At 44.4% G+C, this 57,334-nt stretch carries 58 protein-coding genes (2 of these 58 running past the window's edge); 35 read left to right on the top strand and 23 right to left on the bottom strand.

Translation table 11 applies throughout. From position 1 onward, the window contains the following. The 9 genes from hcaE to J502_RS01035 all read left to right on the top strand — a co-directional run. Positions 1-608, top strand: partial view of a 3-phenylpropionate/cinnamic acid dioxygenase subunit alpha gene (hcaE, locus tag J502_RS01075; protein WP_034682767.1) — the 3' end only. It extends 760 nt beyond the left edge of the window; only the last 608 of its 1,368 coding nucleotides appear in the window; the start codon falls outside the window, past its left edge; its stop codon occupies positions 606-608. Beyond that, positions 605-1,123: a 3-phenylpropionate/cinnamic acid dioxygenase subunit beta gene (gene hcaF / locus J502_RS01070; RefSeq protein WP_034682765.1), complete on the top strand. Its 519-nt coding sequence runs from the start codon at positions 605-607 to the stop codon at positions 1,121-1,123. Before hcaE ends, hcaF begins: the two co-directional genes overlap by 4 nt. Continuing rightward, positions 1,123-1,449 (top strand): 3-phenylpropionate/cinnamic acid dioxygenase ferredoxin subunit, encoded by a 327-nt coding sequence (gene hcaC, locus J502_RS01065; protein ID WP_034682763.1) that lies wholly within the window; start codon positions 1,123-1,125, stop codon positions 1,447-1,449. Before hcaF ends, hcaC begins: the two co-directional genes overlap by 1 nt. A gap of 2 nt (positions 1,450-1,451) precedes the next feature. Further along, positions 1,452-2,267 (top strand): 3-phenylpropionate-dihydrodiol/cinnamic acid-dihydrodiol dehydrogenase, encoded by an 816-nt coding sequence (hcaB, locus tag J502_RS01060; RefSeq protein WP_005016792.1) that lies wholly within the window; start codon positions 1,452-1,454, stop codon positions 2,265-2,267. A 65-nt stretch (positions 2,268-2,332) separates the two neighbouring features. Beyond that, a complete protein-coding gene (locus J502_RS01055) occupies positions 2,333-3,292 on the top strand; it encodes a 3-carboxyethylcatechol 2,3-dioxygenase (RefSeq protein ID WP_034682761.1) in 960 nt (319 codons plus the stop codon). Between the two features lie 12 nt (positions 3,293-3,304). Continuing rightward, positions 3,305-4,528: a 3-phenylpropionate/cinnamic acid dioxygenase ferredoxin--NAD(+) reductase subunit gene (gene hcaD / locus J502_RS01050; protein WP_034682759.1), complete on the top strand. Its 1,224-nt coding sequence runs from the start codon at positions 3,305-3,307 to the stop codon at positions 4,526-4,528. 96 nt (positions 4,529-4,624) lie between these two features. Beyond that, positions 4,625-5,551 (top strand): DMT family transporter, encoded by a 927-nt coding sequence (locus J502_RS01045; RefSeq protein ID WP_034682756.1) that lies wholly within the window; start codon positions 4,625-4,627, stop codon positions 5,549-5,551. Positions 5,552-5,751: 200 nt separating this feature from the next. Next, positions 5,752-6,699, top strand: coding sequence for a cation diffusion facilitator family transporter (locus J502_RS01040; protein ID WP_005016783.1), 948 nt, complete (start codon positions 5,752-5,754; stop codon positions 6,697-6,699). 62 nt (positions 6,700-6,761) lie between these two features. Next, positions 6,762-7,802 (top strand): MBL fold metallo-hydrolase, encoded by a 1,041-nt coding sequence (locus J502_RS01035; RefSeq protein ID WP_034682754.1) that lies wholly within the window; start codon positions 6,762-6,764, stop codon positions 7,800-7,802. Here the strand turns inward: J502_RS01035 and J502_RS01030 are convergent. The 3 genes from J502_RS01030 to J502_RS01020 all read right to left on the bottom strand — a co-directional run bounded on the left by J502_RS01030 (position 7,792) and on the right by J502_RS01020 (position 10,802). Further along, a complete protein-coding gene (locus J502_RS01030; protein WP_034682752.1) occupies positions 7,792-8,172 on the bottom strand; it encodes a DoxX-like family protein in 381 nt (126 codons plus the stop codon). The genes J502_RS01035 and J502_RS01030 overlap by 11 nt on opposite strands. Before the next feature lie 179 nt (positions 8,173-8,351). Beyond that, entirely contained in the window at positions 8,352-9,872 is a 1,521-nt protein-coding gene (locus J502_RS01025) for a catalase (protein ID WP_005016778.1), read from the bottom strand. 309 nt (positions 9,873-10,181) lie between these two features. Continuing rightward, on the bottom strand, positions 10,182-10,802 hold the full coding sequence (locus J502_RS01020) for a TetR/AcrR family transcriptional regulator (RefSeq protein ID WP_034682750.1): 621 nt from the start codon (positions 10,800-10,802) through the stop codon (positions 10,182-10,184). Positions 10,803-10,879: 77 nt separating this feature from the next. Here J502_RS01020 and J502_RS01015 point away from each other — a divergent pair, with 77 nt between their 5' ends. After that, entirely contained in the window at positions 10,880-12,529 is a 1,650-nt protein-coding gene (locus J502_RS01015) for an acyl-CoA dehydrogenase family protein (RefSeq protein ID WP_034682747.1), read from the top strand. Positions 12,530-12,710: 181 nt separating this feature from the next. Beyond that, the gene (locus J502_RS01010) at positions 12,711-12,896 is read left to right on the top strand and encodes a DUF7230 family protein (RefSeq protein WP_005405811.1); all 186 of its coding nucleotides are present in this window, start codon (positions 12,711-12,713) and stop codon (positions 12,894-12,896) included. A 13-nt stretch (positions 12,897-12,909) separates the two neighbouring features. Here J502_RS01010 and ptsP read toward each other — a convergent pair whose 3' ends face one another. Together ptsP and J502_RS01000 are read right to left on the bottom strand one after the other, a co-directional pair. After that, positions 12,910-15,201 carry a phosphoenolpyruvate--protein phosphotransferase gene (gene ptsP / locus J502_RS01005; protein WP_005023238.1) on the bottom strand — a complete coding sequence of 764 codons (2,292 nt, stop codon included), beginning with the start codon at positions 15,199-15,201 and terminating at the stop codon, positions 12,910-12,912. Between the two features lie 85 nt (positions 15,202-15,286). Next, positions 15,287-15,769 carry an RNA pyrophosphohydrolase gene (locus tag J502_RS01000; protein ID WP_005016769.1) on the bottom strand — a complete coding sequence of 161 codons (483 nt, stop codon included), beginning with the start codon at positions 15,767-15,769 and terminating at the stop codon, positions 15,287-15,289. A 184-nt stretch (positions 15,770-15,953) separates the two neighbouring features. On the opposite strand from J502_RS01000, the gene J502_RS00995 reads away from it, so the two are divergent. Continuing rightward, complete coding sequence (locus J502_RS00995) at positions 15,954-16,604, top strand: HAD family hydrolase (protein WP_034682745.1); 651 nt, start codon at positions 15,954-15,956, stop codon at positions 16,602-16,604. Positions 16,605-16,642: 38 nt separating this feature from the next. On the opposite strand, the gene J502_RS00990 is transcribed toward J502_RS00995, so the two are convergent. Further along, positions 16,643-17,515: a LysR family transcriptional regulator gene (locus J502_RS00990; protein ID WP_005023244.1), complete on the bottom strand. Its 873-nt coding sequence runs from the start codon at positions 17,513-17,515 to the stop codon at positions 16,643-16,645. A 221-nt stretch (positions 17,516-17,736) separates the two neighbouring features. Here J502_RS00990 and leuC point away from each other — a divergent pair, with 221 nt between their 5' ends. The 4 genes from leuC (at position 17,737) to leuB (ending at position 21,633) form a co-directional block, all read left to right on the top strand. Beyond that, positions 17,737-19,170 (top strand): 3-isopropylmalate dehydratase large subunit, encoded by a 1,434-nt coding sequence (leuC, locus tag J502_RS00985; RefSeq protein WP_034682743.1) that lies wholly within the window; start codon positions 17,737-17,739, stop codon positions 19,168-19,170. A 10-nt stretch (positions 19,171-19,180) separates the two neighbouring features. Continuing rightward, a complete protein-coding gene (leuD, locus tag J502_RS00980; RefSeq protein ID WP_034682740.1) occupies positions 19,181-19,831 on the top strand; it encodes a 3-isopropylmalate dehydratase small subunit in 651 nt (216 codons plus the stop codon). A gap of 99 nt (positions 19,832-19,930) precedes the next feature. After that, positions 19,931-20,503 carry a hypothetical protein gene (locus tag J502_RS00975; protein WP_034682737.1) on the top strand — a complete coding sequence of 191 codons (573 nt, stop codon included), beginning with the start codon at positions 19,931-19,933 and terminating at the stop codon, positions 20,501-20,503. A gap of 50 nt (positions 20,504-20,553) precedes the next feature. Beyond that, positions 20,554-21,633, top strand: coding sequence for a 3-isopropylmalate dehydrogenase (leuB, locus tag J502_RS00970; protein ID WP_005016753.1), 1,080 nt, complete (start codon positions 20,554-20,556; stop codon positions 21,631-21,633). 61 nt (positions 21,634-21,694) lie between these two features. Here leuB and J502_RS00965 read toward each other — a convergent pair whose 3' ends face one another. Together J502_RS00965 and infA are read right to left on the bottom strand one after the other, a co-directional pair. After that, positions 21,695-22,096, bottom strand: a complete 402-nt coding sequence (locus J502_RS00965; RefSeq protein WP_005023252.1) for a hypothetical protein — start codon at positions 22,094-22,096, stop codon at positions 21,695-21,697. Between the two features lie 200 nt (positions 22,097-22,296). Further along, entirely contained in the window at positions 22,297-22,518 is a 222-nt protein-coding gene (infA, locus tag J502_RS00960; RefSeq protein ID WP_001284370.1) for a translation initiation factor IF-1, read from the bottom strand. Between the two features lie 230 nt (positions 22,519-22,748). On the opposite strand from infA, the gene J502_RS00955 reads away from it, so the two are divergent. Then, complete coding sequence (locus J502_RS00955; protein ID WP_034682735.1) at positions 22,749-23,756, top strand: AraC family transcriptional regulator; 1,008 nt, start codon at positions 22,749-22,751, stop codon at positions 23,754-23,756. A 28-nt stretch (positions 23,757-23,784) separates the two neighbouring features. Here the strand turns inward: J502_RS00955 and truA are convergent, their stop codons facing one another. The 5 genes from truA to asd all read right to left on the bottom strand — a co-directional run bounded on the left by truA (position 23,785) and on the right by asd (position 29,644). Next, on the bottom strand, positions 23,785-24,582 hold the full coding sequence (gene truA / locus J502_RS00950; protein ID WP_034682733.1) for a tRNA pseudouridine(38-40) synthase TruA: 798 nt from the start codon (positions 24,580-24,582) through the stop codon (positions 23,785-23,787). Between the two features lie 12 nt (positions 24,583-24,594). Continuing rightward, positions 24,595-25,560, bottom strand: coding sequence for an asparaginase (locus J502_RS00945; RefSeq protein WP_249301486.1), 966 nt, complete (start codon positions 25,558-25,560; stop codon positions 24,595-24,597). 48 nt (positions 25,561-25,608) lie between these two features. Beyond that, the gene (fimV, locus tag J502_RS00940; protein ID WP_034682728.1) at positions 25,609-26,925 is read right to left on the bottom strand and encodes a T4P machinery localization factor FimV; all 1,317 of its coding nucleotides are present in this window, start codon (positions 26,923-26,925) and stop codon (positions 25,609-25,611) included. A gap of 73 nt (positions 26,926-26,998) precedes the next feature. Continuing rightward, positions 26,999-28,384 carry a type IV pilus assembly protein FimV gene (locus tag J502_RS00935; protein WP_034682802.1) on the bottom strand — a complete coding sequence of 462 codons (1,386 nt, stop codon included), beginning with the start codon at positions 28,382-28,384 and terminating at the stop codon, positions 26,999-27,001. 141 nt (positions 28,385-28,525) lie between these two features. Further along, positions 28,526-29,644: an aspartate-semialdehyde dehydrogenase gene (asd, locus tag J502_RS00930; protein ID WP_034682725.1), complete on the bottom strand. Its 1,119-nt coding sequence runs from the start codon at positions 29,642-29,644 to the stop codon at positions 28,526-28,528. Between the two features lie 181 nt (positions 29,645-29,825). On the opposite strand from asd, the gene J502_RS00925 reads away from it, so the two are divergent. Further along, the gene (locus J502_RS00925) at positions 29,826-30,965 is read left to right on the top strand and encodes an endonuclease/exonuclease/phosphatase family protein (protein ID WP_034682723.1); all 1,140 of its coding nucleotides are present in this window, start codon (positions 29,826-29,828) and stop codon (positions 30,963-30,965) included. A 355-nt stretch (positions 30,966-31,320) separates the two neighbouring features. Here J502_RS00925 and J502_RS00920 read toward each other — a convergent pair whose 3' ends face one another. Together J502_RS00920 and J502_RS00915 are read right to left on the bottom strand one after the other, a co-directional pair. Next, the gene (locus tag J502_RS00920) at positions 31,321-32,439 is read right to left on the bottom strand and encodes a glycosyltransferase family 4 protein (protein ID WP_034682721.1); all 1,119 of its coding nucleotides are present in this window, start codon (positions 32,437-32,439) and stop codon (positions 31,321-31,323) included. A 59-nt stretch (positions 32,440-32,498) separates the two neighbouring features. Beyond that, positions 32,499-33,434: an LpxL/LpxP family acyltransferase gene (locus tag J502_RS00915; RefSeq protein WP_034682719.1), complete on the bottom strand. Its 936-nt coding sequence runs from the start codon at positions 33,432-33,434 to the stop codon at positions 32,499-32,501. A gap of 179 nt (positions 33,435-33,613) precedes the next feature. Here J502_RS00915 and J502_RS00910 point away from each other — a divergent pair, with 179 nt between their 5' ends. Beyond that, positions 33,614-34,174 carry an O-acetyl-ADP-ribose deacetylase gene (locus tag J502_RS00910; RefSeq protein ID WP_005023276.1) on the top strand — a complete coding sequence of 187 codons (561 nt, stop codon included), beginning with the start codon at positions 33,614-33,616 and terminating at the stop codon, positions 34,172-34,174. Between the two features lie 33 nt (positions 34,175-34,207). On the opposite strand, the gene J502_RS00905 is transcribed toward J502_RS00910, so the two are convergent. Then, positions 34,208-36,103, bottom strand: a complete 1,896-nt coding sequence (locus J502_RS00905; protein WP_034682717.1) for an ATP-binding cassette domain-containing protein — start codon at positions 36,101-36,103, stop codon at positions 34,208-34,210. A 34-nt stretch (positions 36,104-36,137) separates the two neighbouring features. Between J502_RS00905 and J502_RS00900 the strand changes: the two genes are divergently transcribed. The 11 genes from J502_RS00900 (at position 36,138) to J502_RS00850 (ending at position 47,206) form a co-directional block, all read left to right on the top strand. Next, on the top strand, positions 36,138-36,383 hold the full coding sequence (locus tag J502_RS00900; protein ID WP_005016680.1) for a SlyX family protein: 246 nt from the start codon (positions 36,138-36,140) through the stop codon (positions 36,381-36,383). A 74-nt stretch (positions 36,384-36,457) separates the two neighbouring features. Then, positions 36,458-37,483: a hypothetical protein gene (locus tag J502_RS00895; RefSeq protein WP_034682715.1), complete on the top strand. Its 1,026-nt coding sequence runs from the start codon at positions 36,458-36,460 to the stop codon at positions 37,481-37,483. Positions 37,484-37,777: 294 nt separating this feature from the next. After that, complete coding sequence (locus tag J502_RS00890; RefSeq protein ID WP_005016678.1) at positions 37,778-38,227, top strand: ammonium transporter; 450 nt, start codon at positions 37,778-37,780, stop codon at positions 38,225-38,227. Positions 38,228-38,261: 34 nt separating this feature from the next. Further along, on the top strand, positions 38,262-40,904 hold the full coding sequence (gene topA / locus J502_RS00885; protein WP_034682714.1) for a type I DNA topoisomerase: 2,643 nt from the start codon (positions 38,262-38,264) through the stop codon (positions 40,902-40,904). A 97-nt stretch (positions 40,905-41,001) separates the two neighbouring features. Continuing rightward, entirely contained in the window at positions 41,002-41,760 is a 759-nt protein-coding gene (locus tag J502_RS00880; protein WP_034682712.1) for a hypothetical protein, read from the top strand. A gap of 122 nt (positions 41,761-41,882) precedes the next feature. Then, positions 41,883-42,452, top strand: coding sequence for an HdeD family acid-resistance protein (locus tag J502_RS00875; protein WP_034682709.1), 570 nt, complete (start codon positions 41,883-41,885; stop codon positions 42,450-42,452). 69 nt (positions 42,453-42,521) lie between these two features. After that, the gene (locus J502_RS00870; protein ID WP_034682707.1) at positions 42,522-43,676 is read left to right on the top strand and encodes a glycerate kinase family protein; all 1,155 of its coding nucleotides are present in this window, start codon (positions 42,522-42,524) and stop codon (positions 43,674-43,676) included. A 60-nt stretch (positions 43,677-43,736) separates the two neighbouring features. Next, positions 43,737-45,716, top strand: coding sequence for an ATP-dependent helicase (locus J502_RS00865; RefSeq protein ID WP_034682705.1), 1,980 nt, complete (start codon positions 43,737-43,739; stop codon positions 45,714-45,716). Between the two features lie 87 nt (positions 45,717-45,803). Then, on the top strand, positions 45,804-46,055 hold the full coding sequence (locus tag J502_RS00860; protein WP_005016663.1) for an RNA recognition motif domain-containing protein: 252 nt from the start codon (positions 45,804-45,806) through the stop codon (positions 46,053-46,055). Positions 46,056-46,317: 262 nt separating this feature from the next. Further along, positions 46,318-46,821: a DUF6586 family protein gene (locus J502_RS00855; protein WP_034682704.1), complete on the top strand. Its 504-nt coding sequence runs from the start codon at positions 46,318-46,320 to the stop codon at positions 46,819-46,821. A 106-nt stretch (positions 46,822-46,927) separates the two neighbouring features. After that, entirely contained in the window at positions 46,928-47,206 is a 279-nt protein-coding gene (locus tag J502_RS00850; RefSeq protein WP_005016657.1) for a hypothetical protein, read from the top strand. Positions 47,207-47,275: 69 nt separating this feature from the next. Here the strand turns inward: J502_RS00850 and J502_RS00845 are convergent, their stop codons facing one another. The 4 genes from J502_RS00845 to J502_RS00830 all read right to left on the bottom strand — a co-directional run bounded on the left by J502_RS00845 (position 47,276) and on the right by J502_RS00830 (position 51,167). Then, positions 47,276-48,994, bottom strand: a complete 1,719-nt coding sequence (locus tag J502_RS00845; protein ID WP_005016649.1) for a cation:proton antiporter — start codon at positions 48,992-48,994, stop codon at positions 47,276-47,278. Positions 48,995-49,150: 156 nt separating this feature from the next. Beyond that, a complete protein-coding gene (gene rpmG / locus J502_RS00840) occupies positions 49,151-49,306 on the bottom strand; it encodes a 50S ribosomal protein L33 (protein WP_001205031.1) in 156 nt (51 codons plus the stop codon). 12 nt (positions 49,307-49,318) lie between these two features. Then, positions 49,319-49,555 (bottom strand): 50S ribosomal protein L28, encoded by a 237-nt coding sequence (gene rpmB, locus J502_RS00835; RefSeq protein ID WP_000048256.1) that lies wholly within the window; start codon positions 49,553-49,555, stop codon positions 49,319-49,321. 163 nt (positions 49,556-49,718) lie between these two features. Next, positions 49,719-51,167: a coniferyl aldehyde dehydrogenase gene (locus J502_RS00830; protein ID WP_034682702.1), complete on the bottom strand. Its 1,449-nt coding sequence runs from the start codon at positions 51,165-51,167 to the stop codon at positions 49,719-49,721. Between the two features lie 115 nt (positions 51,168-51,282). Here J502_RS00830 and J502_RS00825 point away from each other — a divergent pair, with 115 nt between their 5' ends. From J502_RS00825 to J502_RS00805, 5 genes are all read left to right on the top strand, one after another. Continuing rightward, positions 51,283-51,969 (top strand): TetR/AcrR family transcriptional regulator, encoded by a 687-nt coding sequence (locus J502_RS00825; RefSeq protein WP_005016645.1) that lies wholly within the window; start codon positions 51,283-51,285, stop codon positions 51,967-51,969. 95 nt (positions 51,970-52,064) lie between these two features. Continuing rightward, on the top strand, positions 52,065-52,931 hold the full coding sequence (purU, locus tag J502_RS00820) for a formyltetrahydrofolate deformylase (RefSeq protein WP_005404562.1): 867 nt from the start codon (positions 52,065-52,067) through the stop codon (positions 52,929-52,931). Positions 52,932-53,144: 213 nt separating this feature from the next. Continuing rightward, complete coding sequence (locus J502_RS00815; RefSeq protein ID WP_034682700.1) at positions 53,145-53,945, top strand: TonB family protein; 801 nt, start codon at positions 53,145-53,147, stop codon at positions 53,943-53,945. A 19-nt stretch (positions 53,946-53,964) separates the two neighbouring features. Then, positions 53,965-54,591, top strand: a complete 627-nt coding sequence (locus J502_RS00810; RefSeq protein ID WP_005016640.1) for a MotA/TolQ/ExbB proton channel family protein — start codon at positions 53,965-53,967, stop codon at positions 54,589-54,591. Next, complete coding sequence (locus J502_RS00805; RefSeq protein WP_005016638.1) at positions 54,591-54,995, top strand: ExbD/TolR family protein; 405 nt, start codon at positions 54,591-54,593, stop codon at positions 54,993-54,995. Before J502_RS00810 ends, J502_RS00805 begins: the two co-directional genes overlap by 1 nt. A 53-nt stretch (positions 54,996-55,048) precedes the next feature. Here the strand turns inward: J502_RS00805 and msrA are convergent, their stop codons facing one another. The 3 genes from msrA to J502_RS00790 form a co-directional block, all read right to left on the bottom strand. Beyond that, a complete protein-coding gene (gene msrA, locus J502_RS00800; protein ID WP_005016635.1) occupies positions 55,049-55,573 on the bottom strand; it encodes a peptide-methionine (S)-S-oxide reductase MsrA in 525 nt (174 codons plus the stop codon). 121 nt (positions 55,574-55,694) lie between these two features. Then, a complete protein-coding gene (locus tag J502_RS00795; protein ID WP_005405749.1) occupies positions 55,695-56,165 on the bottom strand; it encodes an META domain-containing protein in 471 nt (156 codons plus the stop codon). A gap of 119 nt (positions 56,166-56,284) precedes the next feature. Continuing rightward, a protein-coding gene (locus J502_RS00790) for an Lnb N-terminal periplasmic domain-containing protein (RefSeq protein ID WP_005405678.1) crosses the window boundary here: on the bottom strand, positions 56,285-57,334 show its 3' portion. 6 nt of this gene lie beyond the right edge of the window; 1,050 of the gene's 1,056 nt are visible here — the last part of the coding sequence; its start codon lies off the right edge, out of view; the stop codon is at positions 56,285-56,287.

Below are 57,334 nucleotides of genomic sequence, written 5' to 3'. Positions count from 1 at the left end.
CTATCCAGTATGGCTCGCGGGGCCACGGTTCAGGCTTCTTCTTTACGGAAAAGCCAGATGCAAATGTATGGGGAGATGGTGAAGTCGCCAATTATTTCCGTGAAACCTATGAAGAGGTCAAAGAGCGTCTGGGTGAAGTACGTGCTTTACGTTTGGCGGGTCACAATAATATGTTCCCGACATTGTCATGGCTAAATGGTACAGCAACACTTCGTGTGTGGCATCCACGTGGTCCAAATAAGACAGAAGTCTGGGCATTCTGTATTGCTGATGCTGAAGCCTCTCAGGAAGTTAAAGAAGCATTTGAACGCTCTGCGACACGTGCATTTGGTCCGGCAGGTTTTCTTGAGCAGGATGACTCTGAGAACTGGATCGAAATCCAGAAAGTATTACGCGGCTATAAGGCCCGTAATAATCCGCTCATTATGAAAATGGGTCTGGGCAATGAAAAAGTTCGTGAAGATGGCATTCCGGGGATTACCAATTACATTTTCTCTGAAACTGCAGCACGTGGTTTATATCGCCGCTGGGCAGATCTGCTGATTCATGAAACATGGGAAGAAGTCGAGAAAGCCGCTGACGAATATGAGAAGGAGCTAATGAAATGAGTCAGGTCAGTTTAGAACTTCATCATCAGATTAGCCAGTTTTTATACCGTGAAGCCAAAGCACTGGACGACTGGGATTTCCGTGCCTGGCTAGACATGCTGGCCGATGATATCTCTTATACGCTGCGTACGACTGCAAATGCGCAGACCCGTGACCGTCGCCGTTCGGTAGAACCGCCAACCACTTGGGTTTTTAATGACACCAAAGACCTGCTGGAACGCCGGGTCGCACGTCTGGAAACCGGTATGGCTTGGGCTGAGGAGCCTCCATCACGTACTACCCACATGGTTTCAAATATTATTGTTGAGCCAACTGACGTAGAAGGTGAATACGATGTCTACGTTACTTATGTATTGTACCGTGCCCAGAAAGAAAAAGACGTGACGATTTACTGTGGCAAGCGTCATGACAAGATTCGCAAGGTTGAAGGTAGTCTTGGCTTCCAGATTTTCAACCGCAAGATCACGCTTGATCAAGCGACCTATACGTCACATAACCTGAGTGTATTCTTCTAATGAATAAGATTTTTGTTTGCCAGGTCGATGAGCTCGATGAAGGTGAAGCGCTAAAAGTAGACTGCGGCATAAATGGTATTGAGGCCTTGGCAGTATTCAACAATGGCGGAGATTTCTTCGCCATGAACGACCGTTGTTCACATGGTAATGCTTCCATGTCAGAAGGTTATCTTGATGATGACGGGACGGTAGAGTGTCCTCTGCATTCAGCCCGTTTCTGTCTGAAACCCGGTCAGGCACTATGCCTGCCGGCTACCGATCCGATTCAGACTTTTCCGGTGGTGATTGAAGACGGTGCTTTATATGTAGAGATGGCAGGAGAGTAATCATGGGTTGGCTAAAAGGTGAAGTTGCACTGATCACTGGTGGCGGTTCAGGTCTGGGCTGGGCTTTAGTTGAGCGTTTTCTGGAAGAAGGCGCGCATGTGGGGGTATTACAACGTTCACAGTCTAAAGTAGATGCCCTGAAAGAACGGTTTGGTGACCAGATTGTGGCTGTCGCTGGTGATGTGGCCAACTATGAAGATAATGTCCGTGCTGTTCAGGCAACCGTAGAGCGATTTGGCAAGCTGGACTGCTTCATTGGTAATGCTGGCATCTGGGATCACTATGCCGATATCGTCAATACCTCTGGCGAGCAGCTGGATAAAGCCTTTGATGAAATTATGGGTATTAACACCAAGTCACTTATTCTAGGGGCCAAGGCTGCGTTGAATGAGCTGGTCAAAACTGAAGGGTCGATTGTTTTTACCCTGTCTAATTCTGCACTGTATTCAGCAGGTGGCGGCCCGGTTTATACCGCTTCCAAGCATGCTGGTGTGGGTATCATGAAAGAACTGGCTTATGAACTTGCACCTAAAGTTCGAGTCAATGCAGTGGCCCCCTCCGGTATGAATGTCAATATCAAAGGTGCGGCGTCATTGGGACAGGAAAATATTGGGCTGCTGGATGCACGTGATCCGGAAAAAATTGCTCGCGGTATGCCGCTTAACTTTTTGCCAGAACCTGAGGAAATGACAGGTTCTTACGTACTGCTGGCCTCTCGCCAGAATAACCGGCCATTGACTGGCGTCCTGATTAATGCCGAGTGTGGATTGGGAATTCGTGGCTTGCGTCAGCCACGTGCAGGCTTCTTCGATGAATAAAATCTTCCCATGCAGTAAAGGACTAAATGGCAGCCTGTTGGCTGCCTTGTGTTAAGGAGCGTCTTATGCCCGTTAAACTGATTTGTGCTTCACATAGCCCTTTAATGGAGTTTGCTTCTCCACAGGACAGTTCTCAGGAACAAAAAGTTCGTACCGTTTTTGCCAAGTTGTCTGAACAGGTCAAGGCTTATAATCCGACACTAATTATTGCTTTTGGCCCTGATCATTTTAATGGCTTCTTCTATGACCTGATGCCAAGTTTTTGTGTAGGTATCCGGGCCAGTGCAGCGGGAGACTGGAACTATGGTCCGGGCAAAATTGATGTGCCAGAGCAGACCGCCGTGAGTCTGGTACGTTGTGTACTAAATGAAGGCGTCGATGTTGCCTACTCCTACCGCATGCAGGCTGATCATGGTGTCACGCAGCCACTACATTTTTTATGTGATGGTCAACTCGACCGCTATCCTACCATTCCTGTATTTGTAAACGGAGCAGCCGCTCCGATGCCTACCCCTAAACGTACTGTAGCGCTTGGCCGGGCAATTGGCCAGTTTATCAAGTCACTGGATCTTGAGGCGGAGCGTGTACTGATTCTGGGTACAGGTGGTCTATCTCATGATCCGCCTACGCCGCAAATGGGCGCAGTACCACCCGAAGTAGAAGAGTTTCTGATCGCCGGCCGTAACCCGACTGCTGAAGCACGTCAGGCACGCCAGGCCAAAATCATTGCAGTCGGTCAGAAGCTGGCAGCAGGAGATACTTCTGTGGCAGTGCCCCTGAATGCCAAGTGGGATCAGGCATTACTAGAAAAATTTGCCCAAGCGGACTTTGCCGCGCTAGAGGCTATGACCGAAGACGAGATCCGCCGTGAGGGTGGCCGTGGAGGTCAGGAAATCCGCTGCTGGATTGCAGCCTTTGCCGCTTTTGCCGAGCTGGGGCAGTACCAGATGACAACGCATGTCTATGAAGCTATCAGTGAGTGGATTGCAGGTTTCGGTATTGTTTCTGCTGAACTGAAAGATTAAGGAAACAGACAGATGAGCATTGAAACTATTGTTATTGTAGGAGCCGGTCAGGCAGGTGCGAGCGCTATCCTGGAACTTCGTGCCAATGGATATACAGGGAAAATCATACTGGTGGGTGATGAAGTCCATTTACCTTATGAACGCCCGCCTTTATCTAAAGATGTAATCTTGAAGCCTGAAGAAACCAAAGTTGAGATTCTTTCAGTGCAGAAGCTGGCAGAGCTAGGCGTTGAGGTCACCCGTGGCAATGCTGCAGTAAAAATTGATGCCGATACCCATCAGCTCACCCTGAAAAATGGTGAAGTACTTGGTTATGACAAGTTGTTACTGGCTACCGGTGGCGCGCCGCGCCGCTTGCCGGACCTGGATGCTTTAGGTAAACATGTTTATACCTTGCGTAATCTGGAAGACTCTCAGGCATTGGTGCCCGTATTGCAGCCCGAGCGCCGGATTATCCTGATTGGTGGCGGTGTGATTGGTCTGGAACTGGCATCATCAGCGCGCTCTAAACATTGTCATGTAACTGTAATTGAAATGGGCCCTATGGTGATGGGTCGCTGCTCACCACGGTTACTCAGTGAGTTCTTGCTGGCCCAGCATCGTCAGGCCGGTATCGATATCCGTCTTGAAACCAGAATTGCAGGCTGTAGCCTGCAGGGTGAAGAGGTGGTGATTCAACTGGAAAATGGTGAAGAGCTACGTGCAGATGCAGTCATATATGGCATCGGCATTATCCCAAATGCGCGTCTGGCAGTTGAGGCTGGGCTGGACGTTGATTTTGCTGTAAAAGTGAATGAGAACTGCCAGACTTCTAATCCTGATATTTATGCAGCAGGGGATGTTGCTACCCAGCTTTGTGCAGATGGCCAGTATAGCCGGGTTGAAACCTGGGAAAATGCCAATCTGCAGGCAGGTATCTTTGCACGCCATGTGATGGGTATTGAACATCCTAAAGCAAATCCGGCCTGGTTCTGGACTGATCAGCTCGGTATCAATTTCCAGTTTGTCGGTGACATGAGCGCGGCAGAATGGCATGTGCGCGGTACTATGGATATTAGCCAAGGGCCTGCCTCATCTTTTATTCTGTACGGAGTCAGTAATGGAATTATTGTGGCTGGTATTACGGTCAATGCCGCTAAAGATATGCGCCATCTAAAAAAAATGATTAGCAAAGGTATCACTTTTCATGCAGATACACACTTGGACCTTGCCCAAGAGCTACGTAAAATTGCCTAAATAAAACGGCTTTCTATTGAACAGACCTATAGTATGGACCCACTATAGGTCTGTTTTTTATTGGTAAAAACTCAATTTTAAAGAATGAGCGATTTTATGAGTTCAACTGCTTCTGGCACTCCATCTGCATCGTTACTGTTTACTTCATCTGTTTATGCACTACTGGTATTGATCTGGGCAACCACGCCACTGGCCATTGTCTGGAGTGTAGAAGAAGTTCACCCGATGTGGGTACTCATTATTCGCTATTTTGGCGCTTCAATACTGGCATTCCTGATTCTAAAACTGATGCGTGCTCCATTACCTTTTGATCAGATGGCCATGAAGAGTTATCTGGCTGGTAGCCTGAACCTGATTGGTGCACAGTTATTTATCTATTTAGCAGCTAATTATCTTACTTCGGGGTTGATGGCTTTAATTTTTGGTTTTTCGCCACTAGTTGCCGGGCTGATTGGTCATGTCATCTTGAAAACTCAAAAATTGGTGGCACTACAATGGCTGGGTATGGCGATAGCAGTTGCAGGGTTAAGTTTCGTTTTTGCAGATCAGGCAGAAACTCAGGTAAATCCAATTGGAGTTGTACTGATGTTTATCAGTATGGTGTCCTATATCAGCTCGATTTTCTGGGTTAAACAGATTAATGCGCCTTTGGCCCCTATGTCTCAAGCAACAGGCTCGCTTTTAGTATCAGCACTGGCTTCACTACTGCTGGTTCCTTTTATTTATGAACATATACCGACTGCTATACCGGGTACTAAAACCATAATCGGGTTTTTATTTACCATGATTATGTCCTCTATTGTGGCAATGCTATGTTATTTCTGGCTGATCAAGCGTTTAAATGCTTCTACAGTATCTTTAAGTAATGTGATTACCCCGGTATTGGCGCTTATACTAGGTGCCACACTGAATAATGAACAAATTAGTTCACATGCATTTGCTGGGGTAAGTGTTGTAATGTTTGGTATTGTTCTGTACTTCTGGAAGGACTGGCACAGCCAATATAGAGCAAAAAAATATTGAACTTTAAATGTTTATAGTTTAGTGGCTTCTATAAAAGCACGGGCGTGCCCTGCAACTTTAGCTGATGAAGATGTAATAACTAACAGCAGAGAAAACAACAAAAAATAAAAAAAGTCAGGCCCAAGTTTGGCTAAGATCAGGAAAGTCCATTAGAAAATTGAATCAGCCGGTCTGATAAAAATAAAATTAGGTCATTTTCCATGTCTGAATCCAATAAAGTCGTTGTTTATGCAGCCCTGATCGGGAACCTGATCATTGCAATGGTCAAGTTCGTGGCAGCTTATCTGACGAACAGTTCGGCTATGCTCAGTGAGGCAATCCATTCAGTTGTTGATACCCTTAATGAAATCTTGCTGCTCTATGGACTGAAAAAATCCCAGCAGCCAGCCAATATGCGTCATCCTTTTGGTTATGGACGAGAACTGTATTTCTGGGCTTTTATTGTGGCCCTGATGGTGTTTGCATTAGGTTCGGTAGTTTCGATCTATCAGGGGATTCAGCATATTCGTCATCCTGAAGAAATCGTTTCACCGGTGATTAACTATGTTGTACTTGGAATTGCTATTGTTGTAGAAGGTACTTCATGGTTTATCGCTTTAAAAAGCTTTCGCAAAAGCAAGGGTAAACTTGGATACTTTCAGGCATTCCGGCGTAGTAAAGATCCGACTACATTTACAGTTCTATTTGAAGATACAGCTGCACTGCTTGGTTTGGTAATTGCATTGCTCGGTGTGTATTTTTCCCATACTTTGAATATGCCAGTACTTGATGGTATTGCTTCAATTCTCATTGGTGTGATTCTGGCTGTGGCAGCCCTATTGCTGGGCCGGGAAACCAAGGGATTGCTGCTGGGAGAAACTGCAGATCCCTTATTGCGGCAAAATGTTCTGAGTATTGCACAGCAGGACCCGGCGGTACTCTCGGCAAACGGTCTGATTACTGAACAGTTGGGTGCACATCAGGTGCTGGCTGCCTTGAGTCTTGAGTTTAAAGATAACCTGACTTCAGACCAGATTGAAGCCTGTGTAAACCGGATTGAGGCCAATACAAAAAAGGTGCATCCGGAAGTGGTGGCACTTTTTGTAAAACCCCAAACCCAGAAGGTCTGGATGGAACGTATGAAAGGTCGCCTCGATGACACAGCATAATCACGGCCAGATATCAGTATTTATACCTACAGATTTGCCGTTTTATATAAAGATTTTTATTCATGAATAAGCAAGCTCATTACTCTTACCGTTTAAAGACGGAATCCTGCTGGTCACATACCTTGAGAAAACCTGACCTTAGTTTCAGTTCTTCTGACCATTACAATGGAGAAGAGTTCTTTAATTATGTGGCTTATCCGGCCGGTTATCGCCGCCGTGATCTGATCAAGTGGTTATATAGCCGTAAACCTTTGCCATGGGAAGAGGAAAATACACAGGCAGAAATTCCGGCACATGCGGGTCCACAGAACCGGCCACATGCCAGTATGGACGACTGGCAGGTCTGGTTTATTGGTCATGCTACCGTACTGATTCAAATCGGGCCATATAATTTTCTGACAGATCCGGTGTGGGCAGACTATGTCAGTCCGCAGCAGGGTACAGGTCCAAAAAGAAGCTGTACTGCCGGTATTGCATTAGAACAATTACCGGAAATTCATGCCGTACTCTTGAGTCATAACCACTACGACCATATGGACTTGGCAACTCTACGCTGGCTGCACAAAAAATTTGCCATGCCAATTTATACCGGGCTTGGCAACAGTTTTTATCTGCCTAAAAAGTTTCAGGTAATAGAAATGGACTGGTGGCAGGCTGCGTTGTTGCATAAGTTTCAAATAGTGTACACACCTGCACAACACGGTTCAGGGCGTGGTTTGCGTGATCGTAACCGGGCTTTGTGGGGGGGCTTTTCAATCATACATGAGACCGGTCACTGTTTTTTTGCAGGTGACACAGGTTATTCACCGCATTTCAAACAGATTCATGCCGAACTGGGAGCTCCCCGGATCGCTTTGCTTCCGATCGGCGCATATGAGCCGCGAGAGTTGATGCAATATATGCATATGAATCCTCAAGAAGCATTTCAGGCACATTTGGATCTGGCACCCCGTCGTTCACTGGCAATCCATTACCGGACTTTCCAGCTCACAGATGAAGGTCGCGAGCAGCCTGAACAGGACCTGAATATAGCCATGCAGAATTCATCCAAACTGTTGGGGCCATTTTATTGCATACGGGAAGGAAGACGCCTCATTGTTTAAGGTCTTTATTTTGTTCTTGTACAATAAGCTGAACTGCCACTACAGAAAGCATTAGCATGGCAATATTCATGACTACCGGATTAAACGCAGCTGTAAGTTGAAGAGGTGCTATACATATAATCAGCAGTAGCAGTCCTATAATATTTAAGCTATGCAAGAGAATAGATCTAGGCCATTTCAAGAAGAATAAACCGAACAGCATTTCGATGCCCCCGGACAGACCCAGCAAAATTTTAGCCAGAACCAGATCAAAGCCCATATTTTGCCAGATTATGATTTCATCAGGAGATTGAAACAGAATTTTGGGAACAAGCCCCTGATATAACCAGAGTAAGGCTAACGTGAGCTGAACGGTAAAGAGTGGACGCATAAAGATATGCCTGGCATTTATTAGCAGTGTCTTTTCAGAAATTATTTTTAATTGATTTCTTCAGGAGCAATATTCTCGCACATGGTGAGAATTTTCTGTGAAGAGTTAATGCTCTTATGCCTGACAAGCAAAAAAAGAAACCATACCAGATGGTTTCTTTTTAAAGGGTTTATTTCAGATTAAAGAAAGCCTGGCTGGCCATAGGCCGGGTCCGAATCACGTGCAGCCTGAGCATCAGCTACTTCTAATCCCAGTGCTTTAGCAACACCTTCACCATAAGCCGGGTCGCAGGCATAACAGTTACGGATATGGCGGTATTTAACAAAATCCAGCGCATCTCCCATTGCCCGTGCTGTATTTTCAAATAAAACCTGTTTTTGCTCAGTATTCATGAGAGCAAAAAGTGCACGTGGCTGACTGAAATAGTCTGCATCATCCTGACGATAATCCCAGTATGCTGCATCACCTGTAATCTTTAATGGCGGCTCTTTATACTGCGGCTGTTCCTGCCATTGACTGAAGCTGTTTGGCTCATAATGTGGCAGGCTACCATAGTTGGCATCAATCCGACCCTGTCCATCACGGTGGTTAGAATGTACCGGACAGCGTGGTTTATTCACCGGGATCTGCTGATAGTTTACTCCCAGACGGTAACGTTGGGCATCGGCATAATTAAATAGGCGTGCCTGCAGCATACGGTCAGGTGATACACTAATTCCCGGAACCAGATTACTTGGCGCAAAAGCTGACTGTTCTACATCCAGAAAGAAATTTTCCGGATTACGGTTCAGTTCAAACTCACCGACTTCAATCAGTGGATAATCGGCATGTGGCCAGATTTTTGTCAGGTCAAAAGGATGATATGGTACTTTCTCGGCATCTGCTTCTGGCATGACCTGGACATACATGGTCCATTTCGGATATTCACCCCGTTCAATGGCCTCATACAGGTCACGCTGGTGGCTTTCACGATCTTTTCCGATCAGTACTTCTGCTTCAGCATCTGTCAGATTTTTAATACCCTGCTGGGTACGGAAGTGAAACTTCACCCAAAACCGTTCACTGCTGGCATTAATAAAGCTATAGGTATGGCTGCCAAAACCATGCATATGTCGGTAGCTGGCAGGAATACCGCGTTCTGACATAACAATAGTGACCTGATGTAATGACTCAGGCAGCAAGGTCCAGAAATCCCAGTTATAAGTGGCATTACGCATATTAGTGCGTGGGTCACGTTTAACAGCTTTATTCAAATCCGGGAATTTACGCGGGTCACGCAGAAAAAACACTGGCGTGTTGTTACCGACCATATCCCAGTTGCCTTCTTCAGTATAAAACTTCAAGGCAAAGCCACGAATATCGCGTTCAGCATCAGCTGCTCCACGTTCACCTGCTACAGTGGTAAAACGTGCAAACATTTCAGTTTGTTTACCAATTTCAGAGAAAATGCTGGCACAGCTATACCGGGTAATATCTTGGGTGACAGTAAATGTTCCAAATGCACCGGAACCTTTAGCGTGCATACGGCGTTCAGGAATAACTTCACGGACAAAGTTGGCAAGTTTCTCATTGAGCCACATATCTTGGGCTAAAAGCGGACCGCGTGGGCCAGCAGTCATACTATTCTGGTTGTCTACAACGGGCGCACCGAAGTCTGTAGTTAAGTGGCTGACTGGACACTTTTTGATGTCTTGACTCATGCTATGCTCCATTCTTTGAATGTCTGGTGCAGTGGTGCTCTAAAATAGGACCAGTTCTTTTGACTGAACTACTGATCAAATCACTGTATTCTAGCTGCCACTGTTTCCAGTATCGGTAAGGAACCTTATATACCGGCATGTTCACTGCGTATTGGCTCTGCCTTGAACTACGAGCTATATAAACGTTCGGTATATCTGTTCTGTTAAGCATAATTTAGAGGTTATCTGATTGATTTACCAACGATAAAAATTAATGGTTTGTATAGGTAAAAACGATTATTATTTTATTTTTAATTAATTAATTAGATTTTAAGGGCTTAAGGGTAAAAAGCCGGAGATAGCGCGCCGGATATCTTGTTTCAGTTCAAACCAGTGCTGGTATTCCGGCTCCTGAAGCAGGGTCTGTGAAATCATGCCATAAATAATCCGGTGCAGATTGAGGGCAAGACTTTCGAGTTCTTGCCTAGGACAATTGCAGAGGTGCACAAGAACCTTACACCAGCTTTCTACATGTAAGCGATAGTGTTTTTGATAGGCAGACAAACTGGAAATCTGACGTTCAAGTAAAAATAAAGTGGCCCAAATGTGCTGTTCTTGCCAAATACTCTGAATCTGGAAATTAACCAGTGCTTCAATATATAACGCTAATTCTAAAGAAGTTTCTAAGGTATTGGCATACTGTTCTAGGGCTTTGGCCTGCTGTTTAATGTACTGATGGATGCAAAGTGCGGCCAGTTCATCTTTATCACCAAAGTATTCATAAAAAGTACCCAAGCCGACACCTGCCAGCTCGGTAATATCCCGAATAGTGATATCAGGGTAATCTTGAGTATCTAAAAGCCGAACAAAGCTTTCTAGTAAGGCGGCCTGAGTCATGCGCGCACGTGACTGTTGCGGTTTGCGGCGAGCTTTAAAGGCTGGTGTTTTCATATAGGAGAAACCGAACACTATATAGAGCTGATTCTTTTATACTGAAGAAAGATAAGAATGACTATATGGAAAGAAGAATGAATACATGGGCGACTCATCAAATCCAGAATCAGTTTGATGAACTTCAAGACTATAACCTGTTTGATACCGATCCGGTATTACAGGAAATATTGCAACGCCATCAAAGTCAAGATCAGGTCAGGCTAAGCCAGTTAGGTGCGATAGCCGGTTCTGCCGAATATTATCAGTATGCCGAACAGGCTAACCGCTATACACCTGAGCTTAAGGCGTTTGATGCACGTGGCCGGCGCTGTGATGTAGTTGAGTTTCATCCGGCTTGGCATCAGTGGATGGCACTCAACCGCAGCTATGAAGTCCATGCCTATCCTTTTATTAAACCAGATGATGCACAAGGCTGGCTGAACTGGGCAGCACGTTTTTATTTAAATGGGCAGATCGAATGCGGTAGTCTGTGTCCAACTGCCATGACACTTGGCAGTATTCCCTTACTACAGCGTGAATCGGTACTATGGCAACAGCTGGGTGATAAATTACTGTCGCAGCATTATGATGCGCGCGACCTGCCCATAAGCCAGAAAAAATCAATCTGGTTAGGCATGGGCATGACTGAAAAACAAGGTGGTTCCGATGTGCGTGCCAACCAGACCAAAGCAGTACCAGTCGGACAGTACGGACGTGGGCAGGGTTATCTGATTACCGGTCATAAATGGTTTTTTTCAGCGCCGATGTGTGATGCACATCTGGTGGTCGCCAATACCGAACAAGATGGTTTGGCCTGTTTCTTTGTGCCGCGCTGGCTGGAGGATGGCCGCAAAAACAGTATTCATGTGCAGCGCTTAAAAGATAAGGTGGGTAACCGCAGTAATTCCAGTAGTGAAGTCGAATTTCAGGAGGCTTGGGGAATCATGCTGGGTGAGGCGGGCAGAGGGATTCCGACTATTATTGAAATGGCCGCATATACCCGGCTGACCTGTGTAGTAGGCAGTAGTGCCATGTTGCGTCAGGCACTGGTTCAGTGTCTAGCCTATACCCGGCAGCGTCAGGCTTTTGGTAAACCTCTGGCAGCACAGCCTCTCATGCAATCAGTACTGACCGATCTGGCATTGGAATCTGAAGCAGCAGTGCAGTTAGCTATGCATCTGGCTTCCTGCTACCAGCAAGATGATCCGCTGTCTAAAGCCTGGCAACGTCTGATGACGCCAGCTGCAAAATTCTGGATCTGTAAAAGAGTGGTGGAACTGAGTGGCGAAACAATGGAGGTTTTTGGAGGCAATGGCTACGTCGAAACCGGAATCATGGCACGTATTTTCAGGGAAGCACCGGTAAACTCAATCTGGGAAGGTTCAGGCAATGTAATGTGCCTGGATGTATTACGTGCGGTACAGCGTGACCGCGAATCTATAGAGATTTTAATACATTCATTTGCCGGAACTATTCAGGATGAACCATTGTTACGACAGGAATTACAGCAGTTGCTACAGCTTTTCGCACAAAGTCCAGATCAGCTACAATTTATGGCACGGACTTTAGTGAGTCGCCTGGTCATTCTGGCACAAGCAGTACTATTGAAAAAATATGCTCCAGATTTTGTAGCAAATGCCTTTATCCAGACTCGCTATACGGCATTTCATGGTCGGGTTACAGGACTGATCGATCTCCATTTAGTTGATATGCAGCGTGTACTGGAACGAGCATTTCCTGCTTAAAGTTTCTATAATTTTAAGGGTATAAAAAAGCATCTTGATGAGAGAGTAGTGTGACTTTAAAAAATATATACTGCCCCCATCAATATCTCTTGCCAGCAGAGTAAAATAGGCGATAATCTGCTGGCACAGGCTCTGTGTAAAAATAATACTCTGAATTAATCTGACCTAATAGGTAAACACTATGGCAAAAAGCAAGAAGCAGCCAGAAGTTATGATTCATAACTTTGTTGCTAAACATATGCATGAAGTCAACCGCAGTCATGTATTTACAGACCGCAAAAAAAATGCAAAACGCGGTTATAGCAAACATAAGCAAGGGCGATATTCTGATGATTATCGCCCTTCCTGTTTCAGCTTTGCAGCTTAAGTTAATCTGACGTTTATACCACTAGACGGCTAGATTTCACCATATCAGTCAGGCCATGCGTTTTAAAGTAATGCTCAAGCCAGCTTTTTACGACCAGCGGATTATTCATTCTCAATACTTCTTCCAGTAACTGTTCAGCATCACTAAACGGTGTATGACAGATTGCTTTTCGTACCCGTAAAATATTACTTGAACTCATGGAAAGAGTATTAAAGCCCATTGCCATTAACAGTACTGCCGAAAGTGGATCGCCTGCCATTTCTCCACAAATACTGATAGGTTTGTTATATTTCCGGCATTCTCCCACCAAGCGGTAGAGGGCTCGCAGTACTGAAGGATGAAAATGTGAATAGACATTGGCGACCCGAGGATTATTACGGTCAACTGCCAGCAAATATTGAGTCAGGTCATTCGAACCCACTGAAAAGAAATCTACCAGATCGGCGAATTCATCAATCTGTAACAGTACACTCGGTACTTCCACCATGATTCCAATTTTCGGTTTAGTGATCTTGACCTGCTCTTCTTCCTGAACCGCGACCCAGTCCCGTTCTAGCAGGTAAAGCACTTCTTCTACTTCACTGACACTGGTTACCATAGGCAGCAAAATATGCAGGTTGTTGAGCCCAATGCTGGCTTTGAGCATGGCACGAATCTGTGAGGAAAAAATTTCCGGATGGTCTAATGTAAAACGCAGACCACGCCAGCCGAGCGCCGAATTTTCTTCTTCAATTGAAAAATATGGCAGATCTTTATCTGCACCAATGTCAAGCGTACGCATTACTACCGGTTTATTGGCAAAGTGGCTCAGCTGCTGGCGGTAAATTGCACGCTGTTCTTCTTCACCCGGAAAACGGTCACGCAGCATAAACGGAATTTCAGAGCGGTACAGGCCTACACCTTTGGCGCCGCGTTGAACACCACGGACCACATCGATCATTAAACCAGTATTGACGTAAAGCGGAACCACATGTCCATCTGGCGTGATCGCATCACGAGTCTCATACTGTTTTAAATCCTTGGCGATCTGCTCTTCTTCTTTTTGCACATCTTTATAGCGCTGACGCAGGCGCCGTGGCGGATTAATAAAAACCCGGCCTTGATAGGCATCTACAATCATCTCGACATCATCAAGCGTATTAACGGGTAATTCGGTTACACCGACAACAGTCGGAATACCTAATGCCCGCGCTACAATCACCATATGTGAGTTGGTTGCGCCTTCAGAGGTGACAATCGCAGCAATTTTATCGACAGGTAGCTCTACCAGTGCCGCCGTACTGATTTCTTCACCAATTAAAATACTGTCAGCACTTAGTTCACGGTGACCAGACTCAGCCTCCTGCAAATAAGCCAGAATACGTCGGCCTAAATCTTTTAAGTCTGCCACCCGTTCACGCAGATAATCATCTTCCATCAGGGAGAACAGATTAATATGTTTATCAATTACCCGGCGGACAGCGCCCTGTGCCCAGCTGCCATTTCGAATCAACTCTTTAATCTCGGCCGGCAAAGCATTTTCATCCAGCATCCGTAAAAAGACACTAAACAGCGCCCGTTCATCAGAAATCAGAGAATCCTGCATTTTCTCATCCAGTGCCTTGATTTCAGTACGCACTGACTGTACCGCCTGATCAAGTAAATTCAGCTCATCGCTAATATCTTCTGCTTCACGGTCAGGCACGGCAGCCAAATCAGCCGGAGGATATAAAATGATTGCACGGCCTAAGGCGATTCCACCTGCACCTGAAACGCCTTGAAAGGTTTTATAAGTGGTAGAGTTATTGAATTTTCGAAAGACATCAATATTGCCTACAGCATGGGCATGAGCAATAACGCCGGAGAGCTGTGCACACAGCGTGACTAGAAAAGACTCAGCCGCTTCACTGAAATCCTGTGATTCGCGGTTTTGTACGACCAGCACACCCATCACCTTACGGCGATACATGACCGGCACGCCTAAAAAGGAGTTATAGATTTCCTCACCAGTTTCTGGCAAATATAAAAATCGTTCATGTTTAGGGGCATTGTCGAGGTTGACGATTTCCTCACGTTGACCGACCAGCCCAACCAGGCCTTCACCTACCTGTAACGAAACATTCCCGACAGATTCTGGCTTTAAACCTTTTGAAGCCATAAGCAGATAACGCTGATTGCGTTCATCTAGCAGATAAACCGAACACACATCCACATTCATGGCCTCGGCCACCCGGTTCACCATAATTTCCAAGGACTCATGCAGACTGACCGACGCATTGATTTCCTGCACAATACGTCTTAGGGTGTCCAGCTGCATGTTTGACATGGATGAATGCTCCAAATATTTTTAAATCTGTTTACTCTTTATAACAGCAGCCCTGACAAAAATCATTCGCGAAAATGCTGAATTTTCAGGATGGCTGCTGTGGTAACTGCATACACAATTCCATCATGGCCCTACGGTAAACATCCCGTTTAAAGTTTACCACCTGTCCGAGCGGATACCAGTAACTGACCCATTGCCACTGGTCGAATTCTGGCGGATTAGACAGGTCCAGCTGGATATGCTCGGAAGAGGCCACTAGTTTTAATAAAAACCACTTCTGCTTTTGTCCGATACATACAGGCTCTGAATCGGAGCGGATGTAACGGTGTGGCAAACGATAACGCAGCCAGCCTTTAGTCTGCGCAATAATTTCAACGTGTTCAGGCAATAAGCCGACTTCTTCTCTCAGTTCACGATAAAGTGCCTGCTCAGGGGTTTCTCCAAACTGGATCCCTCCTTGTGGAAATTGCCATGCATTGTGTCCAATGCGTTTTGCCCATAACACCTGTCCATCATCGTTTGCCAAAATGATCCCGACATTCGGTCGGAAACCTTCTGAGTCGATCATTTGGCTACCTAAATTTATCTATTGGCTTAACTTTGAAATCGGGGATGATAAATAACTGCATCCAGCTCGAAAAAAGATCAAAGTAAAATGTTAAAAATTGCTATGATCTTAACGAATTTCTATCGACTAGCGGAGATAGATTTACATTTTTTTGCTTTAAATTTCAGTTTTAACGAGAATTTTTATGAAATTGGCTTTATTTGATCTGGACCATACGCTCCTTAACACCGATTCTGACCATTCTTGGGGAGAATTTCTGGTCAATGAGGAACTGGTCGATCCGGTACGTCACCGTCAGATCAATGACAGCTTCTATGAAGACTATAAAGCTGGTCAGCTGGACCCGATTGCTTACAATGAATTTGTTTTTGAGTTTTTGACCAAACATGATTTACCTTACCTGACCGAATTGCATGAACGATTTATGCAAAAAGTTATTCGTGCACAAATGCGGCCTCAAGGGTTTGAAACTGTCAAAAAACATCAGGTATTGGGTCATGAAATTGTCGGGATTACCGCAACTTCAGACTTCATTACTGCGCCTATTTTCCGTGAATTCGGTATTACCGAGATTATTGCCACCAATGCAGAACTAATTGATCATCGGTATACTGGCAAGGTAACTGGAATAGCATGTTACCAGAAGGGTAAGCTGGCTCGTCTGGAACAATGGTTAAATGGCCGTACAGTAACCGAATCGTGGGCTTATTCGGACTCAATTAATGACCGGTTCTTGCTCGAATATGCAAGCCATGCTATTGCAGTCAATCCGGATGAGCGCTTGCAGGCCTTGGCCGAGGCACAGGGATGGGAAATTCAGGACTGGTCAATCTAAGCTGTATATCCGGTTTCAAAATATAGCACTTCGAGGTGCTATATTTTTATTTCTGTATCCATCATGTCGATCAGTTCCAGCATGGCTCTGGACTGGCTGCGCCCCGGGTGCCATACCAGACCCAGTTTACGGCTCATTTCCAGCGGAATATTCAGGCGTTGTAAATCCTGATTAATCAGATTTTGTGGCAGGACGGACCAACCTAGACCGATTGAAACCAGCATGCGGATTGATTCTAAAGGATTATTGCTCATTGTGATTTTGGGTTTTAATCCCTTCTTTTCAAATTCCGCAAGCGTAATCTGGCTGGTATAGGTCTGAATTGAAGGTAGCAGGCTCGGATAGGCGATCAGGTCTTCCAGCTTTAAGTTACTGCGCTGGGCGAGTGGGTGAAAAGGTGCGGCTACAAAAACCAAAGGATCATTCCAGATGGTACTGTAATTCAGACGACTATCTCCCTGTGGCGGCAAGGTTAAAAATGCCAATTCCAGATCGCCCGCAAGCACCTGTTCGTGTGCCTGTTCAGAGTCAACAAAATGTACATCCAGTGTCACATCTGGAAATTGTTGTACATATTTCTTCAAATGATGGGGTAAGTGATGCAGTCCGATGTGATGACTGGTGCCAATTTTTAGGCGTCCCTGAACCTGACTTTGTTCATGACTCAAAGTATGGTGGATATCACCTAGCTCATTTAACCAGTTTTTGACTTTAGGCAAGAGAGAGTGGGCCGCATGAGTCGCCTGTACACCTCGTCCCGCAGATTCAAAAAGTTTAACTCCGAAGTAATCCTCCAGACTGTGGATACGTTTGGTCACCGCAGGCTGGGTGATAAATAGTTGCTCGGCAGCTTGGGAAATGGAACCAGTTTCCATTACCTTGACAAAAGCTTCGAAGGCGGCAAGATTCATGTGGATACTCTATCCTATAAGGATTTTTTATATATTCAGTATTATTTATAAAATTTAAGAAATAATAAAGCAAATCCGATTTTAAATTATTTCTAATGAATAAAATTTTTTAAATTCCAAAAAGTTTAATAATTAATAAAAATGATAAATTAGATTTATGTAAAATAGCGATTATAATTTAAAATAATTTAGGAAATACCCAGTCCTTGGAGCACGTCGACATGGCAGGCAATCAATCAGCAGCAAAAACATTATATGACAAATTATGGGATGATCACTTGGTTTCCCAGCGGGATGATGGTTCATGTCTACTCTATATCGACCGTCATTTATTGCATGAAGTGACATCTCCGCAGGCTTTTGAGGGATTACAGCTAGCAGGCCGTCAACCTTGGCGCTTAAGTGCCAATGTTGCAACACCTGACCATAATGTACCTACCTCCAAGGCAGAGCGGGCACAGGGCATTGCCGGTATCGCAGATGAAACCTCACGAATTCAGGTGCAAACCCTAGATGACAACTGCAAGACATTTAATATTGTAGAATTTGGTATTAATGATATCCGTCAGGGAATTGTACATGTGGTTGGGCCGGAGCAGGGCCTAACCTTACCAGGTATGACAGTAGTCTGTGGCGACTCACATACTGCAACTCATGGAGCATTTGGCTGTCTGGCTCACGGGATTGGTACATCAGAAGTTGAACATGTGCTGGCAACCCAGTGTCTGGTCCAGAAAAAAATGAAAAATATGCTGGTTCGTGTCGATGGCCAGCTTGGTCAGGATGTCACGCCAAAAGATGTAGTCCTGGCAATTATTGGCAAGATTGGTACCGCAGGTGGCACAGGCTATGCCATTGAATTTGGTGGTCAGGTTTTCCGTGACATGTCGATAGAAGGCCGCATGACCGTGTGCAATATGGCAATTGAGGCTGGTGCACGTGTAGGTATGGTCGCAGTCGATGAAAAAACCATTGAATACGTCAAAGGCCGTAATTATGCCCCGCAAGGTACAGAGTGGGATCAGGCTGTGGCTTACTGGAATACCCTGCATTCGGATAGTGATGCAATATTTGATACGGTAGTTGTATTGCAGGGTGAAGAGATCGAACCACAGGTCTCATGGGGTACTTCACCTGAAATGGTTATTCCTGTATCGCAGGCTGTACCTACGTTAGAACAGGCTAAAGATGATGTACAACGCAATGACTGGACCCGTGCTTACCAGTATATGGGCTTAAATGGCGGACAGTCTTTGGCTGAAATCCAGCTGGACCGTGTTTTTATTGGTTCATGTACTAACTCCCGTATTGAAGATATCCGTGCAGCGGCAGAAGTCATTAAAGGCCGACAGGTGGCATCAAGTATCAAACAGGCGATGGTGGTGCCGGGTTCCGGTTTGGTAAAACAGCAGGCTGAGGCCGAAGGTCTTGATAGAATCTTTATTGAAGCAGGTTTCGAATGGCGTGAACCGGGCTGTTCCATGTGCTTGGCTATGAATGCAGACAAGTTACAGCCAGGCGAACACTGTGCTTCTACTTCTAACCGTAACTTTGAAGGCCGTCAGGGCAATGGTGGACGTACTCATCTGGTAAGTCCAGCGATGGCAGCTGCTGCGGCAATTGCCGGTCATTTTGTTGATGTTCGTTCTTTCTAAGGAGCACACCATGAAAGCATATACTGTTGAACAGGGAATCGTTGCGCCATTAGATCGTGCGAATGTCGATACTGATCTGATCATTCCAAAGCAGTTTTTAAAGTCCATCAAACGGACCGGTTTTGGCGATAACCTGTTTGATGAATTACGTTATCTGGATGAAGGCTATCCGGGTCAGGATAATTCAGTCCGTCCGATCAATCCGGATTTTGTCTTGAACCAGCCACGTTATCAGGATGCCAATATTTTGTTGGCACGTCAGAACTTTGGTTGTGGCTCCAGCCGTGAGCACGCACCTTGGGCGCTAAATGAATACGGCTTCCGTACCGTTATTGCGCCAAGCTTTGCTGATATTTTCTTTAATAACTGTTTTAAAAATGGCATGCTGCCGGTCATTTTACCCGAGTCAGTGGTCGATCAGTTATTTCAGGAAGTAAATACCCATGAAGGCTATCAGCTCACAGTAGACTTGGCCGCTCAGCAGGTGCGTACACCTGATGGTCAAAGCTTCAGTTTTGAGGTTGACCCGTTTCGCAAGCATTGTCTGTTAAACGGTTTTGATGATATCGGTCTGACCTTACAGGATGCAGATTTAATCCGTGAATATGAAGCGAAAATCCAAAAGACGCGTCCATGGGTTTTCAATACTATTCAAGGTTAAGCTCGACATTTAGGCGTAGCGCAGGAGCCCAAGTCTTGCTAACATGTTTGACTATAAAAATATTTATAGTTTCTCTATATATGAGGTTGGGCTCGGACGATGAACAGGATATTCGGCCATAGTGTTATTATCAGTTTATGTGGCGTGTTACTTAGTGCATGTCAAAGTACTCAGAACGCGGTAGACACTGTCCGTATTAAATATGCGGAAAAACCAGAATCTCAGACGAATGCGCTGATTTACTGTTCAGGAACAGAAAACTGTGAATTTGAGCGGATTAATGATATTCAAATCGTTGATCCCTTAACACATCGGGTAAATTCGGAAGCAATCCGTGAAGGAATTGTACGTTTGCAGGGCAGTTCCCTCAGCCAGCCGAATCCGTTGTACCTGTCAGTTCCAGCCAAACAGTATGAAGTGGTAATCCGTTTTTATCCTATATCGCAGGATCGGGCTGAAAAACTGCATGTTATTCATCAGTTCAAGGCTAATCAGCGCTACACCTTTCACATGTTTCGTGATCGTTCAAGCAGAACCGGAAGCTTGCTAAATGTTTCAGCACCTGATCCGCTCTGTGTCGATCTGCAACAGGAAAAACGCACGATTCGCCGGTTCTGCCGTCCTTATAATGTATTGACGGGTTTGGGCGAGTTTGTGGAAAAGAAACTTTAATCGCTCATCAGCTGTAGATATACGCTGGTTTTAAAATTATGGAAATGCATATGTCCAAACACATCCTCATTTTAGCTGGCGACGGCATCGGACCTGAAATTATTGCAGCAGCAGAACAGGTCCTTCACCGTGTGAATGAAAAATTTAGTTTGGACTTGAGCTGGGAACAGGGACTGTTGGGCGGGGCCGCAATTGATGCACATGGTGAACCCTACCCTGAAGTTACCAGTCAGCAGGCAAAAAAGGCAGATGCGATTCTGCTTGGGGCTGTAGGTGGACCTAAATGGGATACGATTGAACGTTCAATCCGTCCTGAGCGTGGTCTTCTTAAAATTCGTAGCGAGTTGAATCTGTTTGCTAATCTGCGTCCGGCAATTTTATATCCCCAGCTGGCAGATGCTTCAAGTTTAAAGCCTGAAATTGTAGCTGGACTGGATATCCTGATCGTACGTGAGTTAACGGGTGGAATCTATTTTGGCCAGCCACGCGGAATCCGGGAACTGGAAAATGGTGAAAAGCAGGGTTATAACACCGATGTATACAGCGAATCTGAGATCAAGCGAATAGCTAAAGTCGCTTTTGAGATTGCTGGACTGCGTGGTGGAAAAGTCTGCTCGGTTGATAAAGCCAATGTACTTGAAGTCACTGAACTCTGGAAGCAGACAATAACTGCATTTCAGGCGGAGCAGTATCCAGAGGTCCAATTATCACATATGTATGTCGACAATGCAGCCATGCAGCTGGTACGTGCGCCAAAACAGTTTGATGTCATCGTAACCGGTAACCTGTTTGGGGATATTCTCTCTGATGAAGCTGCAATGCTGACCGGTTCGATTGGAATGCTGCCATCTGCCTCACTGGATGAACATGGTAAAGGTATGTATGAACCTTGTCATGGTTCAGCACCTGATATTGCCGGCCAGAATATTGCCAATCCGCTAGCCACTATTTTGTCGGTTGCCATGATGCTGCGCTATACTTTCCGTGAAGAAACTGCAGCTCAAGCGATTGAAGATGCAGTAGGCCAGGTATTAGACCAGGGCTTGCGTACTGCAGACATCATGTCACAAGGCATGCAGAAAATCGGAACTGCTGAAATGGGCCAGGCAGTAGTGCAGGCACTCGGCTAATTTAAAAAAGAAATAAAGAACGCAGCTTATGCTGCGTTTTTTATTTTAGTTATAGGATGAGCTAACAGGAACGGCCACGATATTGCACATCTTTGGCAATATTATTTTGAAGAATAAAACTGATCTGACAATACATATCAATTTCATAAGAGTTGGCACCTAAACTGGTAGGGGGGGCAATGACAGCTCCACCTGTGCCTACAGATTGCAGGCCAGACGGAATAGGTACAGCAAGGGGTCGCAAAATCGTATAGCTGAGCTGGTTTGTAGTCTGCACTGGTGAACCTTTAAGCTCATAGCCTAAAGCTGGCAGATTAATCTTGGCTTTAATCTGTTCAGCAGATTGCCCAATAAACTGTTCCAGATAAGTATCGAGATTTGGCTGTGCCTGATAGGTTGTGGTGCAGGCAGTCAATAAACCGGTAAAGCCCAGACCTAGGAAAACAAGTTTTAAACTGTTCATGATCTAACCTATAAATCAGAAAACAGTATCAAGCTTAAGATTTTTAAAAACCATAAAGCGTTATAGAACAGTAAAACACGATAAAAGGCGGGATCAAATACAGGAATCTATAAAGAAATTCGGATAGGTAATTTATAAAATATAAAAACAGGTATAAAAAAAGCCACAAAATAGAGGTGGCTTTTTATATTTACTCAGACTTAGCGGGCACGATAAGTAATACGGCCTTTAGTTAAGTCATAAGGCGTCATTTCAACTTTAACGCTGTCGCCAGTCAAAATACGAATATAGTGCTTGCGCATTTTGCCAGAAATATGTGCAATCACTTCATGACCATTCTCTAAACGGACACGGAACATAGTATTAGGAAGCGTTTCGGTGACAACGCCTTCGAACTCAATGAGTTCCTCTTTATTGGCCATAGCCTACCTGATGATCAAATTGGAAAGGCGCAAATTATAGCCAATTTTTGTGTCAAACACAAGACACATCAGGCCTGTCGAGGTTCCAGCTGCTAGTAAATTAAGCGAAGTCATTTCATAAATATTTTCAACAAAAAATACCTGAATAGAGTTGTCAGTTCGGCCAATCACAGTTAATCTAAAATTAATGTTTTAAGTATAAATGAATAACATACAAGGAAGGGTATTGCGTGGGTCAGCTAACTGATGCATCGGTTGTGTTGCGATTTGGCTATCAAGCGATTCGTCGTGCGGGATTACCAACCGAAGAAATATTAACAAAAGCAGGCGTTGCACTGAATCAGGTTGAAATCAATGCACGTACACCTTTAAGTGCACAACATGCTTTCTGGACAGCAGCTGAAGAAGTCAGTAAAGACGCTGATATCGGGTTACATCTAGGTGAACATCTGCCGTTATATCGGGGCCAGGTAATTGAACATCTCTTTATTAGTAGTGATAATTTTGGCGAAGGCCTGAAACGGGCTTTGGCTTATCAGCGTCTGATCAGTGATGCTTTCCATGCTAAACTTATCATAGAAGAAGACAGCTGCTATTTAACAAACGGATCAGTAGCTTCTCCTGATAATCTGGTTAACCGCCATTTTTCTGAGTGTGCGATGTCAGGCGTGCTACGCTTCTTCAAATTTATTACCGAGGGGAATTTCACCCCGATCTTCATTGATTTTAATTTTAGTGAAGGCGCATCGCCAGATGAATACCTGAGGGTTTACGGTTGTCCAGTCAGTCTGGGCCAGAAAGAACCCCGCCTGTATTTTGACCCCTCTATTCTAGATTATCCCTTATGGCAGGCCGAGCCGGAATTATTACAGCTACATGAACAGCTGGCACTGGAAAAATTGCAGGAACTGGCGCGTTATGACCTGGTCGGAGAAGTGCGGCGTGCGATCGGCTCTACACTAGAAAGTGGTGAAACAACCTTGGAAACTGTAGCTGCCCAGTTGAATATCACGCCTCGACGCCTACGCACCCAACTGAGTGAAGCTAATACCAGTTTTCAGCAAATACTCTCTGATTACCGTTGCCGACTGGCAAAAAAGCTTCTTGCCAATACCAGTGAAAGTGTAGAACGCATTGTATATCTGACAGGCTTTTCTGAACCGAGTACCTTTTATCGGGCTTTTAAGCGCTGGACCAATGAAACGCCGGTAGAGTACCGAAAACGTAAACAGCGTTAAAAAAATGCCGGTCTGAGACCGGCATTTTCTATTCTGGCAAGTTAAGCCAATGTGGGCCAAGTGGTAATTGCGGTAATGCAAACTGCTCGGGATAATAAGCCTGAATAAAATACAGTCCATCTGCAGGGGCGGTCATACCTGCAGCACGGCGGTCTTCTGCTGCAAAAATACTATCAATATGGTCAATGTCATACATGCCTTGTCCGACTTCTAGCAAACAACCTACAATATTTCTGACCATATGATGCAGAAAACCATTGGCCTGTATATCTAGGACCAGATAACGTCCGTGCTCGAACAGCTCGCAGTGAGTTACATCACGTATCGGCTGGTTAGACTGGCAGGCAGCAGCACGAAAGCTTTCAAAATTATGTACACCACGAAACTTTTTTGCAGCTTTCTTCATCTTTTCAATATCAAGCTGCTGATAAACATGAGTCACCTGTTTATGCAGTAAGGCAGGCCGATATGGGGCATTGTAAATGACATAACGATAGCGGCGGGCACAGGCCTTGAATCGGGCATGAAAATCTTCACCCATGGGGTGTAACCACTGTAGTGCAATATCTTTTGGTAACTGGCTGTTTGAACCCATCATCCAGCCGCGTTCCGTGCGAATGGCATGGGTATCAAAGTGTGCAACCATATTAGTGGCATGTACACCAGCATCAGTACGCCCGGCACCATGCAGAATAATTTTTTCATCGGCAATTTTACTTAAAACCCGCTCCAGAGTTTCTTGCACACTCGGGACACCGGCCTGCTGAGTTTGCCAGCCCCGATAGCGAATGCCGCAAAACTCTATACCGACTGCATAACGTTGCATACTGTTCCTCTTTTAAGGCTGCGTAGACCAGCCCTGATACCGTTGCTCGCAAGATGGATATTTTAAATAGATTTGCAGGGCTTTTGCATAAAGATCTGCATTGCTATATGTGTTATTGACTAAAATATTGGCTTGTTTAACCCAGCTACTGACTGCATAGCGTTGATCCATGCTGCCAAAAGGAACCTGAGTAGCCAGAACAGGTAAGCAGCCCTTATGCTGAAATTCTTGCAAGCATTCGATAACAGCTTGGTTAACTGCCAGATTTCCTGTGCCAAAACCTTGTAGAATTAAAAAGTGTGGAGGTTCATCTTGTAATAAGCCCAAATTCTTGATGAGATGTTCTACAGGTTGAGGCTGAAGTTGCCAGCTGATCAGGTTAAAACTCTTCGCCTGTTCAATTATATTATCCTGGACGGAAATCTCTTCCTTATAAACAGGGAAATCCTGGCCAGCCTCTATTCCTTTAAAAGCATCCAGCTCGGTAGTATGCATTTTCATGACAGACTGGGCATGAAAAACCTGTTGGTGAAATGCCAGATAGACTCCGGCCGGTTTACGGGAAACCTGTTCCAAGGCAAAATATAGATTATCGGCAGCATCTGTAAATACCCGGGGGACATTGCCTTGGATATCAAGCAACGGATACTGGCTACCTGTTAATATTACATGGCAAGACTGGCCTAAAAAACGTGCCAGCAATGCTGCAGCATAACTTAACGTATCTGTACCATGGATCACCACAAAGTAAGTGTAGCGTACTTTAAGCTGCTGTATATACTGTACAAGCAAAAGCCAGTCAGCAGCACTGCAGGCACTACTATCTTTAATTACGGGTGCAGCAAGACAGTCGACCTGATACTTGGCAGGAAGAGTATTTTGCAGTTTAGGGAGAAATTCTGTTTCCGGCATGGGCGTCAATGGCTCACCTACACAGCCGAAAGTTCCTCCCATATAAAGTAAAGCAATCTTTTTCATCATAAAAAAAGGCAGTCATATGACTGCCCTATACTAAATTGAACACACTCAAGAAGCTATTTGATTGAGTATTTTTTTTGACTGTTCTTGCTGTTCAGGATTGAACTGGTCCTGATTCTGGCTAAGCAGATGACGTGCAGACTCATAGGCGCCCAACTCGACATAGCGCTGCGCCAATTCCATATCCAAATTAATGGCATTGATCTGTGCCAATTCGGGAAATGCCTGAACCAGAGGATCATTCTGGTGAATATCAGTTGTTGAAACTACAGCTGATGTCTCAGAAGCATGAACAGATGAAACTTGTGGCTCAGACAGGGCAGGTTCAGTCGAAATTTCAACGGGTTCAAGTTTGAAATCTAAACCGGATGCTGGAGCATGGGTTGCTGACGGAACCGTTTCAAAATCAAGAGTTACCGGTTTGACACTTTCAGGTTTCTCTTCCTCTTGAGGACTCAGATGAAGCTCACCAAAATTGAAGTCCAGCGCAAGTGGTACGGACTGGTTTTGACTTTGCTCCTGAGCAAGAGCTGTCTTGTCTGTAGATCGCTCTTCTTGACTCTCAAGTGGGAGAGAAAAATCAACAGTTCTATCTTGATCAAGGACAGTGGCTTGTGGCGGCTGTTCGGGTTCTGTTGGTTTTGTCTTGATTTCACCGAAATTAAACTCTAAGGGCGCAAGTTCAACTACAGCTTCTTTAGGTTGTACAGATGGGACTGGTTCTGCCTGTAACTCATCAAATGAAGGCGTTAAAACGGGAATATTTACTGGGGCTTGCTGTACCAGAGCATCAAAATCAGCACTATTGTGTGCATGTGGCTGTGATGGAGTGACAGGAGCAGGTTCAGGAACATCTGTTACAGCGAACTCGATCGCATCAGGTTGCTGTTGCTGATTATAAGCTTGATACTTCTGTTCTGCCTGTCTGGCAATTTCCTCTAATCCCAAAGAGTGAAGATGCTGAATCAGCTGATTTATAGCAAATTCATCTTTTTGGTCTAGATGAATTTTAAGTAATAATAAATATAATTCATGCTGAGTGTTATCACGGTTCAGTGCCTGATTAATCTGTGCTTCAGCAGAAAAGTAATTACGCTGTTCAATCAGATTCTCAATTTTACGATGAACATCAGCAGGAATAGGGGTGGACGTTTTTTGTTGAGTTGCTATCGGATCTTCTACAATGCGAGCCGCTTTACGCTTGTGAGTAGTTTTAACTGCTTTGGTTTTTGCAACTTTTTTAGACGCTTTTTTCCGTGAACTTCCTTTTGTTGCAGAACTGTCATCCTGCTGGGCAGCTTCAAGTTTTTTAAGAAAAATTGCGATGACCAAGAGCAGGACAAATGGAATCACATACAACAACATAATTTAAACCCCTTAATACTGAACCATCATGGCAGCTGATTTCTGATTAAAATCTTTTTAACTGCGTCTTGACCTATTTTTTTGTCTGCTGTGCTTTGAGTTGCTGTTCGAGCTGCGCCAGCCGGGCATTTAATAATTGGATCTTATGATCCTTTTTCTGTAATGCCAGATCCAGCTGCGTTACGTTCTTCTGTAATTTAACGGTTTTTTCACGAGCTGTCATAACTTTTAATACTAAATCCGCACTGCTCATGGACTGGTCGTTATTTCTTTTAGCATTTCCTTGAGCTGTATTTTTTGTACTTTCAGCGACCAAGCTCATTTCTGCTTCATTTAAACGGTATTTTGTCTTAGGTGAATAAGAAGGAGAAACAGCTTTGGGACGAGATTTATTCTGTGTCATCACAGGTTGAGCATTTAAATTTAAAACTGCACCACGACGTAACCGGTTCACGTCTCCCTGAATAAATGCATGCTGATTCGCTTCCTTGATTTGCTGCATTACGTTTGTAACAGGCTGTTGGGTTTGGGCTGCAACCTGTGATGCAATAGTCCAGAGTGACTCATTATTTCGAACTACATAAGTATGGGGCTGTTCTACCGGAGCCCTGCTACTGGTAGTAGAAGTGATTGCTGGTTTTACAGCTAATTTCCGTTGTTGGGGTTCAGCAGTTTTCTTGGCGCTAGATCCTGTTTTTGCTGTTAATGCAGACTGCGTAGTGGGGTTCGGTCTGGCAGAAGCTGTTGTGCTAGGCCTTGTATTAGGTGTAGCGGAAAGCTGCGTTTTATTTCTCAGTGCCTGCTCTTGTCTATGAAGTGTATCTTTTGGCTGTACGATAGAAGATGCAACCGAACTTGGCTGCTGAACGATAGAAATAGCCGAACCACTTAATGCAGGGGGACGGCTGTTATTGATTAACAATGGCCGGTCCTGCTTGCCAGGGAGCGGGCTACGGCTTTTCTGCTGGGTGACCTGATACGCCGTACTCTCTGGCAAATTCAGGGCAATATCTTTTTCAGTAACCATGACAGGCACAAGCGGTTTTTCATTAACCGAGGCTCGCAATGGCACTGTCTGGCTGGGTTTAAGTGTGGTTTTTATGTGCTGTAGCCGGGTAGCATTTCCTTCTTTAACCTTAACCACAATGTTCAGTTCGGAACTGGTGAGAGGGCGAGAAGAGGTAATCACGATGACACCAGTGCCCTGACCGTTACGACGGTTAAAAAAATTAAGATGACCCGGTGGCTGATGCTGAATTCCCAAGCTCGCCAGATCTTCTGGGCTGGCAAGGCTGACCTGCATGTTTTCATCTGTATCGGCTTGGCTGAAAGCCATTTCTGCATACAGAAGCTCTCCAGGTGCGGACTGCACTTGAATTGGTTCAATGATGATCGCAGAAGCTGTTTGCGATGTCATGATGGCTAGGACAGCAATTTTTAATTTCTTATAAACAGTCATCTTGATCTGGAGCTTGAAAACAATGCAAACACAAAAAGTATACATGATCTTGCCATAAAGGCAGTGGAAATTATTCAAACTACAATTACAAAAAACCGGCCATGGTCGACCGGTTCTATTTATTAAAATACTTAAAATTAATTAAACATTTTTATAGTCAATTAAAATGCGAAGCATACGACGCAAAGGTTCGGCAGCTCCCCAAAGTAACTGGTCACCTACAGTAAAAGCACCTAAATATTCTTTACCCATATTCAGTTTACGCAGTCGACCTACTGGCACAGATAAAGTACCTGTAACTGCTACTGGAGTCAGATCAGTCATTGAGGCTTCACGGGTATTTGGCACCACCTTGGCCCACTCGTTTGAAGAACGGATCATCTCTTCAATTTCATCAAGAGGTACATCTTTTCTGAGCTTGATGGTGAGAGCCTGAGAGTGACAACGCATTGCGCCAATACGTACACAATGCCCGTCAATAGGTACTATCTGTGAATTTCCCAGAATTTTATTGGTTTCGGCCTGACCTTTCCATTCTTCTTTCGACTGACCATTTTCAAGCTGCTTGTCGATGTATGGAATTAGTGAACCGGCCAGTGGCACACCGAAGTTGGCTGAAGGGAAACCTTCACCACGTTGCAAGTCTGCAATCTTGCGGTCAATATCTAGAATAGCTGACTTGGGATCATCGAGCAGATCTTTACTATTATTATATAAATATCCCATGCCGGTGATCAGTTCACGCATGTTCTGTGCACCTGCACCTGAAGCTGCCTGATAGGTCATGGCACTCATCCACTCCACCAGATTATGCTGGAACAGTGAACCTAGGCCCATCAGCATTAGGGAAACGGTACAGTTGCCACCTACAAATATTTTGGTACCTTTAACCAGCGCATCCTTAATCACGTTGAGATTGACCGGGTCTAGGACAATAATGGCATCATCACTCATGCGCAGGGTCGAGGCCGCATCAATCCAGTAACCCTTCCAGCCTTCCGCTTTCAGTTTTGGAAAGACTTCAGAGGTATAGTCGCCACCCTGACAGGTAATAATGACATCCATCTGCTTCAGACTGCTAATGTCTGAAGCATCCATAAGTGCTGGGGCAGTTTTACCACCAAATACAGGTGCTTCACCACCTGCATTACTGGTAGAAAAATAGAATGGCTCAAAATGAGCAAAATCATTCTCTTCAACCATACGTTGCATAAGGACAGAACCAACCATCCCGCGCCAACCGACCAGACCTACTTTCATTGTCTCTTTGCCTCGGTGCGTTAAAAAATTAAAGGGGGTTTGAGTGTAACAAAAGTGTTTGCAACTTCAAGCACTACATAAATAATATTGTGAATAATTTTATAACTGTGCTACATAGAGCAGATAGTAGAACGCTAACTTGTTTGATTTATTCAAAAAATTATAAATTATTGGTGTGAATATGATCTGGATAGAAATTATGGCCGGTATGGTGATCTGGCTCAGCTTCTGGTCCTTGATCCCCCGTGACGAATGGTGGATTCGTGGTGCAGATTTTCCACGGCTACAGTTATTATCAGCAGGTATGGTCATACTTGTTTTAATGCTGGTTTGGGAGGCGGACTGGACTATATGGCGTGAAATCTGGATTGTTGGCCTGATTGCAGCGATTGCCTATCAGCTAAAAATGGTTTTGCCTTATACATTTGTCTGGAAAAAACAGGTCAAAAAGGTCAAACCAGAACAGCTGGATCCTGAACGGCAGATTTCACTGATCGTTTCGAACGTTCTGACCCCTAATACTCAATATCACCTATTGATTGAGCAGATTCAAAAATATCAGCCAGACATAGTACTTACCTTGGAAACTGATCAGACCTGGCAAAATGAACTATCAGGAATCGAAAAAGATTATCCCTTCCGGGTAGCTGTACCACTTGATAATTTATATGGCATGCATCTGTACAGCCGTTTAAAGCTTGAAGATACTGAAGTCAAATTTATTTTAAGTGATGAAATTCCTTCCATCCATACCACTGTACGTTTACGTTCAGGACAACCGGTACAGCTATTCTGTCTACATCCCAAACCGCCAAGTCCAACTGAGGCCAAAGATTCAACCTTGCGTGATGCTGAACTGCTGATTGTGGGTGATCAGATTAAAGACATGGACAAGAGCTGTATTGTAATGGGCGACCTAAATGATGTGGCCTGGTCACGTACAACACGCTTGTTTCAGCGTATTAGCGGTTTACTGGACCCGTGGGTAGGCCGGCATTTTGTAAATACCTTTCATGCCAATTATCCTTTATTTCGCTGGTCGTTAGACCATGTTTTTCATAGTACTGATTTTGCTTTGGTTGATATGCAGCGGCTAAGTCATGTCGGCTCTGACCACTTTCCAGTTTATATCGTTTTACAAAGTGGCCGCGTTTTTGAGCAGTCACAGCAAGAACTGGAGCAGAGTGCAGCCGATGAGCAGGAAGCGCAAGAAGCCATCGAACAGGGGGTTGCCAAAGCTGAACAGGAAGAAAAAACTTTAACAGATGAAATTGTAGAGCCTTATAAAGAACAAGTACCTACACCTACTTTCAAGCCATAGAAAAGTGTACGAAATTGCTTACATCGATTTAGGCACCAAACGGCTAGCAGCAAAACAAAGTATAGCTTACTCTAAGTCTATCAGCACAAGGAACTGGGAATGGAAAATCCCTTAAGGATAGTTAAATGCTGATGGTATACATCAAGGATAAGATGTTGGTAGGGAAAACCACTCTATAAGAATAAAGTAAGTTGAAAGCACAACCTCATGTACCCGAGTTTTGCAGGAAGCAGAACTCGGGTTTATGTTTTAGAGTATAGCTTGAAATCGAGTTTAAGCCATTTGAAAGTTAAGCAACCCTATTAAAAATCTACTGGATAGATTAAATACTATTAATCTTTTAATTTACAGTATTTCAATATTGCTGCTCTTTAGAATTGATCACCTGCTGATATAAATCCAGTGTCTGCTGACACATATCACTCAGGCTAAACAAGGTGACAGGTGCGACCTGCTGTGGCTGGTCAATATGCTGTTTAATGGTGCCAAGTAAAGTATTCATATCTTCGGAGGGAATTAGTCCCTGCGGATAAAGTTTTGCCAGAATTTCAGCCACACCACCGCGATTCCAGCCAATAACTGGTGTTCCAACTGATAAAGCTTCTAAAGCAGTACGACCAAAAGTTTCTGCCTGAGTTGAAAGTGATAACACTACATCTGAGAAAGCCAGCCATTCGCGGATATCGGAACGGTGACCGACAAACGTAATATCATCGCCCAGTCCCTTGTTTTGAATAGTGTTAGCCAGCTCTTCTAAATAGGCCTGTTTTTTTGGGTCGGCACCGCCTACAACGACAGCATGTAATTGTGGATAAAAGGGTTTAAGCGCAGCCATCACTTCAATGAGCACTTCATGACCTTTCAAGCGGGTAATCCGTCCGGGCAGACAGAGCAGAAATTTATGCTCAAGTTGAGGATAATCTACAAAAACCTGATGAATCCACTGCGCTGATGGCTGATAGCCATGTGGAAAAGCTTTGGGATCGATACCCCGGTAAATCCGTACAATATCTTGAGGCGGGCAGTTTTTATAATGTTCAGTAATGTACTGCACCACGCTATCGGAAACTGCGATGACTTTCTCTGCCTGAGTCATGATCGCACTATAACGGTTAACTGAATAAAATCCGTGTACAGTACTGATCAGATGTGGACGTTGTGAAGCGGGTATGCCGCGTAGGGCAAAGTGTGTCAGCCAAGCCGGTACGCGCGAGCGTACATGAACAATATCTGGTTGATACTGCATAATTAATTTTCGAAGTGGACGAATTTGCCATAAACTGGACAATGATTTCTTGTGAACAGGCAATGTTAAGTGAGTAGAACCCTCGGCTTCTAACTGGGCTACCAGCCGGCCACCATTGGACACGACCAGAGATTGATGACCTTGGCTGACCAGTGCCCGTGCAATTTCAAGTGTCCCGCGCTCTACACCGCCACTATTGAGCTCTGGAAGCAGTTGCATCACTTTCATATTTATTCTCTTGTTAAATAGGGGGCTCATTGCACTGTTGAATTACTATTTTCAATAGCTCAATAAATTTTGTCATAGCCTTCTGGACGGCTTTTAAAACGCCGATGAAACCACATGTACTGTGTAGGCGCAATCCGTAGCTGTTGCGCAATGATGGAATTTACCCGGGTTGCATCAGCTACTTCGTCTTCACCTGGAAACTGCTCAAGTGCGGGCTCAAGCAAGATACGATACTTGGGATCCTTAATATCACCGTAACGATAAAAATATAAGGGGATGGCAACTGCCCTGGAAATTTTCAATAAGCGCCGATGGGCAGTCACTGTAGCGGCAGGCACTCCGAAAAAAGGCGCCATTACGCCTTGTTTTAATCCAAAATCCTGATCCGGACTATACCAGATCGCACGGCCATTTTTCAGGTGCCGAATGAGGCCGCGCATGTCATCATGATCAATCTGATGGGTATAGATGGTTGCCCGGCAGCGGTAAATCAGCATATCTAAAAGCGGATTATTTTGAGGGCGGTACACCACATCTGGACTGAAATATTGAGAGCAAATATAACCGCCAGCATCTAGCAAGGTGCTATGGGTACCAAGCAGTAACACGCCTTGCTGTCGGGCTTGTGCCTGGTTTAAGTGTTCAAGTCCTTCAATACTCACCCGGCCATTAAACCAGGTAGGGCTATACCAGGCATTCAAGGTTTCAAAAACCCCCAGCATCATGTCAATAAATACCTCACGGGCCTGCTGCTGAACTTGTTCCTCTGTCCACTCTGGAAAGCATACTTCAAGATTACGGACAGTAGTTTTGCGACGAGATTTCAACCGTTCAAATGCTACATTGCCTAGAAGCTTTGCCATACGGTGCTGGACTGCCCAAGGTAGTATTGCCAGTAACATCAGAAAGACAATCGCAAGCCAAATGCCCCAATACTGTGGTAACAAAAAAGACCACTGAAATTCACCTGGCGTATAGTGCTGCTTCTTGCTCATAAATCCTGACAATACTGTGCCTCAAAAGTGCCGACAGTTTAGCATGAACTGTTTTTGAAAAGAAAAACCGCTGTCCGTTACCTGAAACACTTAATTGGTAGCACTTCTTATCTGGTTACATACGTGTTTTACCGCTAAATATGAAAGAACAAAAATTCAAATAAAGAAGGAGACAGTACATGAAACAGTTTCGTCTGATTCATGGAGATATTACCGGAATTAGAATTGATGCCATAGTAAATGCAGCCAATAGTACCCTGCTGGGAGGTCATGGTGTAGATGGTGCCATTCATCAGGCTGGTGGGGCTGATATAATTGAAGAGTGCAGACAGATTAGGGCACGCCAAGGAAGCTGCACAGTCGGTGAAGCTGTAATGACAACTGGGGGCCGCTTGCCAGCCCAGTATGTGATTCATACTGTCGGGCCAATATGGGAAGAGGGAAAGGCAAATGAGCGTACACTACTCTCGCAGGCTTACCAAAACAGTTTTGCATTGGCTGAACAGCACTATCTGACTGGCATTGCCTATCCCAACATCTCAACAGGTGTATATCGCTTTCCTAAGGTGGAAGCAGCTGCCATAGCTATTGATACTCTGATTCCACTATTAAAAAATTCGGAAACAGTACAGGAAGTTGCACTGGTATGTTTTGATCTGGAGAATTTTGAATTGTATGAAGAATTATTAAAGCAGCGGCTCCTGGAACAGCAGGAACTCAAATTGAAAATTGAAGCCTGAACCTGTATCTGGTAACAAGTTCAGGCTATTTGTTTAGCCGTTTTGCGACATTGCTTCAAGCTCAGTCCAGCGGTCCAGTTTTTCAAGCAAGAGCTCCTCAATTTCTGACAAACGCTGTGAAGCCTGTGTTGCTGCATCTGCATCTGTTACAAACCAGGAACCATCTGCCAGTTTTTCATTTAATTGAGCCTGTTCCGCTTCAAGCTGCTCAATTTCGGCAGGGAGCTGTTCCAGTTCCCGCTGATCCTTGTAACTCAGCTTTGCCTTTTTAGGCATGGTTACGGTCTCTGCTTTTGCTTGAGCTTTTTTTACATCCGCTTTTTGGTCTACTACTTTCTGGTCTGGCCGCTGCATCAGATAATCCTGATAGCCACCCACATATTCTTCAATGTGGCCTTTGCCATCAAAGACCCAAGTCGATGTTACGACATTATCCATAAAGGCACGGTCATGGCTGATCAGAAGCAGCGTACCTTTATATTCAGCCAGCATTTCCTCAAGCAGCTCCAATGTAACCATATCGAGGTCATTGGTTGGCTCGTCCATGACAATCAGGTTAGACGGTTTAAGCAGTAATTTAGCCAGCAATACGCGGTTCCGCTCTCCTCCTGATAGCGCTTTAACCGGTGTGCGGGCACGCTCTGGTGAAAACAGGAAGTCCTGCAGGTAACTGTAAATATGACGGCGCTGGCCATTTACATCGACGAAATCTGAGCCTTCGGATACATTCTCTGAAACTGATTTCTCCAGATCAAGCTGGTTACGTAGCTGATCGAAGTAAGCCACTTCTAGCTGGGTACCGACCTTGACTGTACCTTGATGTGGAATATCACCGAGTATTGCCTTGATCAGGGTGGTTTTGCCCACACCGTTGTCGCCGACCAGACCAATACGGTCGCCACGCAGTACAATCGCCGAGAAATCCTTGATTAACACCTGGTCATCATAAGAAACACTGAGATGCTCAATATCAAATACCAGTTTGCCAGACCGTTGAGCTTCCTGTACCCCCATATTGACTTTGCCCTGTTGGAAGCGGCGTGTCTTGGATTCTTCACGTAAAGTCTTTAATGCGCGGACACGGCCTTCGTTACGGGTACGTCTGGCTTTAATACCCTGACGAATCCAGGCTTCTTCTTCAGCCAGTTTTTTCTCGAACAGGGCATTTTGTTTTTCTTCTGCTTCAAGCTGTTGGGCTTTCAGGTCCAGATAACGTGAATAATTTCCTTCAAAGCTGCGTAGGGTACCACGGTCAAGTTCGACAATACGGGTAGCCAGCCGGTCAACAAAAGAACGGTCATGTGAAATAAACAGTAAGGTCAGATTATTCTGATCCATAAGAAATTTTTCTAGCCATTCAATACTCTCGACATCCAGATGGTTGGTCGGTTCGTCAAGCAGCAGTACATCCGGCTGGGTAAGCAGTGCACGGGCCAAAAGAACCCGGCGCTTACGTCCACCTGACAGATCAGCCAGATCAGCATCCGGATCTAATCCCATCTTGCTAAGAATATTATTGACCTTGTTTTCTAATGCCCAGCCATCAAGCTGATCCATTTTATGCTGTAGCAGGCCCATACGGTCACAGGCTTCCATATCACCAAGTACGCAGGCATCACTGGCTTCATGATAATCCTTGAGTACCTGGGCAGCTTCGCCTGCTCCGTCGGCTACAATGTCAGCAACCTTGCCCGAATCCATCGGTACATCTTGGGCCAGCATTGAAATTGTTACGCCATTTTGTATTGAAACTTCACCACGGTCAGGTAGCAGGCTTCCCTCGATCAGCTTAAGTAAAGTAGACTTACCTTCACCGTTACGGCCAATCAAACATACCCGTTCGCCACGTTCTAATGTAAAGTTCGCGCCATCGAGTAGGGCGGGTCCACCAAATGCAAGCTGGACATCCCTTAAAGTAATATAGGCCATAGTGTTTCCTGAAAAAATCCGTGAGGAGTATTAAATGACTAAACAAACATACCATAATAATCAGGCGACATTTTCCGCACCCATTGAAGATTTGCAAGTAAGAATTGCATTTCTGGATGATTTAGTTGAACAGCTCAATGAACAGGTCACCCGACAGAGTGTCGAGATTACCCATCTGAAGCAGCAAATGCAGCTACTTTATCAGCGTGTTGAAGCTGCTGATCTTTCAGAAGGTATTGCCCCGTTTGATCCTTCTACCAATATTCCCCCACACTATTAATCTGAAATTCATTTGACCTTGAACTGAAATACAGCTGTAATGCAGCGCGCTGTGTTACAACTGCTGAAAATACCATGAATAAAGTCATACTCTTTGATCTTGAACAAAATAAGCCAGCTGCCAGTCTGCTGCGTGAACTGCTTCAGCACTATTCAACCCTGTATCTGTTCAACTGCCAGAAACAGTTTGAATATGCACTGGTTGACCTGACAGAGCTGGCTGGCTGGATTCAGTCAGGCCGGATTGTGATACTGGAAACTGCAGAAGCAGATTTTAAAGAGTTTGAATATGCGTTAGTCGTGGGGCAGTGTCTGGCTCTTCTGGAAGCTGAAGTGCATGTTGATGTTATTTCAGCAATGCCAGAAAGTGAGTTACTGGTGCAGCTGCTGGGCGCTTCGGCAGTCAGTTGCAGCCTGATAAAAATGGAAGCTTCTGCACAACAGAAGTCAAGAACTGTAATTTACAGGTTGCCGAGCAGAGAAGCCTTTGAAAAAAAGCCTCAGCTGCAGCTCGTTAAAAAATATTGTGATCTGTTAGGGAAAATGCCGGGTAAACCGGCAACTATACAGGGCTTAAAGCATTCAATTATCAGTAGTTTAAATATATTCGCTGAAACAGCACAGCAGCTGGTGGGACTATTGATCAATCTGAAAATTGTCAGGTCACAGGATGGACACGTGTCATATCGCAAAAGAATACTGGCACACTGGCTGAACTTAAAGCTTGAAGAGTATATGCGGGCAGAAGTGCACACGATGCCTTTACCTTCACAGCCTTCTGTTGAAACTTTTGATATCCACACTACTGAAATTTCAACAAATTCATCCGCATCACTCGAAGCTGCTTTAAAACAGCAGCGCCATACGGAAGACCTGTATTCAGAATTTGCCCGTGTTGATCCGCTGCAATGGCAGATTATACGTCAGCTGGATCAGGCGGGACATAAAAAACCTGACAATATCTATGCCTTGCGTGATCTGTTAAAAAGCATTTTTCCAGAGGCCAATATCCAGCTGCTACTGAAGGAAATGCTTGAAAAAGGCTATATTTATTGGGATGGATATAAAATGCATTATAGTCCGGAAATTCTACTGCATTAGTATTTTGAATGTTAAAACTTCTGAGCTAGAACTAAGTTTAAATCAGTATTGAAACAATAGATTTAGATGAAGAGAAGGCATTTTAAACTGTTAGGCTGCCTAAAACAGAAGCTAATTTGAACAGCTGAAAATCTGGTACTAAATGCTTTTTATATTGAAAAAAACAAATTTATACAGAAATCATATGTTTTCTTCATTTATAGTCCCGAACAGCTCCAGGATTAATTTATTCAGTAAACTTGCGTTTTATATTGGCCTTGTGCAACTCTAATAAAGGAATAAAAAGGTTGAACTATGGAAAACGTTGGAATTTGGGTCGCAATCGTCATTATTGTTTTTGTGTTTGGATCTATTGTCGGGTTAAGAGTTAGCCCGCGAGAAAAAGCACTCGGCCTGATGCGAGAAAAAGCCCGTAAGATTGGCCTGCATCCACGACTGGTTGCAGCCCCTGCCTGGACTAAAATTCCGATGGCTACAGAAAACCGTGCCAGTATGGTGGCTTATTACAGCATCCTGATTCCAGATGCCCGTCTGCCTTTAATGCGGGCGCGTGTTGTTGACCAGAAACTTAAAGTCATCGAGGGAGATCAAAGCTTGGATGATTCTCCCATTGCATTAAAAGGGATTTATGCTATTGATATGCAGGCAAACTGTGTTGGAATTTACTGGGATGAAGAAACTGATCTCAGGGCTACACAGTTAGAAGATATCAAAGCTTATCTGCATGCTTTGGCTGCTCACTAATCTCTTAATTTATCTACAGGAATAACAGTTAATTATGGCGAATGCTCCTCGATCCACATCCAAAAGCACCTCAGCAAGTTCGTCAAGTGCTGCCAACAAGCGTGCCTTAGTGATTGTGGAGTCGCCTGCAAAAGCGAAAACCATCAACAAGTATCTGGGTTCGCAGTACATTGTTAAATCTTCTGTTGGCCATGTGCGTGACCTGCCTACCGGTGGTTCAGCCAAAAATACCGACAAGAAACCGGCTGCCCGGACCAAACTGACCGAAGCCGACAAAGCTAAAAAGGCCCAGCAGGCTCTGATCAACCGTATGGGGGTTGACCCTGAACACGGCTGGGAAGCGCATTATGAAGTGCTACCAGGTAAAGAAAATGTGGTTTCTGAGTTAAAGAAGCTGGCATCCCAAGTTGATGAAATCTATCTCGCGACGGATTTGGACCGAGAAGGTGAGGCAATTGCCTGGCACTTGAAAGAAGTGATTGGTGGTGATGACTCGCGCTACCAGCGTGTAGTGTTTAACGAGATTACTAAAAATGCCATTCAGGAAGCATTTAAGCAGCCCGGTCGCCTGGATACCAATAAGGTTCATGCCCAGCAGGCACGCCGCTTCCTCGACCGTGTTGTAGGTTTCATGATCTCGCCTTTGTTATGGGAAAAAATTGCCCGTGGCCTGTCGGCGGGCCGGGTACAGTCTGTTGCAGTCAAACTGGTGGTTGAGCGTGAGCGGGAGATCCGTGCCTTTATTCCTGAAGAATACTGGCAGGTATTTGCTGATACCCTGTCTAAAAAAGACCAGATTCGTCTGGAAGCCGTGAAACAGGCGGGTAAAACCTTAAAACTAAAAAATAAGGCCCAGACTGATACGCTGCTTGAAGTACTGAAAAAGTCCGAGTTTACTGTAGCGCAGCGTGAAGACAAACCGACCAAGGTTAATCCGAGTGCGCCTTATATTACCTCTACCCTGCAACAAGCAGCGAGCACACGTCTCGGATTTTCAGTCAAGAAAACCATGATGTTGGCCCAGCGCTTATATGAAGGCGGCTTCATTACTTATATGCGTACGGACTCAACCTTCCTGAGTGATGACGCGATTAAAATGGTACGTAACCATATTGAAAGTGAATATGGTGATAAATATTTACCGGCAAAACCGAACCGCTATGGCAGTAAAGCCGGGGCACAAGAAGCTCATGAAGCAATACGTCCATCGAGTGTAGAGCTTAAAGGTGACCAGCTTGCAGGTGTAGAGCGTGATGCCCAGCGTCTATATGACCTGATCTGGCGTCAGTTTGTAGCCTGCCAGATGACACCAGCCGAATATTTATCATCTACTCTTACGGTCACGGCTTCTGATGTCGAGTTGAAAGCCAAAGGCCGAATTCTGGTTTTTGATGGCTTTACTAAAATTCGTGGTGCAAACAAATCTGATGATGATGTACTGCTTCCTGCTGTGAAAGTGGGTGAAGTGCTTAAACTGGAGAAACTTGACCCTAGTCAGCATTTTACCAAACCACCCGCCCGTTTTACTGAAGCTTCTCTGGTAAAAGAACTGGAGAAACGCGGAATCGGCCGTCCTTCGACTTATGCTGCGATTATTTCAACAATTCAGGATCGTGGTTATGTCAAACTGGAAAACCGCCGTCTGTATGCAGAAAAAATGGGTGAGATTGTTACTGATCGCTTAGATGAAAGTTTTAATAACCTGATGAACTATGCTTTTACTGCTGACCTTGAAGGACAGCTAGATAAAGTCGCGACAGGTGAACGCAACTGGAAGGAACTACTAGACAGTTTCTATGGTGACTTTAAGCAGCGGCTGAATAATGCACAGGGTGATCAGGGGATGCGTCGTAATCAGCCGGTTGAAGTGCCTGACGTACATTGTCCGGAATGTGACCGTCCGATGCAGATCCGTACCGGAACCACCGGTGTATTCTTGGGCTGCTCAGGTTATAACCTTCCCCCTAAAGAACGCTGTAAGGGTACATTGAATCTTGTACCAGTTGAGTCACTGGCTGCACTATCTGATGATGATGGTGCAGAAACAGCCGATTTGATGTCGAAAAAACGCTGTCTGATCTGTGGAACTGCCATGGACAGCTATGTGATCGATGGAGGTCGTAAACTGCACATCTGTGGCAATAATCCGGATTGTGACGGTTATGAAGTTGAAGAAGGTGAGTTCAAGATTAAGGGTTATGATGGCCCAACAATTCCATGTGATAAATGTGATGGTGAAATGCAGCTTAAGACTGGACGTTTCGGTCCATACTTTGCCTGCAATAACTGTGACAACACCCGTAAAGTTTTAAAAAATGGGCAGCCTGCACCACCGCGTGTTGATCCGATCAAGATGGAGCATCTGCGTTCTACCAAGCATGATGACTATTTTGTCCTACGCGATGGGGCAGCCGGTTTGTTCTTGGCAGCCAGTAAGTTTCCAAAAATCCGTGAAACCCGGGCACCTAAAGTTGCCGAGCTGCGTACAGTAGCCGGACAGCTGGATCCAAAATATCAGTTTCTATTACAGGCACCTGATACTGACCCTGAAGGTAACCCGACAGTGGTAAAATTCAGCCGTAAAAACCAACAGCAGTATATTGGCTCTGAAACACCAGAAGGTAAACAGACCAAATGGAGTTTAGTCTTCCAAAATGGTAAATGGACCGAAGCCTGATATTTAACTAAAAAGATGCCGGTTTCGACTGGCATTTTTTATGACTAAACAAAAGAAAATAATAGAATCTTTAAGAAATTGATGGGGAAGCACAGCAGTGTGGAAAAGTATTCGGATTGTAGTTTTATTGCTGATCTTGCTGGTGGTCGCCATAAATGCCTGGCGTGACCAGAACCAGAACTGGGACCGCCCGGTGACTGTTTTATTACATCCTATTAATGCTGACCAGCGTAGTTCCACACAGCAGTATATTGATCAGCTCACAATCGATCAGTTTAAAGATATACAGAAGTATCTCAGCAGTGCTGCCGCCCCGTACCGGATACAACCAGTTTATTTTTATTTCCAGTTGGGCCGGCCTCTACAACAGCTTCCACCTAAAGTTCCTGAACAGGCGGGTTTAATCGATGTCATATTGTGGAGTTTAAAATTCCGCTTTTATGCCTGGAAAAATTCGATGAGGCAAGAAGGCTCCCCCAGTGTAACGCTCTATCTGAACTTCTATGATCCTCAATTTAACCGGATACTAAAACATTCTACAGCACTTGAAAAAGGTCGGATCGGCTCAGTCAATCTGTTTGCTTCCAGTAAGCAGGCACAACAAAATCAGATTGTGCTGGTGCATGAGTTGCTCCATGCATTTGGAGCATCCGATAAATATGATCTCAATACTGGTTTACCTTTATATCCGCAAGGTTATGCTGATCCTCATCTTCAACCTTTATATCCGCAAAAGCGTGCCGAGATTATGACTGGCCATATTCCGCTTTTAGCCGATAAAAGCAGAATGGCAGAAAACCTCCAGCAAACGATGGTTAGTCGACAAACAGCTACAGAAATTGGCTGGCTGAAATAAACTGGGGATAAAAACCAACTTATCCACAATGCATGAAACCGGTATAAAAACTATTTATACAGACAAGTGATGACTTGTTACTTACAGTAGTTAAAGACTTAATAACTAGAAGAGTAATGAAAATGAAAACTGTAGGCAATGATCTCATCCGGCATCAATTACATGAAAATCGTAAATGGTATTTAGGTATTGGTATCCTTCTGGTGCTATTCGGAATATTACTATTAGCCTCCTTGCCTTTCGCAACGTTGTCCGTAGTATTTTTATTCGGTATCTTGATGATGATAGGCGGTATCTTGCACTTTGTTGCTGCCTTTAAAATTTTTAGAGGCGGTTCACGCTGGCTGTGGGCACTGTTTGGAATTCTTTATCTGGTAGCCGGTTACTATGCTTTTAGTACACCAGTTAAAACAGCAATTGTCCTGACCAATATTTTGGCTATTTTTCTGATCATTGCCGGCGTAATTCGAAGCGTAAATGCTTTTATGTTAAAACCTTTAATAGGCTGGGGCTGGATCCTGCTTTCCGGGCTGCTGACTCTAGCTACAGGTATTATCATTTTGATGTCGCCCGATGCGCCGTTTTGGGTGTTAGGCTTGTTTCTGGCTGTCGATATCCTTTTTCAGGGAGTGAACTATTTAACACTGGCAGCTGCGATTAAGCGTATTCCAAAAAGTTCGGCAGATGTTTAAAACAAGAAAGAGGCATAAGCCTCTTTCTGTTCATTTAAATTTTAAATTTATCCATAAAAAGAAAAGCTTATGGTACCCACCTTTGTACTTGCTCCTGATTCTTTTAAAGAAAGTATGACTGCACTACAAGCCTGTCATGCCATGCAAAACGGACTCAGTAAAATATTTCCTGAAGCTGTGTTTATAAAAGTTCCTATGGCAGATGGCGGTGAGGGTACAGTAGATACCCTGATTGCCACTGCTCAGGGACAGCAAGTTAAATGTCAGGTCACGGGTCCTCTACCTGCCCAAAAAGTTGAAAGCTATTTTGGTCTTATCGATGCTGGCCAGACTGCTGTGATTGAAATGGCTAAAGCCAATGGTATTCATCTGCTTACTCCGGCAGAACGTAACCCGCTTTTAACCACAACCTATGGTACTGGTGAGATGATTCGTCTGGCACTGGACTTAGGTGTATCCAGAATTATTATTGGGCTCGGTGGGAGTGTTACTAATGATGCCGGAGCAGGTATGGCGCAGGCACTAGGTGTACATTTTTATGATAATAATGGCCATGAAGTATCTTTAGGGGGTAGGGAACTTGATCGGGTAAAAACAATCGACTGGTCTCGACTGGACCCACGCTTGAAGACTACAGAAATTATTATTGCCAGTGATGTCAATAACCCGTTAACTGGAGCGCAGGGAGCTTCTTATATTTTTGGTCCGCAAAAGGGCGCTACGCTTGATATGGTTTTACAACTAGATCATAACCTCAGCCATTTTGCAGATATTGTAGAACAGCAGTTAAACCTGAGAAAACGCGAAGTTCCTGGCGCAGGTGCGGCAGGGGGGCTTGGATTTGGCCTGTTAGTTTTTACGGGTGCGCGGATTCAGTCAGGTGTTGAACTGGTTATACAGGAAACCCAGCTGGAAAAATATATTGCCCGGGCTGACTATATTTTTACTGGTGAAGGGAGACTGGATGAACAGTCCTGTTTTGGTAAAACTCCGGTGGGAGTCGCTCGTCTGGCTCGACAGTATGGTAAACCTGTGATCGCCTGTGCGGGGAGTATTGGCCCACAAGCTGACACTCTGTATGAAGAAGGTTTTACTGCAATTTTCGGAATTCTGGACCAGTGCAGCGATATTATGGCAGCTTGCCAAAATGGAGCCATTAATTTGGAGCGTACTTGCGAAAATATCGGTCGTATTTTAAAACTGGCTGAAAAGCAGGGTAGATGAGCCTGCCTTTCTATATTGGCTCTGCTAAACTGGTGCTTCAAGTGCGGATGAACAGATAGCATGAGTTTAAGTACCCTGATTGATGAGTTAAATCTGAAACAGAAACAGGCGGCCACCACCACTGCCCAGAATTGTCTGGTCCTGGCGGGTGCCGGGGGTGGCAAAACCAAAACAATTGTAGCCCGGGCTGCTTACTTGATTGATCAGGGTATACCTGCTGACCAGATTCAGATCTTGACCTTTACCCGTCGTGCTGCCAGTGAAATTGTCACTCGGGTAGAGCAGCACCTCGGAGCAAAAGCCAGAGGTCTGCGTGCCTCAACATTCCATACCTTTTGTATGTACCTGCTGCGCCGTAATTCTCAGGCATTTGGGCTGGGTCAGTTCAGTATTATTGATCGTGATGACCAGATACTGATGTTCCGGCTGTTACGTGGCAAAGATAAAGAGAGTGTATTGCCCAAGGCAGCACAGCTTTGTGACATTTATTCATATGCCCGTAATACCCGGAACAAACTGAGTGAAGCAATTGCACAGCAATGGCCAGATGCTTTGGAACATAAGGCACAGATCGCTGAACTCATGCAAGCTTATGAACAGCGAAAGCGTGAGCGTAATTTTCTGGACTATGATGATATTCTTGCAATTGTAGCGGTGCATTTACAACATTCAGAAGCACTGGTTAACTGGGTAACCCGATTGTGTTCAGTTCTGCTGGTTGATGAAATGCAGGATACTAATCCGCTGCAATGGGCTTTACTACAGCCCTTGGTGGGTAAAATCAAACTATTCTGTGTGGGTGATGACGCGCAGTCGATTTATGGGTTTCGGGGGGCTGATTTTGAGAATATCCATCATTTTAAAGAACATGTGCCTGATGCCGAGGTATTAAATCTGGATTTTAATTACCGTTCTACTCAGGAGATTCTGGATTTATCTAACTGGCTGCTTGATAAAAGTCCACTTCATTACGATAAACATCTAATTGCCGCTCGAGGCCGCGGAATAAAACCACAATTGCACCTGTTCAGTAATGAATTTGAAGAGGCTAACTGGATCGCTCAAGATCTGATCAAGCGTCAATACACAGGCGCCCAATGGTATGAGCATATGATTCTGGTACGTTCTTCTTTTACTGCACGGCATTTGGAAGCTGCATTAATCAATGCCAATATCCCCTATAAATTTGTGGGTGGGGTAAAACTGCTTGAATCTGCGCATGTAAAAGATATGCTGAGCATGCTTCGGGTGGTAGCTAATCCACAGGATGATATTGCCTGGATGCGTTTTCTGACGCTCTGGAATGGTGTAGGGGATGTAGGTGCCAGCAAGCTCGCTCATGAACTGATTCAGTTGTCTGATATTGATATGCGTTGTGAGCGGCTGGAACAGCATGGCCGGGTGGCACTTAAAGTAATACTGATGATGAAACAGCTAGATGTTTTACAACATGAAGTCGAGGTTTGTATCAGTCTTGCTGTAGAAGCACTCTCTGAACAGCTAGAAGATAATTACAAAAACAAAGAATGGTCCAGACGTCTGAAAGACTTTGATCTGGTCAAGCAATTAGCCCGTAAACATAACAGCCTGGCCGGTTTTCTTGAAGAATATGTACTGGAGCCTATTTCGGTGTCAGAAGTGGAGCGTAGCACTGATCAGGATCTGGTTACCCTGATTACCATTCATTCTGCCAAGGGAGCAGAGCAAAAAGTCTGTTACGTTCCTCATGTTTCACCAAGTCAGTATCCACATGCTCGTGCACAGGGTGATTTTGACCAGGTAGAAGAAGAGCGCCGTGTTCTGTATGTGGCATTGACCCGGGCGCAGGATGAGCTGATTCTGACCAAGCAGGACTTCAGTAGCTGGGCACAAGATAAATATGATGAACAGGGCCGTATCATTGAAAGCTATTTTTTAAATGACTTGCCTGAATCACTGGTCGATGTGCAGATCCATCAGCCATCATCGCGCAGTTTTGTGCAAAAACGCTGGAATAATTCAGCTGCAATAAATTTAGGTTTTGGTATAGATCTCGATTAAACTAGTCAGATTGTGCTAATGCACTCGAAAAGTAGAGTAGGCATATACTTTTTGATGTTACATACCTGCCGCTGGAAAAGGTAATTTATGAAAATTTTAGTACGCAACCTGGAACGTACCGTCACTGAAGCTGAACTGCTAGAGCTGTTTAAGGCCTATGGTACAGTTGACTCCTGCCAGCTAGTACTTGATGCACAAACTGGCAAGTCTAAAGGCTTTGCCTTTGTTGAGATGCCACATGGGCGTGAAGCTGTAAAAGCAATCAAGGGTCTCAATACCTTGCGACTACATGGTCATGGTATTCGCGTAAAAGCTGCGGAAGACAAGCCTAAGGCTTAAATAAAGATGGAGCAGATAATGCTCCTTTTTTATACTTGGAATAATTAGAGTAAATCTGATATGCCCTATATTGTGGAAGAATACTCTCTGGCTGAGATGGATAGCGATCAATAAAATATTACTATAGAGCAATGTAGTCATATCATTCAAAAGAAAAAATCTATCCAGGTTATGTCACTCATCCATAATTCTTATTGTGAATCCCGGCTAATTCTGTTTATCTTAATCTTGTAAGTAAAAACAAAATTTAGGAAGACTTTTCATGTCCCGTGTTGCCCGCTTTCATGCTGACCGTACTAACCAGAAACTCTATTTTGCACGTCTGGCTTGCCAGCAGGCAGAGCAGATTGAGCATGTACAGCAGGCACAGGCTTATCGTGAGGCCGCTGTGTTTCATCTGCATGGTTCATTACTGGCATTTTTACAGGAACTGGCCCGTTATTACCGCTTAAATGATTCACAGCCTACCTTAAAGTCAATTGAGGAACAGATGGCAGATAAAGGACAGGTTTCGCCTGAAGTGGTCGTTATGCAGCAACTGGCCAAACATGGCTTTATTGCCGAGCTTAAGCGGGCTTATCGCTTATGCCAGTATGCACCTGAACCTAATGCTCCTGTACCTGAAGAAGAAACCTCATCCAATCTGATTATTAAAGTCACCCAAGGCCCACAAAGCTGGTTGCCAGATATTAAAATTCTGCGGGAATGGCACCGTGAACTAACCCAGCTGATTGATGGTTTTCGTAATGAAATGGTTGAGTTCTAAAACGGTCTATTGGATAGACTTGAAATTTGATTGACCCGCTCTTATATAAATATTTCGAGATGCAAAGTATCAATGCTTTGCCACCATGTCGGAGCATGGAGGAGTTATGTCTATACAACAGTTGAAAAAATTATTTGGTAATCAGGAAGCAGTATTGGAACTGGTACAGCTCGAAGGTGGTGAATTGGCATTGCGCAATGCAGGTTCAGAAAAAGAACCCTTGGTTAAAATCCAGTTTAATGATGAAGTTAAAGCCTTGCTTGGTGATGAAACTGCTGTAGTAGCACAGCATATGATACAGGCCGCATTATTTGGTTTGCTTGAAAAACAGGTTAATCAGTGGCAGGCTCAAGTTATTGATGAAAAACCAAAATACCTGAGCTAGTAAGCACTGTAAGCTTAAAATTTATACTAAAAAAGCGTACATCAAAGTACGCTTTTTTAAACATTTTAACTAGTGTGTCGGGGCTGTATGGTGGGCAATTTCGATCTGGTTCAAGATATGATTACTCATATTTTTAGCCATTTCTTCTTTGGCAAAGAATACCTCGCCAATATTTTCTGCCCGGATAACTTCAGCCTCTTCCTTACTTTCTGCACAGATCAGTACCTGAATCTGTGGATTTAGCTGTTTGGCAATATCGATAATACGATGCACATTTACAATGTCCATGGGCGACAATACTAACAGTCGTGCATGCATAATATGGGCCTGTATCAATACACCAGGCTCAGTCGCCACGCCACTGACCGCAGCAATACCCCGCTCACGTAATTTCTCTACTATTTCGCGGTTTTCTTCAGCAATAACAACTTTGATATTCTCTTGCATTAAAGTGCGAGTGATGCGACGGCCAACTTCCCCATGCCCAACAATTACAACCTGATCGCGCAGATAATCCTGAGATACTTCATCCGGTAGCATCGCAAGCGGGTCACCGCTACGCTCCAGTAGCCGGGCTAAATGAGATCGTTCACGAATCCAGCGCTGTGCTGGTTCAATGGCAGAGAAAATAAATGAGTTCAGGCTAATCGAAATGAGGGCCCCTGCCAAGATCAGATTCTGTCCTTCGAGGCTAAGCAGACCTAAAGACAAGCCTAATGTGGCCAGGATAAAAGAGAATTCACCAATTTGTGCCAGTGAGGCGCCAACAGTCAGGGCTGTATTGATCGGATAACGGAAGAACAGGACCAGTGCCATCGCTGCCAGTGTCTTGCCGATCATAATAATGGCGACTACACCTAAAATGTGAACAGGTTCTTCGACTAGAATCCGAGGATCGAATAACATGCCAACTGAAACGAAAAACAGTACCGAAAAAATTTCACGCAGTGGTAAGGTTTCCTCTTCAGCGCGATGGCTAAAATCTGATTCCTTGACTACCATACCGGCAAAGAAAGCTCCCAGTGCCATCGATACGCCGAAAACCGCATATGAGCCATAAGCAATTGAAACTGCCGCAGCAACCACAGTTAAAGTAAAAAGTTCACGAGAACCCAGACGTGCGACAAACTGCATAATCATTGGGACCAGGCGTTTTCCAATAATCAGCATAAAAGCAATAAAACCGGTCACTTTAAGTAAAGTCAGACCTAAAGTAAGCCAGATATTTTCATCGCCACTACCATCAGATAGTGGCGTTCCGCCTAAAAGCACTGCAGTAGCAGGAAGCAGCACCAATACCAGTACCATAACCAAGTCTTCAACCAGTAGCCAGCCTACAGCAATTTTGCCGTTGACTGATTCGAGCAGGCCACGGTCGCCCAGTGCTTTAAGTAAAACGACTGTGCTGGCACAGGAAAGACTTAAACCAAAGACCAGAGCTGAGCCGAAACTCCAGCCCCATAACATGCTAATACCGATTCCCAGCAGTGTTGCTACTGTAATCTGTAAAATTGCGCCTGGCACAGCAATTCGCCTAACCTGAAGCAGGTCATTAAGCGAGAAATGCATGCCCACGCCAAACATTAGAAACATTACACCAAGTTCGGCTAACTGGTTGGCCAGTTGAATATCACCCACCATACCTGGGGTGTTGGGGCTAATAATGATGCCGGCAATAAGATAGCCAATCAGAGGAGGAAGGCGTAGACGGGCAGCAATATAGCCAAAGATCAGAGCAATACCAAAACCGACTGCCAGTAAAATAATGAGATCTACGTCATGAGGCACTACCTACTCCTTAAAGATGGAGGTGAAAAGAAAATAATAAAAATAAAGCACGAAAGATGCCAAAATCTATTGATATAAAAAGTGTAGCAAGTCAAGCAAAAAAAATGCAAAAAAAAACGACCTCTAGGGAGATCGTTTCTTGGCGCTTCATCAAGATTACTTGATTTTAGCTTCTTTGAAAATCACGTGTTGACGGATTTTTGGGTCAAACTTTTTGATTTCCATTTTTTCAGGCATTGTACGTTTGTTTTTAGTCGTGGTATAGAAATAACCAGTACCAGCAGACGAAACTAGGCGAATTTTGTCACGCATTGCAATGACTCCTTAGATCTTTTGGCCTTGAGCACGAAGATCAGCTACAACCTTTTCAATGCCCAATTTGTCGATAATACGCATACCTTTAGTGGTTAGACGAAGACGTACAAAACGCTTTTCGCTTTCTAACCAGAAACGGTGGTGGTGCAGGTTCGGCTCGAACCGGCGCTTGGTTTTGTTGTTGGCGTGTGAGACGTTGTTACCAACGACTGGACGCTTGCCGGTAACTTGGCAAACCTTAGACATGGTGGAACTCCATTGATTTAGCCAGCAGCAAATGTGTGGCCAGTCATAAAATAAACGGATGAATTCATTCAAGGGGCGTTTTATACCAAAAATCCGATTAAAAGACAAGCGAATTCGGTTAAAACACAGCATGATCTGGTGTGATAGATCATGCCTTGATCATTTAACGCAACAGTGTTTTTGAAATCAATTTGTAGAGCGGCTTGTTAAATGGTGGCAGAATAAATTTTAAGCTATAGAGCTTGGAATTTGACATCATTGAACGTTCATGCGACAAACTGAAGAAGCCTTCCGGCCCATGATATTTACCCATACCGGAGGCCCCGATCCCACCAAAAGGCAGGTCATCCTGAGCAACGTGAGTTAATACGGTATTCATACCAAAATGTCCGGAATGCGTACGCTGTGCAATATAATCAGCGCGTGCTGAATCATAGTCAAAATAGTATAACGCAAGTGGGCGTGGACGTTGATTAATAAACTCAATCACTTCATCAATCTGATCATATTCCATGATGGGTAGTACGGGCCCAAAAATTTCATTCTGCATGATTTGCATAAAGCTGGTGACCCCAGTCACTAGGGTTGGTGCAATTTTATAGACATCTTCCAGCAGTTCATTTTTTGGATTAATTTCCACAATCTGCGCACCCTGTTCACGCGCATCATCTAAATAACTCTGTACCCGGCGGTATTGCTTGTCATTTACGATGGAGGTGTAATCTTGATTATCACGTAAATGAGGATACATAGTCGTGGCAATCGTACGGAACTCTGCTATAAACTCCTCTGTCTTACCTTTGGGTAGAAACATGTAGTCTGGCGCAACACAGGTCTGTCCGGCATTCCAGAGTTTGCCCACAGCGATCCGCTGTGCCAGATCTTTCATATTCATGGAAGGGTGTACTACCACTGGCGACTTGCCGCCCAGTTCTAAAATGACTGGCACCAGATTTTCTGCTGCTGCTGCCATTACAGTTTTACCTACTGCGGTTGAGCCGGTAAAAATAATCTTGTCAAAAGGCAGATGGCTAAAGGCATCTGAAATAGGGCCGCCTCCATTGACTACTGCGACCAGATCTTGCGGAAAAGCTTCTGCCAGAGCTCGTTCCAGAATCTGGCCAAAATTTGAAGACGCGCTGGAAATCTTGATCATGGCATGGTTGCCTGCTGCCAATGCGCAGATTAATGGGCCTATGGATAAAAGTAGGGGATAGTTCCAAGGCGCAATAATGCCGATCACGCCCATAGGCTGATATTGTACCCATGCCTTGGCAGGCTGATTAATCATGGCAACATGACGTTTAGATGGTTTCATCCACTGGCTTAAATGCTTGCTATAATATTTAATATGTTCAAGACAGGTCAGCAGCTCGCCAATTTTAGTTTCACCAATTGAACGGTTGTAATAATCATGATTGATTGCGTCTGCAAACTGGTCCTGATATTTTACCAGTACGCGTCTTAAACGGGACAGGCGGTCAATACGTTCTTTGGCCGAAGGTACCTGATGACGTTGATACGCCAATCTCTGATGTTCAAGCAAGTCTTGCATATGCTGAATATCAGGTGAATGTGGAGTCATTTGAGTTGTTTTTGTTTGACTATTCATGACACGCTACCATTAAATAAAATCTAATATTTAATTTTTTAGAGTAAATGCTCTAAATAGTCAAGTCACTTTATGTGTTAGTCCACTAACTTTTTGAAATAGATGGTTATTAAGAATGTCCCACTCCAAGACCGTGAAAACTAAAGACCGGATTTTGCAGATCAGTTTGCAACTCTTTAATGAGCGTGGAGAGCGTTCTGTAACCACCAACCATATTGCAGCCGAATTGGGAATCAGTCCAGGTAACCTGTATTACCATTTTCGCAACAAGCAGGAAATTATTAAGGAACTGATGGAACAATACCAGAAAGAGACACTCGACATGCTGTCTCTGCCAGATGACCGTCAGTTGAATGCCAATGACAAGATTCGTTATTTTCAGGTTCTTAGCAGCCAGTTATGGGAATACCGCTTTTTGCATCGGGATGTTTATCATCTGGTCGAAAACAATGATGACTTTAGAAAGATGTATCCACGCTTTGCCGGTCAAGTCATGCAGCAGGGCCAGAGAATTTATCAGGCTTTTGTCGATGCAGGGCTAATGAAAATGACTGCTTCAGAAATTGAGGCACTCATTATTAACCTGTGGATTGTGTTGACCAACTGGACCAATTTCCTGTATATGTCTGGCCACATCAGTGACAGCAACCATCTTGAAGAAAAATGGGTATGGCAGGCGCTGCGCCAGATGGTCTTTCTGGAAGGGCCATACCTCATGGGAGAAAGTCGTGAGACTTATGAGCGTCTGCTTGAAACCTTCGGCTCTTCAGAACTGTTTGCCAGCCTGTCTTCAGCAAAATAGCATACAGTTTTTTTCATAACTATTCTGCCCGCCGTAAAAACGCGCTAGAATATGCGGCTTGTTTTTAATTTGACTTATAAGCGATATCAACCGACATGAACATGACCACTGCCAATACAGCACGACTCCTGATTACTTGTGAAGACAAGCCGGGCATTGTGCAGGCTGTATCGAGCTTTTTGTATCATCAGGGAGCAAATATTACCGCACTTGATCAATATGCAACTGAAGCGCAGGGCGGTCGATATTTCATGCGGGTTGAGTTTGAACTTGAACATTTGCAGACCCGTAAGGAAACACTGATCCAGACCTTTGCTGTGAATGTAGCCCAGCGTTATGACATGCACTGGCGTCTGGCTTTTGTCAGTGATGTGAAAAAAGTGGGTATCTTAGTTTCTAAAGTCGACCATGCCTTGCTTGAGCTGCTATGGCGTCATGCCCGTGGTGCTCTGCCATGTGAAATCACCAAGGTGGTATCTAATCATGAGACCCTGCGTTCAGCAGTAGAGAACTTTGGTATTCCATTTGAAGTGGTGCCCGTCAATAAAGAAAACAAGCGTGAAGCTTATGCGAAGATTGATGAGTTAATGCAGGGCAATGATCTGTTGGTACTGGCACGTTATATGCAGATTCTGGACGAAGAGTTTGTCAGCAAATGGGAGATGAAAATTATTAATATTCATCACTCGTTCCTGCCAGCATTTGTAGGAGCCAATCCATATCAGCAAGCTTATGACAAAGGTGTAAAACTAATTGGTGCTACAGCACATTATGTCACTGCTGATTTGGATCAGGGTCCGATAATTGAGCAGGATGTAGAACGGGTGAGCCATGACTTTACAGTAGAGCAGTTGCGTGAGCTTGGTCAGGATGTAGAGCGCCACGTATTGGCGCGAGCAGTGAGATGGCACCTTGAAGACCGTATTATTGTAGATGGCAACAAGACTGTTGTTTTTCAGTAAAACTAATTAAAGTCTGACTAAAAAAAGGCATATCTAGGGATATGCCTTTTTTTATTGCTGAATTAGAAAGTTGGTCAAAATAAATTAAATAACGGTTGCAAATGAAAACACTTCTCATTTATTATTGCGATACTTTCATTGTGCTAACCGATGAGCTTTATCTTCTTCTCCTGTTGTATTGAAGTAAAGCAATCTATTAGGTAACAGATTCTTATGAGTCATTCCTCCGTGTCCAGTATGCCCCCTTCTAACCCGATGAAAAAGAAAATTGTCGCAGCTTTAGCCGTGGTAATGGTCGGGCATATCGGTGTGCTTTGGGGTGTGAGCCATCTTAAAACTGCTGATCTTAAACCGATTGAAAAAGAACCTTTACAGGTCCGGTTTGTCAAGATCCAGCAGCCACCTGAACCTTTACCACCTAAACCAAAGGTTGAGCCAAAAAAAGCTGACCCTGCCAAGCCAAAAGAGGTTAAAGAAGTAAAAGTAGTTGAAAAACCTTTACCTCCACCACCGAAAAAGGTTGAGAAGGTTCAGCAGGTGAAAAAAGCTGAAGCACCTAAGCCTGTTGCAAAACCGGTAGAAGCACCGCCAGCACCTTCACCTGTAGCTACCACAACAGTTTCAGAAACTAAAATAGCTAAACCGGCACCAGTACCCGCTGCGTCACCCGCACCTGCTGCTGCACCACCGGCTCCGCCTTCACCACCGTCTCCAAAAACTGTTTCAATTGGCGGAGCAGGAGTACAGTGGAGCCGTTCACCAAAACCGTCTTATAGTAATAAAGACTTACAGGGTGAAACCCGGGTAATTGTGGTACATATCGAGGCGGATGAAAAAGGTTCTATTATTAAAGAGCGGACCCGTATTACCAAATCAAGTGGGATTAGTGCACTCGATGAAAAGATTTTACGCGCAGTGCGTAGTGCAAAATTCAAACCGTATAAAGAAAATGGTATAGCTTATCCGATCCGGGCTGAGCAGCCATTTGAATTAACATTGAATCCTAACGGCTAACATTTTCAGGAGTTCGAGTATGAACTTTTCAGTTTATTGGCAACATGCGGATGCAGTCAGCAAAACACTGTATTTCGTGCTCTTGGCAATGTCGATTGCGACATGGACCATCTTTATTTTACGTCTGATGGGTACCCGCCAACTTAAACAGCAAGCTTATGCTCAACTCTCGCAGGCTTTGGCTAAACTTAAAACCAAACTGGCACCACTCGGTTTTGAGCAGCGTAAAGCAGTCGCTGAACAGGCTCTACTGCGCCAGATTTCTGCCGAGAAAGCTTCTGCAGAAAAAGGTGTGGCAGTCTTGGGGACTATTGCTTCTATTGCACCATTTGTTGGCCTGTTCGGTACAGTATGGGGAATCTTTCATGCCCTGGTGGCCGTAGGTAAGAGTGGCCAGGCCGGTCTTGCTCAGGTTGCAACACCAGTAGGTGAGGCCTTGATCATGACAGGACTTGGTTTGGCCGTAGCGATTCCTGCAGTACTGGCTTACAACATTGCAGTACGTTTCAATCGTGGACTTGCTCATGACCTGCAAGATCAGGCACATAGCTTGCTGATTGATACTATGTTACAGCAGGACAGTAATGTATCTAAAACAGAAGTAAATAATGCTGCACAGCAGCAATATGCTGGAGGTCAGGCTTAATGGCTTTTCAATTGGGTGAAGATAACGATGCTGGCATGAATGAGATGAATCTCATTCCGCTCATCGATATTATGCTGGTTTTGATGATCATCTTTCTGGTGACAGCGACCGTTGCCAACCCATCAATTCCATTAAATCTGCCACAAACCACAGCAGAAATTATCGATCCGCCGCCTGAGGCGATTACAATCAGTATCAATGCCCAGAATCAGGTGGCATGGAATGATCAGATGATCAGTCTTCAAGAGCTTGAAACCCGGTTTGCAGAAGCTGGACAAGCTGAACGTAAACCCACAGTTCAGCTAAGAGCAGATAAAGACTCACGGTATGACACTGTAGCGCAAGTAATGTCTCGTGCGAGCGAAGCCGGGCTCAGCGATATTGCTTTCGTTAGTGATAATTAAAGTAAAAACGTTAAAAAAGCGGCCAGTATAGCCGCTTTTTTTATAGATGTTTTTTATTCAGATTTGAGTAAATCCTGGAATTTATTTCTCAACTTTAACAGTTTTGGAGGAATCATAAAGTTACAGTAGCCTTGGGAAGGGTTTTTGGCAAAAAAATTCTGATGATACTCTTCAGCCTCATAAAAAGTAGGTACCGGACTCAGTTCTGTCACAATATCTAAACCCTCAGCTTTGAGCGCATTAATCATCTGCTGTGCCTGTTGCTGCTGTTCTTCATCAAAATAATAAATCACTGAGCGGTACTGTGTACCAATGTCATTGCCTTGACGGTTTAACGTAGTTGGGTCATGAGTGGCAAAAAATACTTCAAGTAGCTGCTGATAGCTGATCTGCTGCTCATCAAACTCTACCAGAATGACTTCGGCATGATGTGTCTGTCCGCTACATACGGCTTCATAATCCGGATTCTCAGTATGACCGCCTGCATAGCCACTGACGACTTTTTCTACACCTTTGAGTTGCAGAAAAACTGCTTCAACACACCAGAAACAGCCGCCTCCAAATAATGCCTGTTGCATAGTCTTATCCTGTTGAATAGATTTCCTCCACTATAATAAATTTTCATAGAGCTACAATAGAGCTTGTGTGCAACAGACGTAAAAAAGCCCGTCTAAACGGGCAAATCAATCTATTCAATTTTTAGCGTAGTGGGGTTGGACTGCTAAGCTGCATTACTACATTGCCATGACGGTCGATTAACTTTAAGGTTTTATGATAGACCTGATAAGCGCTTACTTTAGCGAGAGCCTCGTTATAAGCTGCAGCAACCTGCTGGTTACTCGGATTTAAACAAGCCATACGGGTGGATGCCATCTGGCCAAAAACCAGCCCTTTATTGGTAAGCTGATAGCTACCCATAATTCGGTTGCAGCCATCAGTGCCGCTAAAACGTTGTGTGGCTGATTCAAGCATCAGGCTTGGGAGAGTCTGGACAGCTTGGCTAGTTTTACCAATCTCAGTATTGCCGATATATGTTACGGTCCAATTGCGATCCAATAATTGTGCTTGAACAACGTCGACAGTAGTATTGCCTTGAGCAGGCATATTCGTACATGCAGTAAATAGAACCGAACTGCCTATCACGCTCGCCATTAAAATCTGTTTAAACATTTTAGCGTTCTCATCATTTATTATGTTATTGACATTAAAGTAAAAACATAACGCAAAATTTAGCTTCAATATGTAGCTTTAGGTGTATTTTCTAAATAAAATGAGTAAAGTCTCACTTTTCAAGGCTGAGGTGAGGGTAAACCCTGACGCATCAGTTGAGAGAACTGTTGAATCTTTTCAGGATTCTGACTGATCTGTTCAGTGCGCGGGTTAATATGCGCATGCTGATACCATTCCTGAATGCTCCATTGATGATCTAGAGCATACAGATCATACAAATACTCTGGTAGATAGCCTGAAGCCAGCAGCCGATAATCTTTGGGTAACTGATACGGGTTAATTGCCTGGACCATATCAAAAATGATGGTAGTACAATTACTGGTCAGAGTGTTATACCACTGCGGTTCTGCCCGCAGTTCATCTGCCGTCTTTAAATATTCTAAAAAAAGAGCTTTACGTTCCGAGGCACTCATCCTGATGGGGAAAAAATATACCTGTTGATGACGAACATTACTGCGAGTATAGATAATATCCTGCTCATCCGAGGCTACCAGGCTCAGTTCGTACTGTCTGAAAAAACCGCCAATCGCTGAAAACTCTTCATTTCTTTCTTTACGAATTTCAATAGAAAAGGTAAGGGGCTCCTGATTGGCAAAATCAAAACTGACCAGGGTATGAGCAATTTGTGGGCCCATCCAGTAAGAGGTGATGATATTAATTCCGGTAATCTGGTTTAAATCAAAATGCCGGGTTTCCCAGCGCTCATGGACTTTACCGTCTGCTTCCCAAGCAAAGTTACGGACATTATGTAAGGTTACTTGATCACCCTGACGCTCGTATTCAAGAAGTCGGGAAACTTCCGGGTTCCAGTCCCGGTCTTGCCGGGCATCCAGTCCTATATACCAAGACAGGGCACCCATAAAACACAAAATATAGATGATACTGTTTATACGGCGGCTAAAAAAATGCTGGCTGGCATAAATACCAAGCACACTAAGCGCAAAAGCGATCCAGCTTCCGATCAGAATCCGGGTAACCAGCCAGCTAACAGGTTCCTGAACCCAGAGTGCCAGACATAACCAGATAGATGAAATAATAACAAACAAGCTAAAGATAAAATGCAGTAACCCTTTGCCTAGAGCAATAAAAAAATCACGCTTTCCAATATT

The organism is Acinetobacter sp. 1294596 (assembly GCF_000582925.1).
Classification (GTDB): Bacteria; Pseudomonadota; Gammaproteobacteria; order Pseudomonadales; family Moraxellaceae; genus Acinetobacter; species Acinetobacter radioresistens.
The sequence above is the reverse complement of the archived record's forward strand: the minus strand, read 5'-3'. Positions and strand labels throughout refer to the sequence as shown.

Excerpts from the sequence above, each read along its gene's own strand:
- hcaF (WP_034682765.1), top strand. The coding sequence starts at position 605 with ATGAGTCAGGTCAGTTTAGAACTTCATCATCAGATTAGCCAGTTTTTA.
- hcaC (WP_034682763.1), top strand. The coding sequence starts at position 1,123 with ATGAATAAGATTTTTGTTTGCCAGGTCGATGAGCTCGATGAAGGTGAA.
- hcaB (WP_005016792.1), top strand. The coding sequence starts at position 1,452 with ATGGGTTGGCTAAAAGGTGAAGTTGCACTGATCACTGGTGGCGGTTCA.
- J502_RS01055 (WP_034682761.1), top strand. The coding sequence starts at position 2,333 with ATGCCCGTTAAACTGATTTGTGCTTCACATAGCCCTTTAATGGAGTTT.
- hcaD (WP_034682759.1), top strand. The coding sequence starts at position 3,305 with ATGAGCATTGAAACTATTGTTATTGTAGGAGCCGGTCAGGCAGGTGCG.
- J502_RS01045 (WP_034682756.1), top strand. The coding sequence starts at position 4,625 with ATGAGTTCAACTGCTTCTGGCACTCCATCTGCATCGTTACTGTTTACT.
- J502_RS01040 (WP_005016783.1), top strand. The coding sequence starts at position 5,752 with ATGTCTGAATCCAATAAAGTCGTTGTTTATGCAGCCCTGATCGGGAAC.
- J502_RS01035 (WP_034682754.1), top strand. The coding sequence starts at position 6,762 with ATGAATAAGCAAGCTCATTACTCTTACCGTTTAAAGACGGAATCCTGC.
- J502_RS01030 (WP_034682752.1), bottom strand. The coding sequence starts at position 8,172 with ATGCGTCCACTCTTTACCGTTCAGCTCACGTTAGCCTTACTCTGGTTA.
- J502_RS01025 (WP_005016778.1), bottom strand. The coding sequence starts at position 9,872 with ATGAGTCAAGACATCAAAAAGTGTCCAGTCAGCCACTTAACTACAGAC.
- J502_RS01020 (WP_034682750.1), bottom strand. The coding sequence starts at position 10,802 with ATGAAAACACCAGCCTTTAAAGCTCGCCGCAAACCGCAACAGTCACGT.
- J502_RS01015 (WP_034682747.1), top strand. The coding sequence starts at position 10,880 with ATGAATACATGGGCGACTCATCAAATCCAGAATCAGTTTGATGAACTT.
- J502_RS01010 (WP_005405811.1), top strand. The coding sequence starts at position 12,711 with ATGGCAAAAAGCAAGAAGCAGCCAGAAGTTATGATTCATAACTTTGTT.
- ptsP (WP_005023238.1), bottom strand. The coding sequence starts at position 15,201 with ATGTCAAACATGCAGCTGGACACCCTAAGACGTATTGTGCAGGAAATC.
- J502_RS01000 (WP_005016769.1), bottom strand. The coding sequence starts at position 15,769 with ATGATCGACTCAGAAGGTTTCCGACCGAATGTCGGGATCATTTTGGCA.
- J502_RS00995 (WP_034682745.1), top strand. The coding sequence starts at position 15,954 with ATGAAATTGGCTTTATTTGATCTGGACCATACGCTCCTTAACACCGAT.
- J502_RS00990 (WP_005023244.1), bottom strand. The coding sequence starts at position 17,515 with ATGAATCTTGCCGCCTTCGAAGCTTTTGTCAAGGTAATGGAAACTGGT.
- leuC (WP_034682743.1), top strand. The coding sequence starts at position 17,737 with ATGGCAGGCAATCAATCAGCAGCAAAAACATTATATGACAAATTATGG.
- leuD (WP_034682740.1), top strand. The coding sequence starts at position 19,181 with ATGAAAGCATATACTGTTGAACAGGGAATCGTTGCGCCATTAGATCGT.
- J502_RS00975 (WP_034682737.1), top strand. The coding sequence starts at position 19,931 with ATGAACAGGATATTCGGCCATAGTGTTATTATCAGTTTATGTGGCGTG.
- leuB (WP_005016753.1), top strand. The coding sequence starts at position 20,554 with ATGTCCAAACACATCCTCATTTTAGCTGGCGACGGCATCGGACCTGAA.
- J502_RS00965 (WP_005023252.1), bottom strand. The coding sequence starts at position 22,096 with ATGAACAGTTTAAAACTTGTTTTCCTAGGTCTGGGCTTTACCGGTTTA.
- infA (WP_001284370.1), bottom strand. The coding sequence starts at position 22,518 with ATGGCCAATAAAGAGGAACTCATTGAGTTCGAAGGCGTTGTCACCGAA.
- truA (WP_034682733.1), bottom strand. The coding sequence starts at position 24,582 with ATGCAACGTTATGCAGTCGGTATAGAGTTTTGCGGCATTCGCTATCGG.
- J502_RS00945 (WP_249301486.1), bottom strand. The coding sequence starts at position 25,560 with ATGAAAAAGATTGCTTTACTTTATATGGGAGGAACTTTCGGCTGTGTA.
- fimV (WP_034682728.1), bottom strand. The coding sequence starts at position 26,925 with ATGTTGTTGTATGTGATTCCATTTGTCCTGCTCTTGGTCATCGCAATT.
- J502_RS00935 (WP_034682802.1), bottom strand. The coding sequence starts at position 28,384 with ATGACTGTTTATAAGAAATTAAAAATTGCTGTCCTAGCCATCATGACA.
- asd (WP_034682725.1), bottom strand. The coding sequence starts at position 29,644 with ATGAAAGTAGGTCTGGTCGGTTGGCGCGGGATGGTTGGTTCTGTCCTT.
- J502_RS00925 (WP_034682723.1), top strand. The coding sequence starts at position 29,826 with ATGATCTGGATAGAAATTATGGCCGGTATGGTGATCTGGCTCAGCTTC.
- J502_RS00920 (WP_034682721.1), bottom strand. The coding sequence starts at position 32,439 with ATGAAAGTGATGCAACTGCTTCCAGAGCTCAATAGTGGCGGTGTAGAG.
- J502_RS00915 (WP_034682719.1), bottom strand. The coding sequence starts at position 33,434 with ATGAGCAAGAAGCAGCACTATACGCCAGGTGAATTTCAGTGGTCTTTT.
- J502_RS00910 (WP_005023276.1), top strand. The coding sequence starts at position 33,614 with ATGAAACAGTTTCGTCTGATTCATGGAGATATTACCGGAATTAGAATT.
- J502_RS00905 (WP_034682717.1), bottom strand. The coding sequence starts at position 36,103 with ATGGCCTATATTACTTTAAGGGATGTCCAGCTTGCATTTGGTGGACCC.
- J502_RS00900 (WP_005016680.1), top strand. The coding sequence starts at position 36,138 with ATGACTAAACAAACATACCATAATAATCAGGCGACATTTTCCGCACCC.
- J502_RS00895 (WP_034682715.1), top strand. The coding sequence starts at position 36,458 with ATGAATAAAGTCATACTCTTTGATCTTGAACAAAATAAGCCAGCTGCC.
- J502_RS00890 (WP_005016678.1), top strand. The coding sequence starts at position 37,778 with ATGGAAAACGTTGGAATTTGGGTCGCAATCGTCATTATTGTTTTTGTG.
- topA (WP_034682714.1), top strand. The coding sequence starts at position 38,262 with ATGGCGAATGCTCCTCGATCCACATCCAAAAGCACCTCAGCAAGTTCG.
- J502_RS00875 (WP_034682709.1), top strand. The coding sequence starts at position 41,883 with ATGAAAACTGTAGGCAATGATCTCATCCGGCATCAATTACATGAAAAT.
- J502_RS00870 (WP_034682707.1), top strand. The coding sequence starts at position 42,522 with ATGGTACCCACCTTTGTACTTGCTCCTGATTCTTTTAAAGAAAGTATG.
- J502_RS00865 (WP_034682705.1), top strand. The coding sequence starts at position 43,737 with ATGAGTTTAAGTACCCTGATTGATGAGTTAAATCTGAAACAGAAACAG.
- J502_RS00860 (WP_005016663.1), top strand. The coding sequence starts at position 45,804 with ATGAAAATTTTAGTACGCAACCTGGAACGTACCGTCACTGAAGCTGAA.
- J502_RS00855 (WP_034682704.1), top strand. The coding sequence starts at position 46,318 with ATGTCCCGTGTTGCCCGCTTTCATGCTGACCGTACTAACCAGAAACTC.
- J502_RS00850 (WP_005016657.1), top strand. The coding sequence starts at position 46,928 with ATGTCTATACAACAGTTGAAAAAATTATTTGGTAATCAGGAAGCAGTA.
- rpmG (WP_001205031.1), bottom strand. The coding sequence starts at position 49,306 with ATGCGTGACAAAATTCGCCTAGTTTCGTCTGCTGGTACTGGTTATTTC.
- rpmB (WP_000048256.1), bottom strand. The coding sequence starts at position 49,555 with ATGTCTAAGGTTTGCCAAGTTACCGGCAAGCGTCCAGTCGTTGGTAAC.
- J502_RS00830 (WP_034682702.1), bottom strand. The coding sequence starts at position 51,167 with ATGAATAGTCAAACAAAAACAACTCAAATGACTCCACATTCACCTGAT.
- J502_RS00825 (WP_005016645.1), top strand. The coding sequence starts at position 51,283 with ATGTCCCACTCCAAGACCGTGAAAACTAAAGACCGGATTTTGCAGATC.
- purU (WP_005404562.1), top strand. The coding sequence starts at position 52,065 with ATGAACATGACCACTGCCAATACAGCACGACTCCTGATTACTTGTGAA.
- J502_RS00815 (WP_034682700.1), top strand. The coding sequence starts at position 53,145 with ATGAGTCATTCCTCCGTGTCCAGTATGCCCCCTTCTAACCCGATGAAA.
- J502_RS00810 (WP_005016640.1), top strand. The coding sequence starts at position 53,965 with ATGAACTTTTCAGTTTATTGGCAACATGCGGATGCAGTCAGCAAAACA.
- J502_RS00805 (WP_005016638.1), top strand. The coding sequence starts at position 54,591 with ATGGCTTTTCAATTGGGTGAAGATAACGATGCTGGCATGAATGAGATG.
- msrA (WP_005016635.1), bottom strand. The coding sequence starts at position 55,573 with ATGCAACAGGCATTATTTGGAGGCGGCTGTTTCTGGTGTGTTGAAGCA.
- J502_RS00795 (WP_005405749.1), bottom strand. The coding sequence starts at position 56,165 with ATGTTTAAACAGATTTTAATGGCGAGCGTGATAGGCAGTTCGGTTCTA.